56 protein-coding genes and 2 tRNA genes (1 of these 58 only partly in view) are annotated in these 55,401 nt (G+C 67.8%); 20 read left to right on the forward strand and 38 right to left on the reverse strand.

Annotated elements, in window-relative coordinates; all coding sequences use genetic code 11:
- The 7 genes in view from BMX32_RS16145 to BMX32_RS16175 are tightly spaced (at most 58 nt apart) and all read right to left on the reverse strand, a layout consistent with a single transcriptional unit that may run on beyond the window.
- Positions 1-961: the 5' portion of a ligase-associated DNA damage response exonuclease gene (locus BMX32_RS16145; protein ID WP_089980671.1), read on the reverse strand. 62 nt of this gene lie to the left of the window's left edge; the window shows 961 of its 1,023 coding nt (coding positions 1-961); the start codon lies at positions 959-961; its stop codon lies off the left edge, out of view.
- A gap of 55 nt (positions 962-1,016) precedes the next feature.
- Positions 1,017-2,780: an ABC transporter transmembrane domain-containing protein gene (locus BMX32_RS16150; RefSeq protein WP_089980673.1), complete on the reverse strand. Its 1,764-nt coding sequence runs from the start codon at positions 2,778-2,780 to the stop codon at positions 1,017-1,019.
- A 55-nt stretch (positions 2,781-2,835) separates the two neighbouring features.
- Entirely contained in the window at positions 2,836-3,435 is a 600-nt protein-coding gene (locus tag BMX32_RS16155; protein WP_089980676.1) for an IMPACT family protein, read from the reverse strand.
- Entirely contained in the window at positions 3,432-4,106 is a 675-nt protein-coding gene (locus tag BMX32_RS18740) for a hypothetical protein (protein WP_089980678.1), read from the reverse strand. Before BMX32_RS18740 ends, BMX32_RS16155 begins: the two co-directional genes overlap by 4 nt.
- Positions 4,103-4,663 (reverse strand): RNA polymerase sigma factor, encoded by a 561-nt coding sequence (locus tag BMX32_RS16165; RefSeq protein WP_089980924.1) that lies wholly within the window; start codon positions 4,661-4,663, stop codon positions 4,103-4,105. The genes BMX32_RS18740 and BMX32_RS16165 overlap by 4 nt, the downstream gene beginning before the upstream one ends.
- Before the next feature lie 11 nt (positions 4,664-4,674).
- The gene (locus BMX32_RS16170; protein WP_089980680.1) at positions 4,675-6,429 is read right to left on the reverse strand and encodes a vWA domain-containing protein; all 1,755 of its coding nucleotides are present in this window, start codon (positions 6,427-6,429) and stop codon (positions 4,675-4,677) included.
- A gap of 58 nt (positions 6,430-6,487) precedes the next feature.
- Positions 6,488-7,999 carry a GGDEF domain-containing protein gene (locus BMX32_RS16175; protein ID WP_139206766.1) on the reverse strand — a complete coding sequence of 504 codons (1,512 nt, stop codon included), beginning with the start codon at positions 7,997-7,999 and terminating at the stop codon, positions 6,488-6,490.
- Positions 8,000-8,273: 274 nt separating this feature from the next.
- Here BMX32_RS16175 and BMX32_RS16180 point away from each other — a divergent pair, with 274 nt between their 5' ends.
- A complete protein-coding gene (locus BMX32_RS16180; protein WP_089980684.1) occupies positions 8,274-8,651 on the forward strand; it encodes a DUF427 domain-containing protein in 378 nt (125 codons plus the stop codon).
- Between the two features lie 27 nt (positions 8,652-8,678).
- Positions 8,679-10,850, forward strand: coding sequence for an ergothioneine biosynthesis protein EgtB (gene egtB / locus BMX32_RS19065; RefSeq protein ID WP_089980685.1), 2,172 nt, complete (start codon positions 8,679-8,681; stop codon positions 10,848-10,850).
- A gap of 16 nt (positions 10,851-10,866) precedes the next feature.
- Here the strand turns inward: egtB and pgaD are convergent, their stop codons facing one another.
- The 4 genes from pgaD to pgaA are packed head-to-tail and all read right to left on the reverse strand — an operon-like array spanning position 10,867 to position 16,509.
- Positions 10,867-11,310 carry a poly-beta-1,6-N-acetyl-D-glucosamine biosynthesis protein PgaD gene (gene pgaD, locus BMX32_RS16190; RefSeq protein WP_089980686.1) on the reverse strand — a complete coding sequence of 148 codons (444 nt, stop codon included), beginning with the start codon at positions 11,308-11,310 and terminating at the stop codon, positions 10,867-10,869.
- Positions 11,307-12,557 (reverse strand): poly-beta-1,6-N-acetyl-D-glucosamine synthase, encoded by a 1,251-nt coding sequence (gene pgaC, locus BMX32_RS16195; RefSeq protein ID WP_089980687.1) that lies wholly within the window; start codon positions 12,555-12,557, stop codon positions 11,307-11,309. The genes pgaD and pgaC overlap by 4 nt, the downstream gene beginning before the upstream one ends.
- A complete protein-coding gene (gene pgaB, locus BMX32_RS16200; protein ID WP_170843708.1) occupies positions 12,554-14,434 on the reverse strand; it encodes a poly-beta-1,6-N-acetyl-D-glucosamine N-deacetylase PgaB in 1,881 nt (626 codons plus the stop codon). Before pgaB ends, pgaC begins: the two co-directional genes overlap by 4 nt.
- Before the next feature lie 5 nt (positions 14,435-14,439).
- Positions 14,440-16,509 carry a poly-beta-1,6 N-acetyl-D-glucosamine export porin PgaA gene (pgaA, locus tag BMX32_RS16205; protein WP_170843709.1) on the reverse strand — a complete coding sequence of 690 codons (2,070 nt, stop codon included), beginning with the start codon at positions 16,507-16,509 and terminating at the stop codon, positions 14,440-14,442.
- A gap of 304 nt (positions 16,510-16,813) precedes the next feature.
- Between pgaA and BMX32_RS18745 the strand changes: the two genes are divergently transcribed.
- The 4 genes from BMX32_RS18745 to BMX32_RS16220 all read left to right on the forward strand — a co-directional run bounded on the left by BMX32_RS18745 (position 16,814) and on the right by BMX32_RS16220 (position 22,424).
- On the forward strand, positions 16,814-17,170 hold the full coding sequence (locus tag BMX32_RS18745) for a type II toxin-antitoxin system Phd/YefM family antitoxin (protein ID WP_170843710.1): 357 nt from the start codon (positions 16,814-16,816) through the stop codon (positions 17,168-17,170).
- 11 nt (positions 17,171-17,181) lie between these two features.
- Positions 17,182-17,793: an AAA family ATPase gene (locus tag BMX32_RS16210; protein WP_244511583.1), complete on the forward strand. Its 612-nt coding sequence runs from the start codon at positions 17,182-17,184 to the stop codon at positions 17,791-17,793.
- Positions 17,794-17,859: 66 nt separating this feature from the next.
- A complete protein-coding gene (locus tag BMX32_RS16215) occupies positions 17,860-21,666 on the forward strand; it encodes a M48 family metallopeptidase (protein ID WP_089980695.1) in 3,807 nt (1,268 codons plus the stop codon).
- Positions 21,667-21,689: 23 nt separating this feature from the next.
- Entirely contained in the window at positions 21,690-22,424 is a 735-nt protein-coding gene (locus BMX32_RS16220; RefSeq protein ID WP_089980700.1) for an SDR family oxidoreductase, read from the forward strand.
- An 18-nt stretch (positions 22,425-22,442) separates the two neighbouring features.
- On the opposite strand, the gene BMX32_RS16225 is transcribed toward BMX32_RS16220, so the two are convergent.
- From BMX32_RS16225 to BMX32_RS16240, 4 genes are all read right to left on the reverse strand, one after another.
- Entirely contained in the window at positions 22,443-22,943 is a 501-nt protein-coding gene (locus BMX32_RS16225) for a VOC family protein (protein ID WP_089980701.1), read from the reverse strand.
- Between the two features lie 38 nt (positions 22,944-22,981).
- Positions 22,982-23,272 (reverse strand): DUF1330 domain-containing protein, encoded by a 291-nt coding sequence (locus BMX32_RS16230; protein WP_089980702.1) that lies wholly within the window; start codon positions 23,270-23,272, stop codon positions 22,982-22,984.
- A gap of 140 nt (positions 23,273-23,412) precedes the next feature.
- A tRNA-Ala gene (locus BMX32_RS16235) sits at positions 23,413-23,488 on the reverse strand.
- 67 nt (positions 23,489-23,555) lie between these two features.
- Positions 23,556-24,674: a ribonuclease D gene (locus tag BMX32_RS16240; protein ID WP_089980703.1), complete on the reverse strand. Its 1,119-nt coding sequence runs from the start codon at positions 24,672-24,674 to the stop codon at positions 23,556-23,558.
- Positions 24,675-24,784: 110 nt separating this feature from the next.
- On the opposite strand from BMX32_RS16240, the gene BMX32_RS16245 reads away from it, so the two are divergent.
- The 5 genes from BMX32_RS16245 to BMX32_RS16265 all read left to right on the forward strand — a co-directional run bounded on the left by BMX32_RS16245 (position 24,785) and on the right by BMX32_RS16265 (position 29,297).
- The gene (locus BMX32_RS16245; RefSeq protein ID WP_089980705.1) at positions 24,785-26,740 is read left to right on the forward strand and encodes a formylglycine-generating enzyme family protein; all 1,956 of its coding nucleotides are present in this window, start codon (positions 24,785-24,787) and stop codon (positions 26,738-26,740) included.
- Between the two features lie 65 nt (positions 26,741-26,805).
- On the forward strand, positions 26,806-27,393 hold the full coding sequence (locus tag BMX32_RS16250) for a TetR/AcrR family transcriptional regulator (protein ID WP_089980708.1): 588 nt from the start codon (positions 26,806-26,808) through the stop codon (positions 27,391-27,393).
- 158 nt (positions 27,394-27,551) lie between these two features.
- Positions 27,552-28,289 carry an SDR family NAD(P)-dependent oxidoreductase gene (locus tag BMX32_RS16255; RefSeq protein ID WP_089980710.1) on the forward strand — a complete coding sequence of 246 codons (738 nt, stop codon included), beginning with the start codon at positions 27,552-27,554 and terminating at the stop codon, positions 28,287-28,289.
- Positions 28,290-28,389: 100 nt separating this feature from the next.
- Positions 28,390-28,740: a hypothetical protein gene (locus BMX32_RS16260; RefSeq protein WP_089980711.1), complete on the forward strand. Its 351-nt coding sequence runs from the start codon at positions 28,390-28,392 to the stop codon at positions 28,738-28,740.
- Between the two features lie 113 nt (positions 28,741-28,853).
- Positions 28,854-29,297, forward strand: a complete 444-nt coding sequence (locus tag BMX32_RS16265; RefSeq protein WP_089980712.1) for a hypothetical protein — start codon at positions 28,854-28,856, stop codon at positions 29,295-29,297.
- A 92-nt stretch (positions 29,298-29,389) separates the two neighbouring features.
- Here the strand turns inward: BMX32_RS16265 and BMX32_RS16270 are convergent, their stop codons facing one another.
- The 20 genes from BMX32_RS16270 to BMX32_RS16365 form a co-directional block, all read right to left on the reverse strand.
- Positions 29,390-30,019, reverse strand: a complete 630-nt coding sequence (locus BMX32_RS16270; RefSeq protein WP_170843711.1) for an outer membrane beta-barrel protein — start codon at positions 30,017-30,019, stop codon at positions 29,390-29,392.
- A gap of 101 nt (positions 30,020-30,120) precedes the next feature.
- Complete coding sequence (locus BMX32_RS16275; RefSeq protein WP_139206768.1) at positions 30,121-30,414, reverse strand: hypothetical protein; 294 nt, start codon at positions 30,412-30,414, stop codon at positions 30,121-30,123.
- A gap of 214 nt (positions 30,415-30,628) precedes the next feature.
- Positions 30,629-30,715 (reverse strand) — tRNA-Leu (locus BMX32_RS16280).
- A gap of 24 nt (positions 30,716-30,739) precedes the next feature.
- A complete protein-coding gene (locus BMX32_RS16285) occupies positions 30,740-31,318 on the reverse strand; it encodes a cysteine dioxygenase family protein (protein WP_089980717.1) in 579 nt (192 codons plus the stop codon).
- Positions 31,319-31,382: 64 nt separating this feature from the next.
- Positions 31,383-32,486: a homoserine O-acetyltransferase MetX gene (locus tag BMX32_RS16290; protein ID WP_089980719.1), complete on the reverse strand. Its 1,104-nt coding sequence runs from the start codon at positions 32,484-32,486 to the stop codon at positions 31,383-31,385.
- An 11-nt stretch (positions 32,487-32,497) separates the two neighbouring features.
- Positions 32,498-33,199, reverse strand: a complete 702-nt coding sequence (locus tag BMX32_RS16295) for a tetratricopeptide repeat protein (RefSeq protein WP_089980721.1) — start codon at positions 33,197-33,199, stop codon at positions 32,498-32,500.
- Positions 33,196-33,636 (reverse strand): cytochrome c-type biogenesis protein, encoded by a 441-nt coding sequence (locus BMX32_RS16300; RefSeq protein ID WP_089980723.1) that lies wholly within the window; start codon positions 33,634-33,636, stop codon positions 33,196-33,198. The genes BMX32_RS16295 and BMX32_RS16300 overlap by 4 nt, the downstream gene beginning before the upstream one ends.
- Complete coding sequence (locus BMX32_RS16305) at positions 33,633-34,175, reverse strand: DsbE family thiol:disulfide interchange protein (protein WP_089980725.1); 543 nt, start codon at positions 34,173-34,175, stop codon at positions 33,633-33,635. Before BMX32_RS16305 ends, BMX32_RS16300 begins: the two co-directional genes overlap by 4 nt.
- Complete coding sequence (locus BMX32_RS16310) at positions 34,172-36,142, reverse strand: heme lyase CcmF/NrfE family subunit (protein WP_089980726.1); 1,971 nt, start codon at positions 36,140-36,142, stop codon at positions 34,172-34,174. Before BMX32_RS16310 ends, BMX32_RS16305 begins: the two co-directional genes overlap by 4 nt.
- On the reverse strand, positions 36,139-36,606 hold the full coding sequence (ccmE, locus tag BMX32_RS16315) for a cytochrome c maturation protein CcmE (protein ID WP_089980727.1): 468 nt from the start codon (positions 36,604-36,606) through the stop codon (positions 36,139-36,141). The genes BMX32_RS16310 and ccmE overlap by 4 nt, the downstream gene beginning before the upstream one ends.
- Positions 36,590-36,784, reverse strand: a complete 195-nt coding sequence (ccmD, locus tag BMX32_RS16320) for a heme exporter protein CcmD (RefSeq protein ID WP_089980728.1) — start codon at positions 36,782-36,784, stop codon at positions 36,590-36,592. Before ccmD ends, ccmE begins: the two co-directional genes overlap by 17 nt.
- Positions 36,781-37,542, reverse strand: coding sequence for a heme ABC transporter permease (locus BMX32_RS16325; protein ID WP_089980729.1), 762 nt, complete (start codon positions 37,540-37,542; stop codon positions 36,781-36,783). Before BMX32_RS16325 ends, ccmD begins: the two co-directional genes overlap by 4 nt.
- Before the next feature lie 21 nt (positions 37,543-37,563).
- A complete protein-coding gene (gene ccmB, locus BMX32_RS16330; RefSeq protein ID WP_089980730.1) occupies positions 37,564-38,250 on the reverse strand; it encodes a heme exporter protein CcmB in 687 nt (228 codons plus the stop codon).
- A complete protein-coding gene (ccmA, locus tag BMX32_RS16335) occupies positions 38,247-38,882 on the reverse strand; it encodes a cytochrome c biogenesis heme-transporting ATPase CcmA (protein WP_089980731.1) in 636 nt (211 codons plus the stop codon). The genes ccmB and ccmA overlap by 4 nt, the downstream gene beginning before the upstream one ends.
- A gap of 128 nt (positions 38,883-39,010) precedes the next feature.
- Positions 39,011-40,372, reverse strand: coding sequence for an FAD-dependent oxidoreductase (locus BMX32_RS16340; protein ID WP_089980737.1), 1,362 nt, complete (start codon positions 40,370-40,372; stop codon positions 39,011-39,013).
- An 89-nt stretch (positions 40,373-40,461) separates the two neighbouring features.
- Positions 40,462-40,962, reverse strand: a complete 501-nt coding sequence (gene phaR / locus BMX32_RS16345) for a polyhydroxyalkanoate synthesis repressor PhaR (RefSeq protein WP_089980739.1) — start codon at positions 40,960-40,962, stop codon at positions 40,462-40,464.
- Between the two features lie 106 nt (positions 40,963-41,068).
- The gene (locus BMX32_RS16350) at positions 41,069-42,628 is read right to left on the reverse strand and encodes a DHA2 family efflux MFS transporter permease subunit (protein WP_089980742.1); all 1,560 of its coding nucleotides are present in this window, start codon (positions 42,626-42,628) and stop codon (positions 41,069-41,071) included.
- Positions 42,625-43,824 (reverse strand): HlyD/EmrA/EmrK family protein, encoded by a 1,200-nt coding sequence (locus BMX32_RS16355; protein WP_089980745.1) that lies wholly within the window; start codon positions 43,822-43,824, stop codon positions 42,625-42,627. Before BMX32_RS16355 ends, BMX32_RS16350 begins: the two co-directional genes overlap by 4 nt.
- Positions 43,821-45,281, reverse strand: a complete 1,461-nt coding sequence (locus BMX32_RS16360) for an efflux transporter outer membrane subunit (protein WP_089980748.1) — start codon at positions 45,279-45,281, stop codon at positions 43,821-43,823. The genes BMX32_RS16355 and BMX32_RS16360 overlap by 4 nt, the downstream gene beginning before the upstream one ends.
- Complete coding sequence (locus BMX32_RS16365; protein WP_089980751.1) at positions 45,278-45,802, reverse strand: MarR family transcriptional regulator; 525 nt, start codon at positions 45,800-45,802, stop codon at positions 45,278-45,280. Before BMX32_RS16365 ends, BMX32_RS16360 begins: the two co-directional genes overlap by 4 nt.
- A 171-nt stretch (positions 45,803-45,973) precedes the next feature.
- Here BMX32_RS16365 and BMX32_RS16370 point away from each other — a divergent pair, with 171 nt between their 5' ends.
- Entirely contained in the window at positions 45,974-46,810 is an 837-nt protein-coding gene (locus BMX32_RS16370) for a hypothetical protein (protein ID WP_139206769.1), read from the forward strand.
- Positions 46,811-46,866: 56 nt separating this feature from the next.
- Here the strand turns inward: BMX32_RS16370 and BMX32_RS16375 are convergent, their stop codons facing one another.
- Positions 46,867-47,676: a TatD family hydrolase gene (locus BMX32_RS16375; protein WP_089980757.1), complete on the reverse strand. Its 810-nt coding sequence runs from the start codon at positions 47,674-47,676 to the stop codon at positions 46,867-46,869.
- A gap of 141 nt (positions 47,677-47,817) precedes the next feature.
- Between BMX32_RS16375 and BMX32_RS16380 the strand changes: the two genes are divergently transcribed.
- Positions 47,818-48,414: a glycine zipper 2TM domain-containing protein gene (locus tag BMX32_RS16380; protein WP_089980760.1), complete on the forward strand. Its 597-nt coding sequence runs from the start codon at positions 47,818-47,820 to the stop codon at positions 48,412-48,414.
- A gap of 35 nt (positions 48,415-48,449) precedes the next feature.
- Positions 48,450-48,917, forward strand: coding sequence for an outer membrane lipoprotein (locus BMX32_RS16385; RefSeq protein ID WP_089980762.1), 468 nt, complete (start codon positions 48,450-48,452; stop codon positions 48,915-48,917).
- Positions 48,918-49,065: 148 nt separating this feature from the next.
- Here the strand turns inward: BMX32_RS16385 and BMX32_RS16390 are convergent, their stop codons facing one another.
- Both BMX32_RS16390 and BMX32_RS16395 read right to left on the reverse strand, forming a co-directional pair.
- Positions 49,066-49,500: a cell wall hydrolase gene (locus BMX32_RS16390; protein WP_089980765.1), complete on the reverse strand. Its 435-nt coding sequence runs from the start codon at positions 49,498-49,500 to the stop codon at positions 49,066-49,068.
- A gap of 487 nt (positions 49,501-49,987) precedes the next feature.
- A complete protein-coding gene (locus tag BMX32_RS16395) occupies positions 49,988-50,773 on the reverse strand; it encodes a CAF17-like 4Fe-4S cluster assembly/insertion protein YgfZ (RefSeq protein WP_089980767.1) in 786 nt (261 codons plus the stop codon).
- A gap of 354 nt (positions 50,774-51,127) precedes the next feature.
- On the opposite strand from BMX32_RS16395, the gene sdhC reads away from it, so the two are divergent.
- Genes sdhC through BMX32_RS16430 form a run of 6 tightly spaced genes read left to right on the forward strand, consistent with a single transcriptional unit; the run spans position 51,128 to position 55,191 of the window.
- Entirely contained in the window at positions 51,128-51,520 is a 393-nt protein-coding gene (gene sdhC, locus BMX32_RS16405) for a succinate dehydrogenase, cytochrome b556 subunit (RefSeq protein WP_089980769.1), read from the forward strand.
- Positions 51,517-51,903, forward strand: a complete 387-nt coding sequence (gene sdhD / locus BMX32_RS16410; RefSeq protein ID WP_089980771.1) for a succinate dehydrogenase, hydrophobic membrane anchor protein — start codon at positions 51,517-51,519, stop codon at positions 51,901-51,903. Before sdhC ends, sdhD begins: the two co-directional genes overlap by 4 nt.
- Positions 51,904-51,906: 3 nt before the next feature.
- Positions 51,907-53,691 (forward strand): succinate dehydrogenase flavoprotein subunit, encoded by a 1,785-nt coding sequence (sdhA, locus tag BMX32_RS16415; protein WP_089980773.1) that lies wholly within the window; start codon positions 51,907-51,909, stop codon positions 53,689-53,691.
- A gap of 21 nt (positions 53,692-53,712) precedes the next feature.
- The gene (locus tag BMX32_RS16420; protein WP_089980777.1) at positions 53,713-54,498 is read left to right on the forward strand and encodes a succinate dehydrogenase iron-sulfur subunit; all 786 of its coding nucleotides are present in this window, start codon (positions 53,713-53,715) and stop codon (positions 54,496-54,498) included.
- A gap of 59 nt (positions 54,499-54,557) precedes the next feature.
- On the forward strand, positions 54,558-54,806 hold the full coding sequence (locus tag BMX32_RS16425) for an FAD assembly factor SdhE (RefSeq protein ID WP_089980780.1): 249 nt from the start codon (positions 54,558-54,560) through the stop codon (positions 54,804-54,806).
- Positions 54,778-55,191: a hypothetical protein gene (locus tag BMX32_RS16430; RefSeq protein ID WP_089980783.1), complete on the forward strand. Its 414-nt coding sequence runs from the start codon at positions 54,778-54,780 to the stop codon at positions 55,189-55,191. Before BMX32_RS16425 ends, BMX32_RS16430 begins: the two co-directional genes overlap by 29 nt.
- The last annotated feature ends 210 nt before the right edge of the window (positions 55,192-55,401 follow it).

The following is a 55,401-nucleotide window of genomic DNA, read 5'->3' on the forward strand; positions in this document are numbered from 1 at the left end:
AGGCGTCGTGTCCGGTGTCGCGCAGGTGACGGATCAGCGCTTCGCCGTCGCCGTGCGTCACGTAGATGCGCTTCGCGCCGCAGTCTTCCACGCTGCGCAGCAGGCCCGGCCAGTCGGCGTGGTCCGAAACGACGAAACCGCGATCGTAGCCACGCCGGCGGCGCGCGCCACGCACCTGCATCCATCCCGAGGCGAAGCCGGTCGACGCCTTGCCGAAGCGCCGCATCCAGGTGGACCCCGCCGCCGAGGGTGGCGCCATGATCAGTTCGCCGGCGAAATCCTTTCCTCGCGCGGACTCGCTGACCGGCGCCGTCGGCAGCATGCGCACGCCCGCCTCGCGATAGGCTTCGACGAGCCGGAGCATCGCGCCGTGCAGGTGCACGGTGCGGTCGGTGCGTGTGGCGAGTTCGGCGAGCACGCGCTGGGCCTTGCCCAGGGCGTAACAGAACAACACCGCCGCCACACCGCGCTCGCGACATTCGTCGAGCCAGCCGAGCATGTCGTCGACGACCTCGCTCATGGGCGGCCAGCGATAGATCGGCAGTCCGAACGTCGACTCGGTAACGAAGACGTCGCAGGGCACGGGCTCGAACGGCTCGCAGGTCGGATCCGGGTCGCGCTTGTAGTCACCCGACACCACGGCGACCTTGCCACGTCCTTCGATGCGGACCTGCGCCGCACCGAGGATGTGGCCGGACGGGTGCAGCGAGATCACGGTGTCGCCGAGCGGAAAGCGTTCCGACCATGCGTGCTCGCGGATGTCCGAGCCGGCGCCGAGACGCTCGCGCATCAACGCGCCGCCCGCGCTGGCCACGTGATAGAGCGCGGAGCCCGAGCGCGCGTGGTCGCCGTGCGCATGCGTGACGACCGCGCGCGCCACCGGTTGCATCGGATCGATGAAGAAGTCGCCCGCCGGACAGTACAGGCCTTCGGGACGGGGTAGCAGCAGGTCGCTGTCCATGGCCTCGAAGGTAGGGGGCGGTTCGTCAACGGCGCGAAAACGCCGCGCGCATTCGTCAGGCGACGAACTGGAGGCGGGCCAGTTCCGCGTAGAGGCCGCCCTCGGCCAGCAGGCTCTCGTGCGTGCCTTGCGCGACGATGCGGCCGTGCTCCATCACCACGATGCGGTCGGCACGCTGGACGGTGGCGAGCCGATGCGCGATCACGAGGGTGGTGCGGCCCTTTTCGAGGCGCTCGAGCGCGTGCTGGATGGCGGCCTCGGACTGGGCGTCGAGGGCGGAGGTCGCTTCGTCCAGCAGGAGCAGCGGCGCGTCGCGCAGGATCGCCCTCGCGATGGCGATGCGCTGCTTCTGTCCGCCGGAGAGGCGGACGCCACGCTCGCCCAGGGCGGCCTCGTAGCCGTCGGGCAGCGCACCGATGAAGCCGTCGGCTTCCGCGAGGCGCGCGGCGTCGCGCACCTCGTCGTCGCTCGCGCCGGCACGTCCGAAACGGATGTTGTCGGCGGCGGAGCCACCGAAGATCACGGTTTCCTGCGGCACGAGCGCGATCGCGCCGCGGAGTTCGGGCAGGGCGAGGGCGCGCAGGTCGACGCCGTCGAAGCGGATCGCGCCCGCGAGCGGGTCGTGGAAACGGAGCAGCAGGCTGAACACCGTGCTCTTGCCGGCGCCCGACGGGCCCACAAGTGCGACGGTCTCGCCCGGCGCGATGTCGAGGTCGAAATCCGTCAGGGCCGCGACGTCCGGGCGCGACGGGTAACGGAACTCGACGTGGTCGAAGCGGAGTGCCCCCGTGACCGGACGCGGAAGCGGTTCCGGTGCGTCGGGCGTGCGGATGTCGGCTTTCTCGGCGAACAGCTCGCCGATGCGCTCCATGGCGCCCGCGGCACGCAGGACGTCGCCCCAGACTTCCGACAGGCCGGCGACCGAACCGGCGGCGAAGATGGCGTAGAGCACGAACTGGCTGAGCACGCCTGGGGCGAGGTCGCCCGCGATGACGTCGCGCGCGCCGGCCCAGAGCACCAGCGTGATCGCGCCGAAGATCAACACGATCACCGCGGCGGTGAGCAGCGAACGCATGCCGATGCGCCGGCGCGCGGTCGCCAGCGCGAGCGCGATGGCGCTGGCGTAGCGGCGGCTCTCGATCGGTTCGCGTGCATAGGCCTTCACCGCCTGTGCCGCGTTGAGCGTCTCGTTGGCGACGGCGGCGGCATCGGCGATGCGGTCCTGGCTGTGGCGCGAGAGCGCCTGCACGCGGCGGCCGAAGATCAGGATGGGTAGCATCACCGCGGGAATGACCAGGGCGGTCAGGCCCGCGAGGCGTGGGCTCGTCCAGGCCATGGCCGCGGCGGCGCCGATCAGCATCACGGCGCTGCGCAGCGCGACGGAGATACCCGACCCGACGAGCGTCTGTACCACTTCGGTATCGGTGCCGAGGCGCGAGGTGAGCTCGCCGACCCGCGTGCTCTCGTAGAAACCGACGTCCAGCTCGATCACGTGCCGGTACAACGACGTGCGCAGCGACGCGAGGGAGCGCTCGCCGAGCAGCGCGATGCAGTAGTAACGCGCGGCGGTGGCCAGCGCGAGCACCACGGCCACGCCGAACAACCCCAGGAACGTGCCGTTGATCGTCGCGATGTCGGACGCCAGGAACCCGTGATCGATGATGTGACGCACGGCGACCGGCAGCAGCAGCGAGGCGCCGGACGAGATGGCGAGGAAGACGAGCCAGCCGATGGCGAGGCCCTTGTGCGGTTTGAGGAACGGCCAGAGGTTCCGCAATGCCCCGATCTTGCGTGATGTCTCCCTGCGCTCTTCGGTCATGCGGGTCGTGCCTTCATACGGATTGCTGCACGGATGGGGCCGGGCAGGCCATTATTCAACGATCGAGCCGCCGCGGCTGCACGCGCCCTCGCGTCAGGTCCACGACCCGCGAGGCGATGGCATCGAGCCGGTCGACGGGCGCACGCACGACGAGCCCGACGCCATCGGACCCGAACGTTTCCTCTTCGATCGCCGCCTCCATCTCGCGCAGCCGCGCGGACACCAGCGCCAGCTCGCCGAAATCGCATCGCAGGGCGAGCCGTCCCATGGCGACGAGAGGGACGCGCGGGGCGAGCCGCAGGCACTCGGCGGCGGATCCGCCATAGGCGCGCGCGAGACCGCCGGCACCCAGCTTGATGCCGCCGTACCAGCGCGTGACCACCACGGCCACGCGATCGCAGCCCTGGCCGTCGATGGCCTGCAGGATGGGGCGTCCCGCGGTGCCGCCGGGTTCGCCGTCGTCGTTGAAGCGGTAGGCGTCGCCGACGCGGTAGGCCCAGCAGTTGTGCGTCGCCGCCGGATCGCCGACCGTGGCGAACCACGCGAGCGCGTCGGCGGGCGACGCCACCGGTGCGGCCTGCGCGAGGAAGCGGCTCTTCCTGATGTCTTCCTCGTGGCGCCAGGGTTCCGCGAGCGTGTCGAGCGTCGCGCTCAAGGCGTCAGGTCGCGCAGGTCTCGCGGCAGGTCGTAGCGCGGATAGCGCTCGCGCAGTTCGCGCAGGCGACGCAGGGCGAGTTCGCGCTGGCCGCTGCCGAGCAGGCGGCGGATCTCGCCGACGCGATCGTCCGGCGCGAGCTCCGGCATCGGAGCAAAGGCGGACGCCGCTGCGCCGGCCTGAGGCGACGGCGAGCTCTTCATTCGCATCACGGTGGATGGCGACGCGTTCCTCGCGGCCATTCTGCCTTCGGCGCGCATGGACGGTTTCGCCGTCTCCGCCGCGATCGCCGCTGGCGGCGCGGGGGGTGGTGGCGGTGCCGGTGCCGGTGTCGCCACCGGTGCGGCGTCCGGCGCCGGGGACGCCGGCGCAGCGTCGCGCTCGCGCAGCGCGTCGGCAGGCGCGACCCCGTGACTGGCGGCGGGTACCGGCGACCGCGCGTCGCGCAGCTGCCACGTCACGGCCAGGGCGAGCACGATCGCGGCGGCCGATCCGAAGGCGACGGGCCAGCGCGAGCGACGCCGAGCGTGCACACGTGGCGCGGCCATCGCACGGACGCGGGCGTCGAGCGCGGCGTCCGGCTCGTCCTTGGGCAGACGACCGTAGATCGCGGCGAGCTCGCGCTCGTCGGGCAGATCGTCGTCGCTGGGAGGAGGCGTGTTGGGATTCATGGGCTTGCCGTCAACTGGTCGCGGACGCGGGACATCGCGTAGCGCAGGCGCGATTTCGCGGTTTCCCTGCCCACGCCGGTCACGATCGCGATCTCGTCCACCGAAAGGTCGTTCTCCATGCGCAGCACGAAGGTCGCGCGTTGTTCATCGGGAAGGTTCTCGATCGCGCGTTGCATGCGCCGCCGCATTTCGAACTCCGAGAGCGCCTGCTCCGGCTGGTCGCGCTCCGGTGCCGCCTGCGCGGCGAACACGGCTTCGGTTTCCTCGGCCCCCGCCTGCGGACGCTGGCGGCGGAAGTGATCCACCGCCAGGTTATGCGCGATCTGCAGCAGCCATGTCGTGAATTTCGCGTCCGGCCGATAACGGTCTCGCGCCACCACGACGCGACTCCAGGTCTCCTGGAAGAGTTCGTCGGCGGTGGCGCGGTCGCTCACGCTGCGTAGCAGGAACCGATAGAGCGTGCCTTTGTGACGTGCGTAGAGCTCGTCGAAGGCGGTCGCGCTCCCGCCCGCCCACGCGAGCATCAATCCACCGTCGTCGGTCGCGCGTGCTTCCATGGCGGGCAAGGTTACGGCATCGCTCCCGCCATTTCGACCAGCCGCACCATGCCCGCGCGGTAGCCGCCATCGTCCGCGCCCCGCGCACCTCGGGCCAGCTCCGCGACCTTGTCGTAGCCGAACCCTTCGGCGTATTTCCCGCCCCGGAGGTTTTCGGCGAACGCGGCGACGGCGGCGGCGAAGCGGAGACGCTCGCTGGGGTTTGCCGCGACATCGGTCGTCATCGGTTGCTCGATCAGCCGGCTCGCGCCGCCTTCGGGCGACTTGTAACGCACCCGCAGGAAGCCGAGTTCGCCATCGGCACCTGAGGCGCTCGCGACGAGTCGGTGGGGAGGGCCGTAACGCAGGGGGTCGACCCGCGCGCCTTTCGTATTCTTCAGGGTGATCTCGTAGAGCGCGGTGACGTTGGCGCCGGCACCGATGTCGCCCGCGTCGACGGCATCGTTGTTGAAGTCTTCTCGTGCGAGCACGCGTTTCTCGTAGCCGATGAGGCGATATTCGGCGACGACGGCCGGGTTGAACTCCACCTGCACCTTCACGTCCTTCGCGATCGTCATCAGCGTCGCGGACATTTCGTCGACGAGCACGCGACGCCCTTCGTCCAGGCTGTCGATGTAGTGATGGCTGCCATTGCCCGCATCGGCCAGGGTCACGGCCATCTCGTCGTTGTAGTTGCCTTCGCCGAAACCCAGCGTGGTGAGGGCTACGCCGCCCCGGCGCTTCTGCACGATGCGATCCTTGAGCGCCTCGACGCCCGTCGTGCCGACGTTGAAATCGCCATCGGTCGCGAGGATCACGCGATTCACGCCGTGCGGAATGAACCCCTTCGCCGCCTGCGCGTACGCGAGATCGATACCCGCGGCGCCATTGGTCGAGCCTCCGGCACCGAGTCCGTCGATCGCGGCGAGGATCGTCGCCTGCCGGTCGCCAGGGGTGGAGCGCAGCGCGACGCACGTCGCGCCCGCGTACGTCACCAGGGAAATGCGGTCCTGGGCCCGCAGTTTCGGCACGATCTGTTTCAGCGACGCTTTCAGCAGCGGCAGCTTGTCGGGCGAGTTCATCGAGCCCGACACGTCGACGAGGAACACCAGGTTGGCCGCGGGAATCCGGGCCGCCGGCACGTCGTAGCCCTGCACGCCGACGAGCAGGAGCTGGCGGTCGGGGTTCCACGGTGCCGGTGCGAGTTCGGTGGTGATCGAGAACGGCCGGTCGGTCGACGTGGGCTTCGCGTAGCCGTAGTCGAAGTAATTGATGAATTCCTCGGTGCGCACCGCGTCGGCGGGGGGCAGTCGTCCCTCGGAAATCATATGGCGCACGTTGGTGTACGAGCCGGTATCCACGTCGAGTCCGAAGGTCGAGACGGGATCGCTGGCGGCCAGGTGCACGCCGTTCGGCTCGCGGTGCGCATAGTTGTCGCGGTCGGCTGCCGCGTATGGCATGGGCGGCGCGAAGCCCAGGACGGATGCCGCCATCGGCATCGGCGCCGACTTCGCCGCCACGGCGGCTTGCGCACTGGCCTGCACCTCGATCGTCGCGGGCGGCGCGGCAGGCGGAGGCGGCGCGGCCACCGCGACCGGCGCGCCGGCCATGCGCGACATCATCGGTCGCCCCTGCCATCCGCCGCCCGCGACGCAGTCGCCCGACGCATCGGGTTCGTCGGGCGTGACGGCATGCTGGGAGGCCGACGCCGGGTCCGGCGCGGCGGCACCGGCCAGGGCGACCAGGCCGGCGAAAAGAAGGGGGAGGGTGACGCGTTTCGGGTTCATCGTGCATGACCTCGTGGGGGGTACATGGACGTGAAACGGATCGGGGTCGGAAAAGGGGTTAACGCCGGAGAGGGCTGATGCGGTCGGAGGTGGCGCCGAGGCGCGGGCCTTCGGGCGCGCCCACGCGGTTGCGGCCGGATTGCTTCGCGCGGTAGAGCGCGCGGTCCGCCGCGTTGAGCAGGTCGAGGGGACCGCCGTCGGAGCTGGCGTGGGCCAGCGCGACGCCGATGCTGATGGTCAGGCGCCGCGATGGGCTCGATGGGTGCGCGATACCGAGCGCCTCGACGTGCGCGCGCATGGACTCCGCGAGGGCGATGGCGTCGGGCAGGCGCGTTCCGGGGGCGATCACGGCGAATTCCTCGCCACCGAACCGGGCGACGAAATCGCCGGGTCGCGTGCCATGCGCGATGAACGCGGTGGCCAGCGCGCGCAGGCACTCGTCGCCGGCGAGGTGGCCGAATCGGTCGTTGTATTCCTTGAAGTAGTCGACGTCGATCATCAGCAGCGCGATGGGATCCGACTGACCGGGTCGATGCCATTCGCGCAGCAGGCGCTCGTCGAGCGCGCGCCGGTTGGCGAGTCCGGTCAGGCTGTCGACGAAAACCAGCCCCTGCAGTTCGTCGCGGCTGCGCGACAGGCGGAATTCCTCTTCAACCAGATCCACCTGCGCCAGCGTGCCGCGCAGTCCGATGCCCACCACGGCAGCGATGGCACCGATGATGCCGAGCGTCGGATAGCCCGGAATCACCATGAGCCCGAAGCCGAGCACGCTCATGGCGAGAAAGGTCGGGCTCGCACCCTGCACGAAGCGGATCAGATAGACCGGCATGTGCCAGTAGCGCTGCGCATGCGGTGTGACGGCGGCGACGAACAGGGCGAGGAAGGGCAGGTCGAGCAATGCGTCGAAGGGGGAGCTGCCGAATTCGGGATGCCCGGCAAGCGCGACGTGGTGGTTGTAGAGATACCCGCAGACCGCGTAGGTGACGAAGAACGCGGTGACCCCGCGAAAGAAGAAGTGGTCTTCGTTCCGGTCGGTGGCGAGGTAGCGCATGAAGCTCGCCATCGCGAGGCAGGCGTTCTCGAAATCGAGCATGTACGCGACGTCGATCGCCTGCTGCGTGTGCATCGCGCCCTGCGCCGACACGATCGAGAACGTGCGAACGTAGAACAGCACGCCCAGCAGCGTCGCCAGCACCAGGTCGATGGCCACCGCCCACCGCTTGCGCGCGGCGACCGGTGCGGAGGACACCGCGACCAGCACCGGCAGCACGTACAGGATGTAGAAGAACATGCTGTCGCCGGGCGCCGGGTTGGAGTTGTCCAGCACGTAGTTCTGCCGGGCCGACAGCGCCATGCCGGTCATCCACAGCGCCAGGCTCGCGATCAGCAGCCACCAGCGGCGGTCGCGGGGCACGCCCGAGCGCCGCCATGCGACCACCGTGCTGCCGACGGCCAGGCCCGCGACGGAAAAGAAAAAGGCGTACGAGATCGTCATGCCGATCGACGGCATGGTCATGAGGGCGATCGCATGGGCCGCGACGACGGCCATCGCGACGAACAGGGCTTTCACGGCGAGCCTCCCGCCACCTTGCAACACGGTAGTCATATCGGCCGGCCGATCGCGATGTTTAGGCATCTGCCTCCCCGGGAGCATGCGAGGCCCATGGTACGGGCGCGACGGCGGCGCGTGTGAATGTCTTCGGCAAGCCTGGTCAATCGTGGACAGGCGCTACAAGATCGCCATTCTTGCCGATGGGTAACCTCACTTGTTCCGGGTAGTCGCCTTGGATTCGCCCCGTCCCGGTTGCAGGATGGGGACCCCCAGTCAGTCGAAGGAGCGCGCCATGTCCCCCCATGCCGGCAGGACCCCAGGTCCGGATCATCCCATCGCCATCGCGCCTGCGGGCGGCAGGGTGGTGGTCCGCTTCGGCGACGAGGTCATCGTCGATACGCGCGATGGCCTGTTGCTTCGCGAGTCCACCTATCCGGGTGTCTTCTACCTGCCTCGGGCCGACGCCCGGATGGAGCGGCTGCGCCGCAGCGACCGCCACACCTATTGCCCCTACAAGGGACAGGCGTCGTATTTCAGCCTGCCGGGCGATTCGGAGGCCGCGACCGACGCCATCTGGACCTATGAAGATCCCTACGACGCGGTGGCCCCCATCAAGGACCACCTGGCGTTCTACGCCGACCGCGTCCATATCGAGCACACGCCCGACTGAGGTCGGCGTCGCGTACACGGAGTTCCCATGCAAGCCCTTGTCGATACCACGGCGGCCCCCGGCGCCGCTTCCGCTCGCCCCCGCGATGTCCCTCCCACGCTCGCCGCGCGGTACGACGCCGTCCGTGCGCGTACCGTCGCGCTCGTCGCGTCGCTCGACGCCGAGGACATGGTGGTCCAGTCCATGCCCGACGCCAGTCCGGCGAAATGGCACCTCGCCCATACCACCTGGTTCTTCGAAACGTTCCTGCTCGGGCCGAACGTGGCCGGCTACGACGTGTTCGATCCGGTTTTCGCCTACCTCTTCAACTCGTATTACGAGGCCGTCGGGCCACGCCACCCCCGCCCCTTGCGCGGTCTGCTGACGCGGCCCACGACGTCCCACGTCATGGCCTATCGCGCGCACGTGGACGGGGCGATGCGCGCGCTGATCGCGACAGGGGTGCCCGCCGGTCTGGAGCCGCTGCTGCGCCTGGGCCTCGCGCACGAAGAGCAGCACCAGGAACTGCTCGTGATGGACGTGCAGCACCTCTTCGCCCAGTCCCCGCTCAAGCCGGCGTTCGATCCCGCGTGGCCGTCGCCCGAGGCCGAAGGCGCGGGCCGGTTCCGGCCCGTCGGTGGCGGCCCGGTGCGCATCGGCGCGGTGGACGAGGCGTTCATCTTCGACAACGAAGGGCCCGCGCACACGGCGTGGCTCGAACCGTTCGAGATCGCCGATCGCCTCGTGACCAACGGGCAGTGGCTCGCGTTCATGGCGCAGGGCGGCTACCGTCGCCCCGATCTCTGGCTCTCCGACGGCTGGGCGCAGTGCCAGCAGGAAGGCTGGACGGCGCCGCTTTACTGGGAGCACGACGGCACGGCGTGGTCGCACATGACGCCCGCCGGCTGGTGCCCCGTCGACCCGGACGCGGCCGTCGTCCACATCAGCTACTACGAGGCCGATGCGTTCGCGCGATGGGCCGGCGCGCGGCTGCCTACCGAATCCGAGTGGGAGCACGCGGTGCGCTCGCGCGCGGACCTCAAGCAGGTGGATGGCGTCGCGTGGCAGTGGACCGCGAGCGCTTACGCCGCTTACCCGGGCTTCCGCGCCGCGGACGACGCGGTCGGCGAGTACAACGGCAAGTTCATGAGCGGCCAGATGGTCCTGCGTGGCGGCGCCAGCGTGACGCCTGCGGGCCATTCGCGGCCGTCCTACCGGAATTTCTATCGCGCGGGACAGCGCTGGATGTTCGCCGGCCTGCGCCTCGCGCGGGACGTCGCCACCTCGCCCGATCGCGATCGCCTGGCGTTCCTGCGCGACACGCTCGCCGGTCTCTCGTCGACGCCGCGTACGTTCTCGCCCAAGTACTTCTACGATGCCGCCGGCTCGGAGCTGTTCGAAGCGATCTGCCGCACGCCCGAGTATTACCCCACGCGTACGGAGTCGGCGCTGCTCGCGGAGATCGCGCCCGAGCTGGCCGCGGCCATCCCGCCGGGAGCCGTGCTGCTGGAGCTCGGTAGCGGTGCGAGCGACAAGACGCGCGCGCTGCTGGACGCCGCGCCGTGGATCGATGCCTACGTGCCGGTCGACATCAGCCCCGACGCGCTGGACGGCGCGGCCGCGCGATTGCGGGCGGCGTACCCGTCCCTCGCGGTGCACCCGGTGGTCGCCGACTTCACGCGCGAGATCGGTCTGCCGAAGGCGCTGGCGGGACGGCCCGTCGTCGCGTTCTTCCCCGGTTCGACCATCGGCAACTTCACGCATGAGGAGGCCGCGAGCCTTCTGCGTTCGGTGCGAGCGCAGCTGGGCGCCGACGCGCGGTTCATCGTCGGCGCGGATCAGGTGAAGGACCTCGACGTGCTGCTCGCCGCTTACGACGACGCGGCCGGCGTCACGGCCACGTTCAACCGCAACGTGCTCGTCCGCATCGGGCGTGAACTGGGTGGCGACATCGCGCCCGAGGCGTTCGCGCACAAGGCGCTCTGGAACGCGGAGCGCGAACGCATCGAGATGCATCTGGTCAGCACCGCCGACCAGTCGGTGACGCTCGCGGGGCAGACGTTCGACTTCGCCGCCGGCGAGTCGATCCACACCGAGAATTCCCACAAGTTCACGCCCGCGTCGTTCGCGCGGCTCGCGGCCGCCGGCGGCTGGCGCATCGAACGCGAATGGATCTCGGACGACCCGGCGTTCGGGATCTACCTGATGACCGCGTACTGACGCGAGCCGCAATGGCTCAGCGCGCGTCGTCGAGCGTCAGGTAGCCCGCGTCCGACACGCTGATCACGGCGCGACGGTGGGAGAGAATCCTCGTCGCGTCTTCCGTGCTCGCGCCGATCGCGGCGGCGGTTTCCACCACACCGACCGGCTTATTGCCGCGCCGCTTCTGCTTGCCGGAGAAGCGCGCATGGTTGTAGCCCGACCAGCTCATGAACACGAGCGCGCAGAGCACCGCGACCATGAGGATGACGCTGATGTCGCCGCCATCGCCGATGGGCGAAAGCACGTGCAGCTGCAGCCAGGCGTTGCGCAAGCCGAAGGCCCAGGCGCCGAGGGTGACCAGCGGCAGCCAGAGAAACGCCCAGAACAGCCACGCGGCCACGGTGACCGCGGCGAACACGGCCTTCTGGGCGCGCGACTGGCGCTCCGGCCGCTGGATAAGGATGGCTTCGGCCTTCATCGCAGTCCCCGGTCCGGGCTCACCCACACCGCGCGGGTACCCTTGCGCTTCATCAACGCCTTGGGCATCGCGACGATCGAGGTCGCCGTGTTGAGGATCCAGTACACGAGCGGGTACCAGATCATCCAGTAGTAGTTGCGGCCGATGCGCGTCTCATAGCGACGGTCGACCAGCAGGCTGATGAGGAACTGCAGCAGGCAGATCGCGCCCAGTACCACGCCGTGCCACTGTGGCAACAGCGTGTCGATGTACAGCGACGGCGGCAGCGGGAGAAACAGGCCGAGTGCCCACAGCGTGACGATCCCGGCCATCGTGTACGACCAGAGCAGGCTCATCACGTACTCGAACGCGACCGGCCACATCCGACGCTGACGCCACTTGAACAACTTCGTCGTGTAGCGGAGCAGCACTTCGGAACCGCCCTGCGCCCAGCGCAGGCGCTGCTTCCAGAGGCCGCGCAGCGTTTCCGGCATCAGGATCCAGCAGAGCGCGTTCGGTTCGTAGCGGATCTCCCAGTGCCGCATCTGCAGCCGCCAGCTGACGTCGATGTCCTCGGTCACCATGTCGGTGCTCCAGTAGCCGACATCGTGCAGCGCGCTCTTGCGGAAGCAGGCGATGACACCCGATACCGTGAAGATGCGGCCGTACACGCGCTGCGCACGCTTGATCAGGCCGATGATCGACGAGAACTCGCCGACCTGCAGCTTGCCGAGCAGCGTGGAACGGTTGCGGATGCGCGGGTTGCCCGTGACCGCGGCGACACGCGGGCTCTCGAGCATGTGCGTCATCATCCAGTGCGTGGCGTAATCGTCGAGCAGCGCGTCGCCGTCGACGCACACGAGGAAATCCGCACGCGACGCGAGGGCAGCGGCGCGCAGCCCCATCGCCTTGCCCTGGTTGCTGGACATGTGGATCACGCGCAGCGCCGGGTACTGGTCCATCAGCTGATCGAGCTGGGCACCGGTATCGTCGGTCGAACCGTCGTTGATGGCGATGATCTCGAAGTTCGGATACTGCTGCGACGCGAGGTGCGCGATCGTCTCACGCACCTGTTCGCCTTCGTTATGGCACGGCACCACGAGGCTGACCATCGGATACTCGCTGAGCACGCGGGGGCGCACGCGAGAGGGTTCGCGGCGTTCCCAGCGAAGGAAATAGATCACGCCGCCGCTCATCCAGAACAGCGACATCACCAACGGGTAATAGAAGGCGAACTCGAGCAGGGCGTGGAGGATGCCGCCGTTCATCGCGCTGGCTCCGCGTAGGGATAGTCGGCCGCCGAGATGTACGGCCGGATGGCCTCGAGCGCCGGATGGTCGTTGACGAAGTCGTCGGGGTAGTAGCCGATGTGGCGCGCACCGCCGGCCTGGACGGCGCGCATGCGCGTGCCGATCGTGGGCGCAGGAATGGGCTGTTTCGTGCGCCAGTCCTGCGCCGCGAACTCGAAGAGCGTCTTTTCGAGCGCGCCCGGGGTCGCGCCCACGGTGGCGACGAGGCGACGGTACCAGCCCAGCGTGTCGGCCTGCTTGTCGAGCTGCGGCATGGCCATCACGGCGGTCATGTCGTACGCCTTGTTGAACGCGGGCAGGCTCTGCGCGAACCACGCTTCGGCCTTCGGCTCCATGATCGGGCGAGTGAAAATGTTGCGGGCCGTCAGAAGCTGGGGTCGCCAGCGCTTCATGCGCGTGGCCAGCTCCAGCGTGAAGTCGATCAGCGCCTGCGTGTTCTGCGCCGGAGTGTTCTTCGCCCACGGACCGAGGTTGTCGGTGTCGCGAAGATAGGCGTCGTCGGAGAACAGCACGCCCGCTTCGTCGGCATGCATCGCGAGGTCTTCGTAGACGTCGCCAATGCGCGCGCGCACGGCGCGATCGTAGGGTGCGAGACGGAAATGGTCGCCGCCCTTCTTCGGCTCGCCGGCGAGCGAGGGCAGGGTCTTGCCGTCCGGGAAGCGGAACGCCAGCACGGGCATCCAGGCGTACACGCGGACGCCGGCGCGCGTGCGCAGCTGCCACGACACGCGGGAGAACAGGTCGGCACGCACGGGCAGGTGCCGGTTCGGGAAGTAGACGGCATCGGCTACGCCGTCGCCGTCCGGATCCGAATACGCCTGCAACCACACTTCGCTGGGATGCAGTCGCTTGATGCGGTCCAGCAGCTTCGACAGGTTGCGGTCCTGCTGGGCCGGGTCGGCGTCGTACACGTAATCCAGATCGACCTGCACCGCACGAGCGGGATCGATGCGCGACGAATGCCGCATCAGCCAGCCGAGCCGGTTGGCGGTGATGTTGTCGCTGACGAGGATGCGCGGGATGGTCTTGCCGGGCACCAGCGTGGGCAGCTTGTCGCCGAGGCTGAAGGTCACCGTCATGCCGATGTCGCGCGCGACGTCGCGACCGACCTGCGTGTACGCGCCATACGGCCAGGCGACCGCACGCGGGCGCACGCCGATGTGCTTTTCGATCTCGTCGGCGCTGTGCGAGAGATCGGCGCGGATGCGTGCCTTGTAGTCGTCGACGGTTTCGTAGCGCTGCTTCGTGGTGTCGTAGGCGAGCGCGGCGGCCGTGGGCAGGAGGTTGCCCTGCGGGTTCGCGTTCATGCCCTGGTGCATCTGCCACGAGTGCGAGGCGAACTCCACGAGACCGGACCTGTGCATCTCCTCGACCTGGCTCCACGTGAGGAAGCACGAGCGATCGCATTCGGCACCGTTGTACGGCATGTGCTGGCCGTCCGGCATGTCCATCCACGAGCCGACCAGCGCCTGCACGGCGGGGTAGTCGTAAGCGCGCAGCAGCGGGTACACGCGCGTGTAGAAGCTCTCGAGGCCGTCGTCGAACGTGAGCAGCACGGCGTCGGGTGGCAGCGGCTTGCCGCGCTGCATGAACTGCACGACGTCTTCGAGGCTGACGACGTTGTAATGATTGGCCTTGAGCCAGTCGAAGTGCGCGATGAGGTGGTCGGTGCTCAACGCATCGGGGTCGCGATCGACGCCCGTGCGGACGTCGTCGCGCACGTCGTGGTAACCGAGCACGATGAGCGCCGGCCGCGCAGGTGCGACGGGCGGCTGCTGCGCGAACGCGGGAAGCGCGAGCCCCAGCAGGGCAAGCAGGATCAACAGCGGGCGCATCGTACTCATTCTCCCCAATGCATCGTCAGATCGAGGACGAAGCGGTGTTCGCGCCGGCCGTCGTAAGGTTGGTTGTGCCAGCCGAGGCCCCAGCCGAAGCGGAAGCCGGGCCCCGCGAGGATGGTCTGGCCGTAGCGAACGGTGGCCATCCAGTCGGTCGCGAAGCCCTTTTCGGCGTACTGACCCACGGCCACGTCGATGCGCTGCGTGACGCTGCGCTCGTAGAACTGGCCGAGAAGGTTTTCCAGACGGCCGGTGAGGGCGTAGCTGTAATCGCGACGCGGATTGAAGTACGGGCGTTCGGTCTCCGAGTTCATCGAACCGCCGAGCTCGATGCCTCCGTCCAGCGTCAGGTTCGGCGCGGTGTGCAGACGCTGGATCGCGTTGGCGAGCCAGCCCGTGCGTTCGTTGCCGTCGGAGAAGCGGTCGCGCGACAGGCCGACGCGCGCCTGGGTGAGTTCGCTGGCCCGCCACGTGACGGCCGTGTCGAGCGTCTTCGCCGAGATGCCGTAGTACTGGGCACGCAGCGGCGTGTCTTCGCCGGCGGTGCTGTAGTCGGCGGCCCAGGACCAGTGATCGGTGATCGCCCAGTCGAAGCCGGCTTCGAGCGCGGTCTTGCCGACGTATCTGTCCGTGGCCGGCAGTGCCTGCACATAGGCTTCGAGGCCGCGCGCGTAACCGCGGATGCCGACGCCGACGCGGCTGCGCCGCACCTCGCCTTCCGGCAGATCCGCGGTGGAATACCGGGCCAGCGCGAGCACGCGCCAGTGATCGTCGATCAGGGGACTGGCGACGGTGGCCTGCGTGGTGCCGTCGCGGTCGCCGAAGTCGGGGCTGGAACCCTTGCCCTGTTCGGTGCCGATGTCGAACTGCCAGCCACGTTCGCGATCCCACGCCTTGACGGCGCGATCGACGCGGCCGTTGCGGTCGGCCAGCGTCCGCGCCATGGCGAGGTTCTCGTCGACGCCTTCGTAGTCGTTCAGGACGCGCGCCGCGTCGGCCTCGCCGATGTACGCGCCCACGTCGCGGCGGTCCAGCGTGCCCGCGATGTTGAAGTCGTCCTGCGCACGTCGGGGCCAGCCACGGGCCAGCTCGACCATGCCGAGCTCGCGTCGGATCTGCGCGTTGTTCGGGGCCTCGCGACTCATCGGTTCCAGCCGGGCATACGCGTCCGCCGGCATGTCGACGTATTCGCGCAGCGTGGCCGCGTTGAGGTCCGCGTCGACCTTGCGCGCGTTCTGCAGGGGCAGACGCATCCCGGGGACGCGTCGCCACTGCGGCTCCTTCGCCGCGAGCTCGTCGATGGTCGCGAACGCCTTGCGGGTCTGGCCGGACTCCAGGTAGGCGTACATGAGACCGATGCGTGGCTCGCTCTCGTTCACGTCGTAGGGACCAGGATCCCTGGCGATCGCGTCCTCGTAGAGCGCGGCGGCTTCCTTCGGACGCCGCTTGACCAGCAGCGCATCCGCCACGGCACGCCCGGCGTAAGGAGGCAGCGTGACCCCGCGGGCCTTCAGGGCGTCGTACCGGGATACGGCTTCGTCGGCCCGGCCCGCACGATCCAGCGCGACGAGCAGATCGAACTCCGCGCGCTGGCGCAGCTCGGCGGGCAGCAGGGGATCGTCCACGAGCCGACGCGCGTCGGTCACCGCACGGTCGGCTTCGGCATAGGGGTGGGCGGGATCGGCCGGTTCGCCCTCGGCCCAGCGGATCTCCTGCGCGACATGATCGGCGCCGAGATGAAAACGCTCCGCGATGCCCGGGGCAGGGTCCAGCCGGGCCGCCAGTTCCCCGGCGCGCGTCGAAGCGCCCAATTCCGTCAATAAAGTGACGTTGAGCGCCTGTGCGTCACGGTCGGTCGGCCAGCGCGCGAGGATCGCCTGGCAATGCGCGAGCGCGTCGACCCGTTTGCCGGCGTCGTGCTCCTGCCGCGCCTGCGCGAGCAGCGCGTCGCGTTCGGGCGAGGTGTCGGCCGCCATGACCGCGGCGGCCTGGAGTGCCAGCAAAAGCGCGATGCAGAGCCGTTTCCGCGGCGCCAGGCCGGCGCGGGGCGGTAGTGTCGATTTCAGTCCCATCCTGCCAACATCATCCTTTGCTGCCGGTCCGGACGAGCGTTCCCGGCCACGGCTAAGAAAATAATCAGTCGAATCGCACACGAGTCTGCGACCGAGCCCGCCATTGTGGTCGCAAACACCGTGCCAGAGTGGATACCTGCGACATTCTTCCCTGTCGGCCATGATGCATAGGCCAAACGATATACCTGCGGATGCCGCGAAACTGTGGTCCGCACCGCGTTGACACGGCGTCGACGCCCGCCGCGAAAATCTCCCAAATTGGGTATTCTGGGTATAATGGTCCCGACCCCGAGAGGATTCGCCCATGGCCATGTCGCTCAAGCTCGATGCGCTCGAAGACCTTCCCCGGACACCGGCGTCGGACGTGAAGAAGCTCGGATGGCGCGGCGTGATGCGTGCCATCGCCCGCAAGGGCAAGGTCGTGGTGACGAACCACAGCGAGCTCGAGGCGGTGATCCTCTCCGCGGACGAATACAGCCGCATCCTCCACGCGCTCGACGATGCCGGTGCGCGGCATGCGTCGGCACTCGACACGCTCCGTCAGCGTTTCGACGAACGCCTGGCCTCGCTGCAGGCCGATGACGCGAGCGAACGCCTGCGCGCACTGATGGATCGCCCGACGACGCTGGGCGGCAAGGTGAAGGCGGGGGATAGTCATTGACCGGACGCCCCGTGCTCTGGGTCCTCGCAGGTGTCAATGGCGCGGGCAAGAGTTCGATCGGCGGCCATGGCCTGCGCCAGGCCGGTTTCGAGTGGTTCAATCCGGACACCTTCGCGCGAGAACTGGTCGCAGCAACCGGGTGCGATCAGGTGCAGGCGAACGCCGCGGCGTGGCAGGAAGGCATGCGCCGTCTCGACGACGCCATGGAACGCCGTCGCGCATACGCGTTCGAAACCACGCTCGGCGGCAACACGGTGCCGCGAAAGATCGCCGAGGCCTCACACACGCATGACGTGCTCATGTGGTTCTGCGGCCTCTCGTCGCCGGACCATCACATCGCCCGCGTCCGCGCGCGCGTGGCCGCCGGTGGCCACGACATTCCCGAAGCGAAGATCCGCGAACGCTATCGCTCCTCGCTCGAAAACCTCATCGCGCTGATGCCGTCGATCGAGATGCTGCGCGTGTACGACAACAGCGTCGACGTCCTGCCGGGCGAAGCGATCCCCGATCCCGTGCTGCTCGCCGACATCGCGCGGGGGCGCCTGCGCTGGCCGCTCGAACTCGACACGCTGCGGCAAACGCCGGACTGGGCGAAGCCGCTGCTGGAGGCGGCGTTGTCGTGATGCGGCGCGATTGACGACTTCGGCCAGGCCGCCGCAAACTCCCCCGCAACGTTGTCGGGGGACATCATGGAAACGATCTATCCAGCTGGGCCGGCCGATGTGCCGGCGGCATTCACACGACCGGGCGCCGCATACCGCCGCCATGCCTGGATCGCCGTCGGCAGCCTGTTGCTGTTCATCGCCGTGTATCTTGCGCTGACCGCGTGGTTCGTCTTCATCGGTTACAGCGAGCTGACGAAGATCGGCAACGGCGGCCTGCTTCGCGTCGCGATGGGCGGTTCGAGCCTGTTCCTCGCGGTCTTCATGATCAAGGGCCTGTTCTTCCTGCGGAAGGGCGCGGGCAACGACGGCATCGAGCTGACGCGCAGCGAACAGCCGCGACTCTTCGCGTTCCTCGACCGCATCGCGGACGACGCGGGAGCACCGCGACCGCATCGCGTCTTCGTCAGCGCCCGTGTGAACGCGGCGGTCTTCTACGATCTTTCGCTGATCAATCTCCTTGTGCCGTCGAGGAAGAATCTCGAGATCGGCCTGGCGCTGGTCAACATGCTCAACATGAGCGAGCTCAAGGCCGTGCTGGCGCATGAGTTCGGCCATTTCGCGCAGCGCTCGATGGCCGTCGGCCGCTGGGTGTACACGACGCAACAGATCGCCTCGCACATCGTCGGCCGGCGCGACGCGCTCGACACGTTCCTGCGCTCGCTGTCGCGTTTCGACTTCCGCATCGCATGGATCGGCTGGGTGCTCGGCACGATCGTCTGGGCGCTGCGCGCCGTGGTCGACATCGCGTTCCGTCTCGTCGTCGTGGCGCAGCGCGCACTCTCCCGCGAAATGGAAATGCAGGCCGATCTGGTCGCCGTGTCGCTCACCGGCAGCGATGCGCTGATCACCGCGTTGCATCGCCTGCAGATGGCCGACGACGCGTGGGATCGCGCGGTGCACTTCGCGCGTGGCGAAATGGGCGCGAAACTGCCGCCGTCCGATCTCTTCGCGTTGCACCAGGCGATCGCGGATCGCCTGGGCCGGATCTACAACGATCCCACCTATGGCGAGCGGCCCGTCGCGCCGGTGGAAGGAGCTGTCGCGTTCCGCGTTTTCGAGACCGAGCTGGCGCAGCCGCCACGCATGTGGTCGACGCACCCGATGAACCACGAGCGCGAACAGAACGCGAAACGCGTTTACCTGTTCGCGCCGGCCGACGAGCGCAGCGCGTGGTCGGTGTTCGACGACGCGGATGGCCTGCGTGCGCGCATGACCGCCGACGTGCTAGGACAGACGGAGGATCCGCCGGCGGAAGCGGACACGACCATCGGGCGCCTCGACGCGCTTTTCGACCGTGAGCACCTGAAAGCGCATTACCGCGGCGTCTACCTCGGATTTCCCGTGGCGCGTCAGGCGATGCGTGTCGACGAGCTCTACGAGGACGTGCCCGCCACGCGTGCCATCGACCACGAGGCGCTCTATCCGGAACGGATCGGCGACGAGCTAGAGCGGCTCCGGTCGATCGATCGCGAGCATGCGTTGCTCTGCTCGCTGCGGGATCGCATCTACGACGCGCCCGATGGGGTCATTCGTCATCGCGGCCGGATCATCCGCCGGAGCGATCTGCCGGCCGCGATCGCGCTGGTCGATCGCGAGCGCGACGCGTTGCGCGCCGGTCTGGAGGGCACGATCAAGGCCGTCCGTAGCCTGCACCTCTCGGCGGCGGCACGCGTGTCGCCGGCCTGGCGCGAGTACCTGATCGGCCTGCTCGGCGTCCTCCATTACGCGGAGCACGCCGAGGCCAACCTTCGGGACGCGCAGGCCGGACTCGGCCACGCGTGGCGACGCGCGACCACGCGCGCCACCATCGACGAGAAGGGCGCACGCCTCATCATGGCGGCCGCGAACGACGTCTGGCGTGCGCTGTACCACGTCTACGACGTCGCCGCGCAGGTGCAGCCGGGCGAGGCGATCCTGCGCGAACTCGAAAGCGAATCCTGGCCGGTGGCGCTCGGCGAGCTGGGCCTCAATTCGCCGAACCGCGAGAACATCAACCACTGGCTGCGCTACGTCGACGGCTGGGTGGGGCAGGTCGCCGGCACGCTGGGCGCGCTGCGCCGGGCGGCGCTGGACGAACTGCTCCGTGGCGAAAACGTCATTGCGGACGCGACGAGGGGCATCGCGCCCGCCGACGCGCCGGCCCCCGCGCCGTCGGTACCTGCGACGTATGACACGCTGCGCGTCGGCGCGGAGCGTGGCCAGCGGATCGACAAGCCCGGTTTTCGGGAACGCTTCCTCGAAGCGAGCGGCTTCCTCCCGGGCCTCGCGCGCACCGTCGTCGCGCTCGTCATCGTCGGCACCGTGCTCGCCTTCGGCTGGTCCGTGGATCGCGTGCACGTCATGGTCTACAACGGACTCTCCCGACCGGTGGTCGCGACCATCGAGGGCCAGCGCGTCGAACTGCAGCCGAAGGCGCACGCCGATGTCACGGTCGGTGGCGGCGGCGATGTGGCCGTCGTCACGGAGACCCTCGACGGCGAGGCAGTGGAATCGTTCAGGGCGCCGGTCGACCGCTCCGACACGCAGCTCGTCTACAACGTGGCGGCGGCGGTCCCGTTTCGTCGATGGACGGCGGCCTACGGCAACGTCGCCCCGGTCGCACCGGTGTTGCTCGCGCCGCAGCGGTGGTCCGCGGCCTCGGTGGATTTCCTCTTCGCGTCGCCGCCCGACCATATCGACTCGAAGTCCGGCGGCGGTACGCGCACGGTGCTCGACGCGGCGGACGACATGGCGCCCGAGTTCTATACCGACCAGATCGCCGACAAAGCCGCGCTCGCCATGGCCTCGCTCGCCCATGTGCGCTACGACGTGCCCGAGTCGCCGTACTTCATGAGCTGGCTCGCGCTCGGCAGCGACATGCCCGGTTTCGCCGACGCCTTCGCCGCACGTCGCGCGCGCTTTCCGATGGACATCGTCGCCATGCGGGCCGAACAGAACATCGCGACCGGCGAGGCGCACGACGCCGTGTGCGCGAAGCACCGGGCGCTGGCGGATGCCTCGCCGGACGCCAGCGACCTCGTCTACCTCGCGACCCGCTGTCAGCCCTCGGGCGACGCGCGCGACGAGGCGTTCGAGGCCGGCTTCCGTCGCTGGCCGTCGTCTCCATGGTTCGCCAACGCGGCCGCGTCGAGCTTCAGCCAGCATGCGCGTTATGCGGACGCACTGGCGGCTTATCGCGTCGCGATGGACAAGAGCCCGTCGCTGCGCCAATTGATCGCCGTGGAGGCGTATCGGATGGAGCGGCTCGTGGATCCCGCGGCCGCGAGACGCGACATGGAAAAGATCGCCGGCACGTCGCCGTGGGTCGGCACCATGCTTCGCCTCGAGGATACGGCGCACCCGGTCGACGGCGAGTTCCGCTCGCTGAGCCTTCTGTCGTCCGGAAGACTGGACGAGGCCGTCGCGGCGGCATCGGGTACGTCGATCGAGGCTCACGTGATACGGATGGCTGCCGCGTCGCGTGGCGCGTCGGCCGCGTTGCGCGCGCGAGCCGACCGGCTCGGACCGAACGACGGGATCGACGAGCAGACGGTATGGCTCGCGCTGGCCCACGGCGCCGATGCGACGCATCCGACCATCGCAGGCGTGCTCGACGGCATGGAGAAGGGTTTCGACATGCCGGGAACCGTTGCCAAGGTGCAGCATTTCCTCGCCGCCGTGCGCAAGGGCGACCCCGCGTCGGCCGAGCGAGAACTCGATGGCGTGCCGGCGGTGATGCGTGCGCAGGCGTACGTCGCCGGCGCGACCCTGCTGGGCGATCGCACGCCCGCCGCATGGCGCACCTTCGCCGCTCGCGTGCTCTTCGCGGCGGAGCGCCCATACTTGGGCTGAACGACCCACTGCAGAGGACACTCATGAATACATCGCAGAAAATTGCGCTCGTCACCGGTGCCACGCGCGGCATCGGTCGGGAGACTGTGCGCCAGCTCGCTGAGGCCGGTGCGCTCGTGCTCCTGGCGGGGCGCGACGAGGATCGCACGAAGGCGGCCGCGACGGCGTTGCAGGGCGAAGGCCTCGCCGTGGAGCCCATCGTGCTCGACGTGACCCGGACCGACAGCATCGCGAAGGCCGTGGCCGATGTCACGTCGCGATTCGGTCGCCTCGACATCCTCGTGAACAATGCGGGCATCCTGCTCGACGACATGGGCAAGGCGCCGTCGGAGCAGACGCTGAAGACGTGGCGCGAGACGTTCGATACCAACGTGTTCGCGGTGGTCGAGGTGACCCAGGCGTTCCTTCCGCTGCTGAAGGCGGCGCCGGCGGCGCGCATCGTCAACGTGTCGAGCCAGCTGGGTTCGGTCACCCTGCATACCGATCCGACCTCGTCGATCTACGCCTTCAAGGTACCGGCCTATAACGTGTCGAAGAGCGCGGTCAACGCGTGGACCGTGCACCTCGCCTACGAGCTGCGCGATACGCCGATCAAGGTCAACGCCATCCATCCGGGCTACGTGCAGACCGACATGAACGGTGGGCACGGCGAGATCGACGTGCCCACGGGCGCGAAGAGCAGTGTCGGCATGGCGCTGCTCGGCGACGACGGCCCGACCGGCACGTTCACCTACCTGGGCAAGACGCTGCCCTGGTGACATGCCGCGCGGGTGGGTTCAGACGCGACCGGGCAGGCGTTCGGTCACTTCCTGGATCACCCACTCGTTGCCGTCCGGGTCGCGGAACGACAGGAACGAGCCGTAACTCTTGCGCCCCTCGGCGGGACCGCTCACGCGGTTCTCGCCGGCGGGACGATGGAACACGCCATACGCGTCGTGGAAGACCTCGCTCACGTCGATGCCGCGCCGTGCGAGTTCATCGTGCGCACGCGCGATGTCGGACACGACCAGATGCAGGCCCTGCGCGGAGCCGGGCTCCGCGGTGGTCATCCTGCTGCCGAACATCACCGAGCAGCCCGAGCCGGGCGGCGTGTACTGGATGACGCGGAAGCCATGCTCGTCCTGGTAGTCGATGTCGAACCGCCATCCGAGGCGTGCATAGAAATCCTTCGCCCGGTCGACGTCGGCCACGGGGATCACGACGATTTCGAACGTGGCGGAAAAGGGCAGGGGACCGAACCGGTCGGCCTCCGTGCTCGGTGGCAGCAATGTACCCATGGGGATGCTCCGGGAAAGTGTGGCGACGGATCGGCGCGTCAGTCGACGCCTTCGACGAGGACGCAGCGGTAGGTCGCGCCCCTGAAGCGGTGCTGCGCGACGGCCTGATAGGCGGGGCTGTGGTACCAGTCGCGGGCCGCGGCCATCGTCGGGAACGACACGATCACCATGCCTTCGATGGGCGGACCTTCGAGCACTTCGAACTCGCCGTACAGTGCGTGGAACGTGATCGGGTGGCCCTCGAACGTCGGCTTCACCGTGGCGTTGTAGGTCGCCAGCTCGGCGGGATCCTGGGTGCTTTCGCGAGTGAACACGGCATAGGCGGTCATGGGATCTCCCGGACGGTCGGCGTCGTGGCGAGAGTCTCGCGCCGGTCATCGGACCGGTATTGAACGAACCGGGCGTGTGCTGGCGCCGCCGGAAAACGAAAAAAGCGCGCCACGAGGGCGCGCTTTTCGTCACGAATGATTGGTGGAGCGGAGGAGGATCGAACTCCCGACCTCTGCATTGCGAACGCAGCGCTCTCCCAGCTGAGCTACCGCCCCACGAGGCGGCAACTATATCAGCGGTTTTCGCGTCTGCCAACGCCCTACCAAGACGATCGGTCCAGGCTCAGTCCGGCAGCAGCGGCGACAGCCGGTCGTACAGCACGCCGCGTCGCCAGCCTTCGAGCGCCTCGGGCCAGGTCTTGGTCATGGCGAATTCCTCCATCGAGCGACGCGCGCAGAGCAGGCCTGGCGGCAGGTCGAGCTGGGTGGCCAGCGTGTCGACCGCGCTGCGCATGTCGTTTATCGCGCGCTTCGCCTCGCCCACCGGGTGACCGACGATCGGCGCGGTCGCTTCGATCTCCGCGTCGTCGAGCGGACGATGCAGCAGGTCGAAGAGCTCCTGGCGCTGGGCCGAGCGCAAGGCGCGCGTGCCGCGCGTCCGGTCATCGAGGCTCGCCAGCGTGGCCGGCAGGTTGCCCACGAGGTCGACGGCCTGGACGTCCTCGAGCAGCCACGATTTCGGCTTGTCGAGCGCCCGGGCCGTCAGTTCGCGCCAGCGCAATGCGCGGCGGAGCAGGGCCTGTTTTTCCATCGGCCAGTCGGCGGCGGGCTTCACGCCGCGCTGCGGCTGCGGATCGCCTTCGCGCTGGCTCGCACGGCGCTTCATGCGCGCGCAGTCCTCGGCGTGCCATGCGGAACGCCCGCGTTCTGCGAGACGCTCGGACAGGATCGCGTGCACCGGATGAAGGTGAACGACATCGAGCGTCGCGTAGAGCTTCTGCGATTCGGTGAGGGGCCGCTGCAGCCAGTCGCTACGCGTCTCGCCCTTGTCGAGCTCCGCGCCCACGAGTTCGGCGACCAGCGCACGGTAGCTGATGCCGAGCCCCATGCCGACGAAGGCGGATGCGATCTGCGTGTCGAACAGCGTATGCGGGCCGTCGGGGAGGTAGGGTGCCATCGCCTCGAGATCTTCGCCGGCGCTGTGCATCACGGTGACGACGTCCTGCGCCGCGAACGTCGGCGCGAGCGCGTCGCCCAGCGGTACCGCGAGCGGATCGATCAGCGCGTAGCGACCGCCGTGGGCGAGCTGCAGCAGGGCGAGCTGCGGATAGAACGTGTTCCTGCGCATGAACTCCGTGTCGAGACCGACGACGGTTCCCGGACCGATCGGTGCGAGCCACGCGTCGAGCGCGTCGCGTTGGTCGATCCAGGGAGCGTGGGGAGCGAGCTCGCTCGATGTCATGCGGGGTCCTCGAGAGTCGGTGGGCCGCGCCGACCTGCCGTGTTGCCCTGTCGCGCGCGATTCCCTAAGGTGGCAGCGCACGATAGCAGGCCCGTACGGAACCGCCCACCATGCCCAATGCCGAGACCGTCCGCCGACAGCGCGCCATTGGCGGTGCGCTCGGTGTCGCCGTGCTCGCTTTCGGGCTCTTCTATCACTTCTTTCCGCAGGCACTTCACGTCCAGCCGACGCAGAACGCCGCGCGCGTGCCCGCGCGCGGACAACCCGCGGTGATGGGCTTCGATCAGCGACCGCAGGCCGCGCCACAGGCGCAGGTGTCGGAAATCGACGCCGGGCCCCCGATCATGCTGGCCCCGGCCGCGGTGATCGCGTCGCGGCGACGCGAGAAGACCGAGGACATCGAGCTGCCGGCCCAGAAGACGCCCGACTCGGCCGAACTCACGGCCTTGCTGGACCGCGGCGACAAGGCCCTGGCCGGCGATCGCCTCGTGGGTGGCAAGGACAGCGCGGCGGCGCTCTTCATGGAGGCGCTCAAGGACAAGGCCGACAGCCAGCGCGCGCTGAACGGTATGAACGAGGTGCGGGCGCGACTCGCCGCCGAGATCGAACAGGACATCGCGCTGGGCGACGCGGACGCCGCGCGCGAGTCGCTCGTCGCCCTCAAGGCGTTGCCGTCGTCCGCGACGGATGCCGGTCCGTTGCAGCAGAAGCTCGCCGTGCTCGACAAGGTGCGGCCGATGCTCGGCAAGGCGGCCGCGCAGTTGCAGGAGGGCAGGGCGAGCCAGCCACGCGGCGACAGCGCGCTCGACACCTACCGCGACGTGCTCGAACTGGATCCGCAGAACGCCGTCGCGGAGCAGGGTATCGCCAACGTGCAGCGCACGGTGCTCGACAAGGCGCTGGCCGCCGTCGCGCAGAACGACTTCGCCGCCGCGGACGCGGCGCTCGCGGAGGCCGCGGCGATCGCGCCGGAATCGCAGGGGCTGCAGGACACGCGCGGCCGTATCGAAGGCATGCGCCGCCAGAATGCCGCCGCGATGCTCGCCCAGGCGCGGTCTGCACTCGACGCCGGCAACATCGAACTCGCGCAACAGCTCGCCGCCAATGCGCAGAAGATCAGTCCTGACCTCGCCGGCATCGACGATTTCAACGAGCGCGTGACCAACGCGCGACTTTACGCGAGCTACAAGCCCGGCCAGGTATTTGCAGATCGTTTCGTCGATTCCACGGGCCAGGGGCCGCCCATGGTGGTGATTCCCACGGGGCGCTTCCTCATGGGCTCGCCGGACGGCGAGAAGGGCCATGATCCGAACGAGGCGCCCGTGCACGAGGTCGTCGTCGACAAGGGTTTCGCGATGGCGCGAAGCGCGATCAGCATCGGGCAGTTCCGCGATTTCGTGCGCGCGTCGGGTTACGTGCCCGAGTCGCAGTCGAAGGGCGGCGGCAGCGTCTACGACGAACAGAGCGGCGGCCTCCGCGACGACGCCTCCGTGACTTGGCAGGACGACTACGCGGGCAAGCCGGGCCAGGACCGCCTGCCGGTGATCAACGTGTCGTGGAACGATGCGAAGGCGTACACCGACTGGCTTTCGAAGCGCACCGGCAAGACGTACCGTCTTCCGAGCGAGGCGGAGTTCGAATACGCCCTGCGTGCCGGCAGCACGTCGCGCTACTGGTGGGGCGACGACGCGCCGTCGTCGAAGCTGGAGAACCTCACCGGCGGCAACGACCGTTCGGGGTCGGGGCGTCGCTGGAGCAACGCGTTCAGCGGTTACAAGGACGGCTACTGGGGCCCCGCACCCACCATGAGTTTCTCGGCCAATCCGTTCGGCCTGTACGACATGGGTGGCAACGTCTCCGAGTGGGTCGCGGACTGCTGGCACGACAACTACATCCGCGCACCGCGTACGGCCGCGGCATGGGTCAACCCCGGCTGCACGCGCCGCGTCATCCGCGGCGGCTCGTGGGGCAGCGCACCCGAAATGGTCCGGTCGGCCTACCGGCAGGGTGCCCCCGCCGATCTGCGCAACGCCCGCGTGGGCTTCCGTGTGGTGCGGGAGCTCTGACGCCGGCAGACGGACTCCAGCGGTGGTACCCTTTGTGGACTCTTTGATCCAGAAACGGTGCAGCCATGGCACGTCCACGCGAGTTCGACCGGGATACCGCGCTCCAGCGGGCCATCGACACGTTCGCCATGCACGGCTTCGAAGGCACGTCGACGCCGATGCTGCTGGAGGCGATGAAGATCGGCAGGCAGAGTCTCTACGACACCTTTGGCGACAAGCGAAGCCTCTACCTCGAGGCGCTGCGGACGTATTCGACGGCCAGCGTCGGCGCGACGCTTTCCGCGATGTTCGCCACGGTGTCGGTGCGCGATGGGATCGAGCAGGCGTTGCTGGGCTTCGCGACCAACGCCACCGCTGCCACGACCGCGCGTGCCTGCCTCGGCGTCCACGCGGTGACGGAGTTCGGCACGCTCGCGAGCGACGTCAAGGCCGTGACCGACGAGATCGGCGCGCGAACCGTGCTCGCGTTCGAGAGTCGCATCCGTGAAGGCATGGCGCGCGGCGAGCTCGCCGCCGATCTCGATGCGGCAAGCGCCGCGCAGTTCCTCCTCGCCACGCTAACCGGACTGAAGGTCGCGGCGCGTGGCGGCGCGGATCTGGCGACCCTCCACGGCATCGTGGGTATCGCCATGCGCGCGGTGGTCGAAAAATAGTGGACTGACCAGTCAATTAATGATAAGGTGGATTTCTGGGCCGCTGTACGGGCCTCGCCGCACACCCCCGGGTGCGGCGTTATCTCATCCATCGAAGGGCCTTGCGGCCCTTTTCATTCGACCTTTAGTTGACTAATCAATCCATAACGGAGCACGGCATGATCACGAATTCCCTCGAAGGTAAGTCCGCTTTCGTCACGGGCGGCTCCCGCGGCATCGGCGCAGGCATCGTCCGCGCGCTCGTCGCGGCAGGGGCCAACGTCACCTTCACCTATGCCAGTTCGGCCGATGCCGCCCAAGCCGTCGTCGACGAACTCCGCGCCGCCGGCGGCCGCGCCCAGGCCGTTCGTGCCGACAGTGCCGACGCGGCGGCGCTCACGGCGGCGATCGACGACGCAGCCCGCGCGAGCGGCCGTCTCGATATCCTGGTGAACAGCGCCGGCGTGCTCCACTACGCGCCGCTTGGCGACACCTCGATCGACGACTTCGATACCTCCTTCGGCGTCAACGTACGTGCGGTGTTCGTCGCGGCCAAGGCGGCGGCGAAGCACATGGGCGAGGGCGGCAGCATCGTCAACATCGGCAGCATGTCGGCCGATCGCGCCGGCAGTGAAGGCGCCGCCGTTTATTCCGCGACCAAGGGCGCGGTGCAGGCGATGACCCGCGGCCTCGCGCGCGACCTGGGCCCCCGTGGCATCACCGTCAACAACGTGCAGCCGGGCCCGATCACGACGGATATGACGACGGGCTTCGCCGACATGCTGACGCCCATGATTCCGGTCGGTCGCCTCGGCAACCCCGACGAAGTCGGCGCGCTCGTCGCGTACCTCGCCGGCCCCAACGCCCGCTACATCAACGGCGCGAGCGTCACGATCGACGGCGGTTTCGTCAGCTGATCCCAGGGAGCACCGGTCCCTGACAGGCCCGGTGCTCCCCGGCGTGGCCTCAAGTTCTCGTCAGCGCCGCCGATGATTCCCCGATGGAAGAGGGGACGCCATGAAGCGCATCGCGATCGTGATCCTGTGTGGCCTTTCGCTGGCGCTCGCCGCGTGCGGCCACGAGACCTGGCACCTCGTCAGCGGGGAGAAGGGCAATCCGGCCGAAATCCGGCTCAAGGGCGGCAAGGGCGATGCGTTCTGGTCGTGGGGGCCTGCGACGCACAGCGTGGGCGTCACGGTCGAGAAGAACGACCTGACCGGCGGCCCGACGCCAGCCGGTGGCGTGCTGCGCCTGCGCATGGCCGATGGCACGCCGCTGGAATTCCGTGGCGAGCACGGTGCGCTGGTCTGCGCTCATGGCTGCGATGGCCTGCACATGCCGGTCGCGTGGCTCGTCCAGCGCGATTAGCGAGCGATTCATCGCGGCACGTGGTTGCGTGATCGCTGGCACATCGCGCCCGGCGTTCGGGCCGTACAGTGCCTCGAAGATGGCTTACTCGGAACGCTGAACGGGAGGTGCTCGTGCTCAGACACATACCTGCGGCGTTTGCCCTCTTCACCGTGTGCGCATCGGTACACGCCGCCGACCTCTACAAGGTCGACATGAGCGTGTTGCGCGGAGGGGTGGTGGTCGCCAGGCCGAGCGTCCGCGTCGCGGCCGATAAGATCGCAGACCTCACCATGACACCGCCTGGCGGGCCGGAGAAGGACGCCGTACGTGTCGCGCTGTCGGTCGCGCCCGGTACCCAGTCCGGTACCGTAGCAGTCCACCTCATGATCTTCGAACGACCGGCCCGCGAATGGACGCTCCGTGCGGAACCGGTTGTCGTGGCATGGCCCGGCAGAGAAGCCACACTCGAGGTCGGCGGCAACAAAGACGGCGCGCGTGACGCCACCATCGGCGTCACCCTCACGGTCACAGCCGAGATGTCGACGCCCGCAGCGGTTGCCGCCGCCGGCTCATGAAAGCCGGCGAGCGCCAACCGGTGCCGGCCAACGACAGACCCGCCCGCGAAAAGAGGAGGGTGTCGTTGTCGGCCCGATAATATCGCCGACGATCAGAAACGATACTCGACGGACGCGCCCCAGACATTGGTATCGACCTTGTCGGTGAACGAATAAAGGCGGTAGCGGGCGACGTAGTGGTCGTAGGTGAGGGCGAGGCTAACCTGCGGCGAAAAGTTGAAGCCGAATCCTGCACCTGCGTAGTAGTTCGTGTCGTAGAGCCGATATCGATGCGTATAGACATCGGCAGGCCCGTTATCCACGGCGAAAAAGTCCTTCGTCCGGATCCCTTGCCGATAGCGAGCCACCCCGCCATGGGCGGTCACGAAATACTGCTCGGCAAACTCCCAGCGTCCGTTCACGCCGAGCAACAGCGCCTTTTGTGTGGTCCTGAAGCGCGTCGTCGAATAGTAGACATGCGGCCCATTGAGGAGGGGGCGGTTATGGACTTCATGGTCCTGCCGACCCAGATCCATCAACCCGCCCTCGATCCCGAGCGAGAGCGACGACGTCGACGCCCAGCGATACCCGCCCAGCACCCCGTAGGCGTTGCCGTCGCCTCGCGAGCTGCTGTTCCCGTGACCGACGTTCGTAGAGAGAAATGCACCATCCACGGGATCGGCGGTAGCGACCGACGACACCATCATCGCGGCGGCCGCCGCGAAATACATCGACTTCATCATGAAGTTCCCTGTTCCATTACATGCGCGGCGAGTGTCCGGCATGGCACGTGGCGGAGCGATTGTAGCGACGACATCATTCCTCCGCACCTTACCCCGTGCCTTCACACCACAGGCCGTAGCCGGTCGACGGCGGCCATGCGTCGCGCCATCAGAAGAAGCCCATAAATGCCGTGCAGCCGGGCGGCCAACTCGGGATCCGCCTGAAGAGCGGCGGTCGCTCCGGCGCGCTCGAGCTCTTCGCGCAGGAGGACAACGGCACTTTCCGTCAGGCCGCTTTCGACGCGTGACGCGGTGCGGGCCCCGCTATCCGAGGACACCGTCTGAATATCAGGCACGCCCACCGGAGCGGACGAATGTGCGGCTACGATTCCGTTACCCATGGTCGCGATTTCCACCCCCCCCTTGTTCGTAGTGGGCGGACTGACACGTCAGCACGTCGTCTGGTCGCTTCCGGCACATGCGCCAGAATTCTTACGCCGCAGACCCCACCTGCGATTCGGATGCAATGACCTTGCCAATCGCAGGCAACGTGCCAGACATGAAAAACCCGCCTCGGGGGCGGGTTCTCGGAACGCCACGAATGACTTGCGCATTCGCGACGTTTACCACTGGTGCCGAAAGTGGGACTCGAACCCACACTGTATCTCTACAAACGGATTTTGAGTCCGCCGCGTCTACCGGTTCCGCCATTTCGGCATGGGGCCCGCGATTATGCGGGAATCAGTGGACCTGGTCGAGGCCCAGCTTGCGGTCGGTCTTTTCGTACCAGTCGTCGCCCTGTGGGTTGAAGACGGCGCACTGGGTCATGCGACCCGAGTAGATGTGCAGGCTGACGGCCACGGCGTCTTCGCTCGGATTGCGGATGGTGTGGTATTCGTGGGGCGGGATCAGGCTTCCGGCAGAGCCGGGGCCGGCCTGGATGGAGCCGACGGGGCGGAAGTGGTAGCGGTCGGCCTCGTGGTCGAGGAGCTCGTACTGGACGATCTCGAGCGCGCCGTTCCAGACGCCCTCGACGCACCACATGCCGCAGTGATCGTGGATCAGGGTGCCCTGGCCGGGCCCCCAGGTCATGGCGACCACGCTGTAGCCGTGCTCGTCGCTGCGATAGAGCTCGCGGCGCGCGTAGTGGTCGCCGGCGGTCTCCATGACGCAGTCGGGAAGTTTCACCTCCTGCGAGCGGATGAGGCGGCACAGCGCGTTGCGCAGCGAGTCCGTGACGGCGGGCGTCGTGGGTTGGGCCACCGCGGTGTTGATGGCTTCGATGAGCTTGTCGCTGCCCGTGAACTCGACCGTGATCATGGGATGGAACCTCGAGGGGAATGCGTGGGGGCCCGTTTCGCCCCCGATCATAGCAAACCCCGTGTCATACCGACTTGAGGAAGCCCCCGATGGCGCGGCTGTAGTTCTCGATGTCGACCAGGAAGGCGTCGTGGCCCTGCGGCGAGTCCAGCGCCACGAATTCGACGGCGGCGCCCGCCGCCTCCAGGCCCATCGCGATGGTTTCCTGCTGCTCCAGCGGGAACAGGATGTCGGTGCTGACGCCGATGACCAGGGCTTTCTCGACCCGGATGCGCGCCAGCCCGCGCATCACGTCGCCATCGCCGTACTCGGCCACGTCGAACCAGTCGCTGGCTCGCGAGAGGTAGAGGTAGCTGTTCGGGTCGAACTGTCGGTTGAAGCGCCTGGCGTGGGCTTCGAGGTACGACTCGACCTGGAATTCGAAGCCGAACGGTGACGATGCGTCGCGTTCGTCCGCGTCGAGGCGGATGCGGGCGAAACGGCCCTTCCATTCCATCGCGGAACGATAGGTGATGACGCCCAGCTTGCGCGCGATCCCCATGCCGTGTTCCGGCCACTCGTCGCCCTCGTACTGGCCTCCCTTCCAGTGGGGGTCGAGACGGATGGCTTCGCGCTGCAGGGAGCGGATGGCGATGGCGAACGGCTGGGCCTGCGGCGCCGTGTCGACGCTGATGTGCGTCCGGGCGGCACCGGGGTGCAGGAGCATGTAGGCGAGCGCACCCATGCCGCCCATCGAGCAGCCGACGAGGCAGGCGAGCTGGGCGATGCCCATGCCGGTGACGGCTTCCCAGGCGGCGTTGGCGACGTCCTCGAGCGACAGCTCGGGGAAGGTCAGGCGATACGGTGCGCCCGTCGCGGGATCGGGCGACGCGGGGCAGGTGGAGCCCTTGTCGCTGCCGAGCGAGTTGACGCAGATGACGAAGAAGCGGTCGGTGTCGAAGGCGCGACCGGGGCCGATCATGTCCTCCCACCAGCCCGGCGTCGGGTCTTCCGCATTCGATGCCGCGTGCGCGCTGGGCGAGAGGCCCGTGAGGATGAGGATCGCGTTGTCGCGCGCGGGCGTGAGCGTGCCCCAGGTTTCGTAGGCGACCCGTGCGCCGTGGAGCTCGCCGCCGCGCTTCATGCGGAACGGCGACGAAAGCGGGTGGTAACGGCGGGCGTCGCCCATGGAGCGCTCCTTCAACGGGTGCCGCCCATGTTACCCGTGGCGGCATTTCCGGGCCCGGCCGCGACGCGCGCCTGCGCGACCGCGATCTGCTTCGCGACGGCGTGGGCCACGTTGGAGTCCGGATCGAGCAGCGGCTGCAGGCGTTGCCAGGTGGCGATCGCATCCGGGTAGCGTTCTTTCTGGAATTGCGCGATCCCGAGCAGCCAGAGGGCGCGCTGGTTGGCCGGCTCGAGCGATGCGGCGCGCTCCAGCAAGTCGAGCGCGCGGCCGTCGATGCGATGGTCGTCGCGGGCGAGCGAGTCGGCTTCGGCCCAGCCGACCATGGCGGCGACGTTGTCCGGAAGCAGCGTCAGCACGTGGCCGTAGGCATCGCGCGCTTCGGCGGGCCGCTTGCCCATGGCGTAAGCCTGGCCGAGCAGCATCCAGCCTTCCGGATCGTCGGGCGATGCCTTGAGGTGGGCAAGCAAGGCTTCGATCCCCTGATCGAGCGACATCGGTTTCGGCGCTTCGACGCCGCCCAGCGTCGCCGGCGTGCCCACCAGCATGTAGAGCGCGGCGCTGCCGGTGGGCAGTGCGAGGGCCACCACGACGGCGAGCGCGAAGACGCCCCGCGACCGTCCGTCGCGACGCCCCTGGCGGACGAGCGGTACGAGCAGCAGGGCGAGCGCGAACGCGAGCATCGCGGACGCGGCGAGATAGAACACGGTGGTCACCAGTCGTCCCCGGTATCGTTGGCCGGCGGAGCGGCGGGAGCCTGTCGCGCACGGCGACGTACCTGCACCGCGACGACGACGCCGCCGACGACGAGCAGGACGGCCGGGCCGAACCACAGCAGCCACGTGGACGGTTCCACCGGCGGCTGGTAAAGCACGAACTGCGAATAGCGGGCTACGAGGTACGCCTTGATCTCGTCGTCGCTCTTGCCCGCCTGCATCATTTCGAACACCTGGCGGCGCAGGTCGTGCGCGATCGGTGCGTTGGAATCGGCGAGCGTTTCGTTCTGGCACATCGGGCAGCGCAACTCGGCGCTGAGCCTCTGGAAGCGGACTTCCTCCGCACGGTCGCGAAACGGCAGCGGCTGGATCGCCTGCGCGATTGCGGTCGCCGGAATCAGGCACAGCGCGAGCCAGAGCAGCGCATGGCGCATCATGGCGATTCCTTAGCCAGCGCGGCGATGGCCGGGCGGATTTCGTTGTCGAGCACGTCGGGCGTGATCGGGCCGATGCGCTTGTAGCGGATCACGCCTTTCGCATCGATCAGGAAGGTTTCCGGCGCGGCGTACACCCCGAAGTCGATGCCGGCACGACCATCGCGGTCGGCGACGATCGTGTCGAAGGGATTGCCGTGTTTTGCGAGCCATGCGGTGGCGTCGGCCGGCTCGTCCTTGTAGTTGAAGCCGACGAGCGGAACACCGAGCTCTTTCGCGCGGGTCATCAGTATCGGATGCTCGTGCACGCACTCGATGCACCAGCTGGCGAAGACGTTCAGGAGATACGGTCTGCCGAGCAGCGACGCCTTGTCGATCGTGCGCTCCGGCTCGCCGAGCACGGGGAGCGCGAACGCCGGCGCCGGCTGATCGATCAACGGCGACGCGATGTCGTGCGGATCGTGGCCGGTGTTCCACCAGATGCCGAAGCCGAAGAGCGCCACGAGCAGCAGGAAACCGAAGAGCGGAAGAAGCCGGCTCATGCGAGCGATCCCTTCGGCTCGGCGTCGACGGCGGCCGCAGCGGGCGTTTTCTTTGCCCGGAACCGCCGCTCGGCGGCGGCGAAGAGACCGCCGGCCATCATGAAGAGACCGCCCAGCCAGATCCACCGCACGAACGGCTTGTGATAGAGGCGCAGTGCCCAGGCGCCCTGGACGTCGTTCGCGTCCATCGGCTCGCCCAGCGCGACGTAGATGTCGCGGAACAGTCCGGCGTCGATGGCGGATTCGGTCTGCACCTGTCCGCGCGAGTAGGTGCGTTTTTGCGGATGCATCGTGCCGACCGTGGCGCCGTCGCGCAGGATCGTCACCGTGCCCTCGTCGGCGCGCCAGTTGGGGCCTTCGGTTTCCGCGACGCCGTCGAAGCGGAAGTCGTAGCCGCCGATGGTTGCGCTCGCGCCGGGCGCGAGGCGCACGTCGCGCTCGATGCTCAGCGATTCGGACAGCATCACGCCGATGAGGAAGATCGCGACGCCCGCGTGCGCGACCAGCATGCCGGCCATCTCGGCCGGATAGCGGCGGCCGCGCGGCATCTCGCGCCAGCGCTTGATCACATAGGCGAGCGTGCCCGCGCCGACCCACACCGCACCCGCCACGCCGGCGATGGCTCGCAGATGGCCCTGGACGAAGAACGCGGCGACGATCGCGCAGATGACGGCGGCGACGCCGGCCCGCAGCGCCATCGACGTCAGCTGGCGTCCTTCGGCGCGGCCCCAGCGCAGATAGGGACCGAACGGCAGCAGGAGCACCGCCGGTGCCATCAGCAGCACGAAGAGGAAGCCGAAGTAGGGCGGGCCCACGGACACGCGGCCGAGGTTCAGCGCATCGCCGATCAGCGGAAACAGCGTGCCCAGCAACACCATCGCGGCCGCCGTGGTGAACAGCAGGTTCGCGACCATGATGCCCGTCTCGCGCGACAGCGGCGCGAACGGCTTGCCCGTGGCGACCTTCGGCGCGCGGATCGCGTACAGCAGCAGCGAGCCGCCGATCACGATCACGAGGAAGCCGAGGATGTACAGACCGCGACGCGGATCGGACGCGAAGGCGTGCACCGACGTCAGCACGCCCGAGCGCACGAGGAACGTGCCGAGCAGCGACAGCGAAAAGGCGAACAGCGAAAGCAGCACGGTCCACGCGGGCAGCGAGCCTCGCTTCTCCGTCACCGCTTGGGCATGGATCAGCGCCACACCGACCAGCCAAGGCATGAACGACGCGTTCTCGACGGGATCCCAGAACCACCAGCCGCCCCAGCCCAGCTCGGCGTAGGCCCACCAGCTGCCGGCGACGATGCCGAGGGTGAGGAAGGCCCATGCCACGTTCGTCCATGGACGCGCCCAGCGCACCCACGCCTGCTCCATTTCGCCGCCGAGCAGCGCGGCGATCGAGAACGCGAAGGCGACGGAGAACCCGACGTAACCCATGTAGAGCACGGGCGGGTGGAACGTCATGCCCGGGTCCTGCAGCACGGGATTGAGATCGCCGCCGTCGACGGGCATGGGCAGTTCGCGCATGAACGGATTCGACGTGAACAGGATGAAGGCGATGAAGCCCACGCCGATCAGCCCGAGCACGCCGAGCACGCGTGCGACGAACGCCTGCGGCAGGTGTCGGCTGAGCGCGGCCAGCGCGACCGACCACACGTTGAGGATCGTCACCCAGAGCAGCATCGACCCCTCGTGCGCCCCCCACACGGCGGTGACGCGGTAGTACCAGGGCAGGGCGAGGTTGGAGTTGTCGGCGACGTACGCGACCGAGAAATCGAACGACAGGAACGCGTAGATCAGGACCGCCATGGCGGCGAACACGAACACGCCCTGGCCGGCGGCCGCGGGTCGTGCCACGGCCATCAGGGCGGCATTGCCGCGCCATGCGCCGACGATCGGAAGCACGCCCTGCGCGATCGCGAGCAGCAGGGCGAGGACGAGTGCGAACTGGCCGAGTTCGGGAATCACTTGCCGGCGTCCTGCGTGGCCGTGTCTTCGATCTTGCGGTTTTCGTGCGCCTTGGCCATCGCGTCCTTCAGTTCCTTCGGCATGTAGTTCTCGTCGTGCTTGGCGAGCACTTCGCTGGCGATGAAGCGCCCGCTGTCCATGCGGCCCGTCGCGATCACCGACTGGTTGTCGCGGAAGAGGTCCGGAAGGATGCCGGTGTATTCCACCGGCATGGCGCCGCCGTCGTCGACGACGATGAAGCTCACCTTAAGCGTGTCGGCGGCTCGCTGGATGGAACCGGACTTCACCATGCCGCCGAGGCGGAAGGTCGGGTACTGCGTGGCCTGGCCTTCCTGCACCTGGCTGGGGGTGAACAGGTAGCTCATGTTCCGCTGCAGGGCGAACACGATCAGGCCGACCGCCACGACGGCGGCGACCAGAACGGAAATGACGATGGCGAGACGGCGTTTACGGGTGGGATTCATGACTCGAAGGTGTTCCGGGCCGGCGGCGGTTTTCCTGGCGCGCGATCCGTGCGCGCAGTTCGCGCAGGTTCCGGCGGCGCCTGGCGAGCGGCGCCAGCGTGTCGATCAGGAGGACGATGAGAAAGACGGCGACGGCGGTCCACACGTAGAAACCGTACGCGCCCATGGCGAGGTTCATGCGGCGCCTTCCTCGCGGGTCAGCAGTTCGCGCACCCATGCCTTGCCGCCTTCGGAGGCGATGAGGTCGGCACGCACGCGGGCGAACAGGCTGGCGATGTAATAGAGCTTGGTGGCGGCCATCATGGTCAGCAGGGGCCAGAGCATGCTGGCCTCGATGTGCGAGGGCCCGACGAGACGGACGGTGGAGCCCTGGTGCAACGTGTTCCACCAGTTCACCGAGAAATGGACGATCGGCACGTTCACCGCGCCGACCAGCACGAGGAAGCATGCCGCGCGCGCGCCCTGCCGGCGATCCTCGAAAGAATGATAGAGGCCGACAATGCCGAGGTAGATGAAGAGCAGCACCAGCTCCGAGGTGAGGCGGGCGTCCCACGTCCACCACGTGCCCCACATCGGCTTGCCCCAGAGCGATCCGGTCGCCAGCGTGATGAAGGTGAACGCGGCGCCGACCGGCGCGGATTCCATGGCCACCACTTCCGCGATCTTGATCCGCCACACCAGTCCGACGAACGCGGCGAGCGTCATAGCGCCGTAAATGAAGAGGCTCATCCAGGCGCTGGGCACGTGGATGAAGATGATGCGGTACGCGTCGCCCTGCTGGTAATCGGCGGGTGCGACGAAGAGGCCGGCATAAAGCGCCACCGCGCCGAGCGCGAGCGCGAGTCCGAGCGCCCACGGGCGCACGGCGCCCGCGAAGCGGTAGAACACCGGCGGTGAGCCGAGGCGGTGAAGCCAGAGCGGAACCCAGTTAGCCATCGATCCTCATCACGGTACGGGTCAGGACTCCATCGCGATGCGCAGGGCGGCGGCGCTGGCGAGCGGCGCAAGGACGACGGCCATGACGAGCCCCGCGCCAAGCCAGGCGATCGGCGCGAGCCACGGCAGCCCTTCCTGCGCGGCAGCCACGGCCCCGGCGGCGAAGATCACGACCGGTACGCACAACGGCAGCAACATGAGCGCCAGAAGCATACCAGAGCGCCTCGACCCCGCCGTCAGCGCGACGAGCACGGCACCGAGCAGGCTGAGCAGCGGCGTGGCGATGGCCAGCGCCAGCAGCAGCGCGGGCATCGCGGCGGCGGGCAGTCTCAGCATGCTCGCGAGCAGCGGCGCGACCACGATCAGGGGCAGGGCCGACGTGATCCAGTGCGCCAGCACCTTCATGCCGACCAGCAGCGCGAGCGGCTGCGGCGCGAGCATCAGCTGTTCCATGGAGCCGTCCTCGATGTCCGCGCGGAACAGCTGATCGAGCGACAGCAGCACGGCCAGCAGCACGGTGACGAACACCACGCCCCCGGCAATGCGGGCGAGCAGGGCCGGCTCGGGGCCCACGGCGAAGGGGAACAGCGTGGTGACGATCAGCGCGTAGAGCACCGGCATGGCGATATCGCCGCGACGGCGCCACGCCAGGGTGAGATCGCGCTGAAGCACTGCCGCGCAGGCGGATGCCGTGCTGCCGGGAATCATGCGTGCAACCGGATGCGGCGAGGCTCGCCCCCGGCGAAGCTCACGGCGCCGTGGCTGGTCACCAGTGCCGCGCCGCCACGCGCCGCATGCCCGTCGAGCAACTGGTTCACGAGGGCGATGCCCTCGCGGTCGAGATTGGCGTATGGCTCGTCCAGCAGCCATACCCGTGCGGGCAGCAGCAGGAGCCGGGCGAGGGCCGCCCGTTTCTTCTGGCCGGCCGAGAGGCGGCGGACGGGTTCGTCCTCGAAGCCACCGAGGCCCACGACGCGCAGTGCCTCCATGGGGCTCGTGCCGTCGCGCACGCCGTACAGGCCCGCGCTCACGTCGAGGTTCTCGCGGGCGGTCAGGTCGGACTTCAGCCCCAGGTGATGCCCAAGGAACACGATGGCGCCGCCCATGGTCGTCAGCGAGAACGGCTGGCCGGCGAACAGCACGTCGCCTTCTCCGGCACGCAGCATGCCGGTCAGCACGCGCATGAGCGTCGTCTTGCCGCTGCCGTTGTCGCCCTCGACGAGCGCGATGTCGCCGGCCCGCAGGTCGAAATCGACCGGGCCGAACACCCGTTCGTCCTGGCGCGAAAAACCCAGCGCGCGGGCTTCGAGGAGGATCGACGGTGAAGGGAGCGAAGACATCCGCCGATTGTTGCGGGGTGCCGCGCGGTTGTCTATGACGCGCGGGACTTCGACCCGCCGCGGACGGTCGTCGTGGTGCGCGCAGCCCCGGACGATGACGCGAACGGGCTCTGGTGCCTCGTCCGCCCCTACAGGGGAAGTGGCGGCAGGGTGGCTTCCAGCGTGCGGACCGCCACGTCGAGGTCGACCGATGCCACCGAGTCGTGCCCCTTCAGCAGCTGTTCGAGCAGGGTGTCCTGCGCCTGGCCTCGCTGGAGGGCGTACGCATAGGGCAGGTGGGTGAACGTGACCATGCGATAGCGCGGCAGGTAATGCGTCGGCGAGCGCTCGGCGAGCAGCGCGCCCAGTTCGCGCTTGCGCAGGTAGTGCGGATCGGCGACGGAGTCGCGCATCTCCACGTAGTTCTCGAGCGCCATCTTCGCGATCGCATCCGCGTTGGGCTTGCGCGTCGCTTCGAACGCGGCGAAGACGGCGGCCGGATCGTCGGGCGTCGCGGCGAACAACCCGGCGAGTTCCGCCGCGTCTTCGAAACCGCAGTTCATGCCCTGCCCGTGGAACGGCACGATCGCGTGCGCCGCGTCGCCGATGAGCAGCGCGCGCCCGTCGATGTGCCAGCGATCGAGGTACAGGGTACCCAGCGTACCGACCGGATGCGCTGCCCAGTCCGCCGCGAAGTCGGGCATGAGTGCGAGCGCGTCGGGGAAATCGGCGCGGAAGAAGGCCTCGGCGGCACCGACGCCCGCGATGGTGCGGAAGCTGGGATGCGGGCCGTCGTTCGGCAGGAACAGCGTGACCGTGAAACTGCCCTCGCGATTGGGCAGCGCGATGGACATGTAGTGGCCGCGCGGCCAGATGTGCAGCGCGTTGCGCTCGATCGCGAACGGTGCCGCCGGATCGGTGCCCGGCGGAATTTCGAGCTCCTTGTAGCCGTGGCCCAGTTCCTCCACGCGTTCGCCGAGCGGAGCATGCGCATGCATCGCCGCGCGAAGGGCCGATCCGGCGCCGTCGGCACCGATCACCACCGGCGCGGCGACCGTGCGTCGCGTGCCATCGGGCGCGCCCAGCGTCAGGGTCCCGGCGTCGAAATCCGCGCCGACGAGGCCCTGATCGAAATGGATCGTCGCGCCCGCGGCTTCGGCGGCGTCGAGCATCAGGGTGTTGAGCCCGCCACGCGAGACGGACCAGATTACTTCGGAATCGTCGACACCGTAGCGTTGCAGTCCGCTGTGGCCGGCCGGGTCGTGGACCATCCGGCCGCGCATCATCACCGCCTGTTCGAGCACCTTTTCGGCCAGACCGGTGGCGCGCAGCGCGTGGAGACCGCGTTCGGCGAGCGCGAGGTTGATGGATCGCCCGCCTTCGAACCCGGCACGCCGGGGATCGGAACGCCGTTCGTAAACCGTCACGCGGAAGCCGCGCTGGGTGAGGAGGGTGGCGACGAGGGCGCCGACCAGTCCGGCGCCGACTACGGCGATGTCGTTACGGGGCATGGAGGCCTAAAGTCCGTGCGCGATATTGCGGGGCAGCGCATCGTGCGCCGCAGCGCCGCCGGGGGCAAGCCCGCGGCGGCCGGACGAGGTCAACTGGCCTTCTTGCCCGTGCGCGGCGCGGGTCGCACCGGCTCCGCTGGCTTGGCCGTGGCGGCATCGAGGAACCCGCGTTGCATGGATTTCCACACGTCGAGGTTGCGCTCGGTCATTTCGTTGAGCATCGACCAGGGGGTCTGGCCCATCAGACTGTTCAGCTGGTTGCGGAACTGCTGCTGCTGGTCGAGAAAGACCTGCAGACTGCGCTCCAGATACGGCCCCATGAAGCCCTGGAGCGAATCGCCATAGAAACGGATGATGTGCGAGAGCAACTGTGGCGAGAGCATCGGCTGCCCGTGTTCCTCGTGCTCGGCGATGATCTGCAGCAGCACGGAACGGGTCAGATCTTCACCGGACTTGGCGTCACGGACCTCGAAAGTTTCCCCGTCGAGGACCAGCTGGCGGACTTCCTCCAGCGTGATGTAGCTCGAGATTTCCGTGTCGTAGAGACGCCGGTTCGGATACTTCTTAATGATGCGTAGGGTTTGTGCCATGCGGCGAAAGCTACCACGAGGTATTGCGCCGCACCAGTTGTACGACGCCCGCGTAATCGTTTACGTGTAACACGCCCGCATTTGGATCGATTTAGCTAACTTTGGATTAATGCGCCGCCGCACCACCGGCGTTTCCGAACGGAGGCCTCGCCAGCCATAGGATCGGAATCAGGGCGAGAAAGAGGATGGCGCAACCCCAGAAAACGTCGTTGACCGCGAGGGTCGCCGCCTCGCGGGTCACGATCTGGTCCACGACCCCGAGAGCCGGTTTGCCGGATACGCCCAGCGTGCCGAGTTTCTGGGTGAAGGCGGTCGTAGCGGGGGCGGCATGCGTGACGTACTCGGTCAGCGACGCGTGATGGGAATCGGTGCGGTGCTGCCAGAGGGTTACCGTGATCGCGGTGGACACGCTGGAGGCGAGCGTGCGGCAGAAGTTCGCCAGACCCGAGGCGCCCGCGATCTGGTCCGGATTGAGGCCCGACAGGAAGATCTGGTTGAGCGGGATGAAGAAGCACGCGATGGCGATGCCCATGATGAAGCGTGGCAGCACGAGCGCGCCGTACGACGCGCCGCTGTTGAATCCCGCGAACCAGAACGACGTGAACGCGAAGACGATGAAGGCGAACGTGACGACGGCGCGCAGTTCGAGTCGCTGGATGTTCTTGCCGATGAAGGGCGACACGATGAAGGCGAGGATGCCCACCGGCGCGGTCGCGAGGCCTGCCCACGTAGCGGTGTAGCCCAGCGTCGTCTGCAGCCAGAGCGGGAACACGACGTTGATGCCGAAGAACGCGAGCATGCCCAGCGACAGCGCGGTCACGCCCACGGCGAAATTGCGTCGCGCGAACAGCGACAGGTCCACCACCGGATGCCTGGCCGTGAGTTCCCAGATGACCAGGAACACCAGGGCCACGAGGGCGATCAGACCCAGCGTCAGGATCATCGGCGACGCGAACCAGTCGTGGTCGTTGCCGTTGTCCAGCATGAACTGCAGGGAGCCCACGCCGATGACGAGCAGGGCGAGGCCCACCGTATCGATCGGCGCGCGCACGATCTTCGTTTCGCGATGGCGCAGGATCGACCAGGTCACGACGCCGGCGGCGGCGCCGACGGGCACGTTGATGTAGAAGATCCACGGCCACGAAAAATTGTCGGTAAGGTAACCGCCGAGAATGGGGCCGAAGATGGGCGCGACGACGACGGTCATCGCCCACATCGCCAGCGCGATGCCTTGCTTCGTCTTCGGATAGCTCGCCAGCAGCAACGACAGGGAGAGCGCGACCATCGGGCCGGACCCTGCGCCCTGCAGGAGGCGGAAGATCACCAGCATCGGCATGTTGGTGGCGAGACCGCAGAGCATCGAGAACGCGACGAACAGGGCCACGGACACGCAGAACGTGCGCACCTCGCCGAAGCGCTTCGCCAGCCATCCCGTCAGCGGCTGCATGATGGCGCTGGCGAGCGCGTAGGAACTGATCGCCCACGTGCCTTCGCTCGCGCTCACGCCGAGGCTGCCCGCGATGTGCGGCACCGCGACGTTCACGATCGTCATGTCGAGGATCTCCATGAACGTGGAGAACGCGACGGCGATCGTCAGCAGCACCAGGGTGCCGCCTTGCAGCGGTTTCAGGCCGCCGCTGGATGGGAGCTCGGCGGCGTCGCTCAAGGCGCGTTGCCCCCGAGGTTGTCGCGCACGATGGCGTCGGCGGCGGCATCGGCCTTCGCGGCGATGTCGTCGTACACCTTGGTCTGAGCGACGGCGACCGTGGAAGGCTGCCTGGCGAGCACGTCGCCCTTGTCGTCCGTGATGTTCACGGTAACGGCGGTGGACAGGCCGATGCGCAGCGGGTGGCGATCGAGGTCGGCGGGATCGAGCGCGATGCGCACGGGCACGCGCTGCACCACCTTGATCCAGTTGCCGGTGGCGTTCTGCGCGGGCAGCAGCGAGAACGCGCTGCCCGTTCCGGCGCCGAGGCCGATGACCTTGCCGTGGTACTCGATGCCGCCGCCGTAGATGTCGGCCTCGACCTTCGCGGGCTGTCCGATGCGGACGTGGCGCAGCTGGCTTTCCTTGAAATTCGCCTCGACCCAGAGGTCGTGCAGCGGGACCACGGTCATCAGCTGCTGCCCGGGCTGCACACTGTTGCCCACCTGCACGCTGCGCAGGGCGACGTAACCGTCGATGGGCGCCACGATGGCATTGCGCTGCGCGGCCACCCACGCCTGGCGAAAACTGGCGCGCGCCTGTTCGACGGCCGGATTGCCTTCGACGTCGGCACCGTCGACCAGCGCGCGGGCCGCGTCGGCCTGGCGCTGCGCGGCATCCAGTGCGGACTGGGCACTCGTCACCGCATCGCGCGCGTGCTGCACTTCTTCGGGTGCCACCGCCTTTTCGGCGAGGAGCGGCACGCGTCGCTTCAGATCGTCCTGCGCGCGCTTGAGGTCCTGTCGGCGCGCCACGAGCGTGGCGTCGGCGCCGGCGGCGGACTGCGTCTGCTGGCGCACCTGGCGAACGGCCTGCGCGAGCGCGCCGCTGGCCTTGCGCAGCGCGATATCGGCGTCGGTCTGGTCGAGCCGCACGAGTACCTGGCCCGCGGTCACGCGTTGCGTGTCGTCGGCATAGACGCCGATGACGATGCCGGGTACCTGTGCCGAGATGCCGACCTGATTGCCGCCGACGTAGGCATCGTCGGTGGTCTCGCGCGTGGAGAACACGAACAGCCAGAGCAGGAACCAGATCGCGGCGGCGAGCAGGAACACGATGACGGCGATGAGCAGCGCGCGGCCACGCTTGCGCTTGTCCTTGGGCGCGTTGCCGCTCTCGTCCTGCGTGCGCGGCGTGTCGTTGGTGGTGGCGCTCATGGGCTCGGGGCTCCGTTCGTGCGAGACGTGGAAGAGGATGCGATGGGTTCGGCGCGGTAGCCGCCGCCGAGGGCCTTGACGAGTGCGACGTCGGTGGACAGCGCCTGCCCGCGGAGTTCCGCGGCCATGTCCTGCTGCTGCACGAGCGCGGCCTCGGTCGCGAGGGATTCGCGGTCGTCGCGCACCCCTCGCGCGGCACGGGCACGTGCGCTGGCGAGCAGTGTCTCCGCGGCGCCGACCTGGGTGTCCTGCTGCACGCGGCGGTCGGCGATCTGCCGGGCGCCGAGGGCCTGCGTCGCGACTTCGCGGGCGGCGGTGACGACTGTCGCGTTGTATTGCGCCACGGCGGCGCCGAGCTGGGCGCGGCTGACGCCGTGATTGGCCTCGAGTGCGCCGCCCTCGAAGATCGGCAGGTGAATCGCCGGCGTGAGCGCGAAAACGCGGCTGTCGGCGGAGAAGACCTTGTCCATGTCGATGCTCGACAGACCGGCCATCGCGCTGAGACTGACGTCGGGAAAGAACTGCGCCCGTGCCGCGTCGGTCTGGCGAAGAGCGGCCTCGACCTGCCAGCGCGTGGCCGCGATATCCGGGCGACGCGCCATCAGGTCGGTGCCGACGCCCTCGGGCAGGCCGAGCGTCACGTCGGGCAACGCGCGCGGCGAGAGCGGGGGCAGGGCGGCCGGAGCGACACCGACCAGCGTGGCGAGCGACGCCCGGCGGATGTCGGCGGAGCCGCGAAGCGCGACCAGCTGCTGCCGCGCGCCTGCCAGCTCCGCCTGCGCCTGGGACTCGGTATCGGGAACGTCGACGCCCTGCTTCACGCGGAGCGCGGCGATGCGCAGGGCGCGCTCGCGCACCGCGACGAGGCGTGCGGCCAGTGCGATACGGGATTCGTCGGCAAGCCAGCCGAAGTACGTATCCGCCACCGTCGCCTGGATGGCGAGGGACGCGGCCGAGCGCTCCGCTTCCGCCGCACGGGCACTGTCGATCGCCGACTCGATGGCGTAGCGCTTCTTGCCCCACCAATCGAAATCGTAACGTACCTGCACGCCGAGGTCGGCCTGGTTGTACCAGGTGAAGCCGAGGAACTGCGCGGGGATCAGGCCGTGTTCGCTCATGCGCTGCCGCGCGACCTGCGCGCTTCCGTCGACGCGCAGCCCCGCCTGCGCCGCAGCGACCTGGATGTTCTGCTGCGCGGATTCGACGCGCGTGCGGGCCTGGGCGAGATCGGGCGCGTCGCGAAGGGCCAGTTCGATCAGCCGATCGAGTTGCGGATCGCCATACGCCTTCCACCATTCGGCGGACGGCCAGGTGTTTCGCCGACCCGCCTCGACGCCGGCGAGAGGTGCCTCGTCGCGCAGCGACGGACGGTCGATCTTCGCCGGCACATGACATGCGCCAAGCGATACGGCGACGGCGCAGGCGAGGAGGGTGGCGCGGAATCGGGGGCGTGTCATGGGCAGGCGTCCGTGTCGACGGAGTCGATGTGCAGGGCGAGCTTCTTGAGCAGGCGCTCGAAGGTCGTGCGCTCCGCCGGGCTGAAGCAGGCGAACGACGCGACCAGGGGCGGAAACATCGGCGGCAGCAGCTTGCTGACGAACCGGCGACCGGCCGCCGTGATGCGGAGCAACACCTGCCGCCGATCGTGCGTGGCGTGCGAGCGGGAAATGAAATCACGCTTAGCCAGCGCGTTCGCGATCCGCGTCATGTTGGTCGGTTTCTGTTCGGCCAGCAGGCACAGTTCGCCCGGTGTCGCGCTGCCGTCTTCGGCGCAGTAGAGCATCATCAGCGTGCGGAAATCGCTGTCGTTCATGCCGTGCGGCTTCAGCTTGCTTTCGAAGTCGCGCAGCAGCGCTCCCGCCGTCAGCATCAGCAGGCGAACGAGCAGTACTTCGGACCGCGGCATCTCGGGGATGCGGCCTGCGACGCTGTCGACGCCCTCGTAGAGCGCATCGACACATGGTTTGAGGCTGGACATTTCGCTGGCGGATAGTTCGCTGGTGAACTAATAGCGTACCGTTGGGCGCCACAGGGTGCAACGGCTGCGACAAGCCGCCGTTTTCGCATGCGGTCTTCCCTCGTATGAGATCACTGGCGGCTTTACCATGTCCGTGCCGGTGCGATGCCGGCTGGTTCCAGGGAGAGGAAGATGAATGATCGAAGCGATGGTCGTCACGGCCGACAGTCTGTTTCCGGCGGTGCACTTTCAGCGGAAGCCGCCACTTACTTCGTCGATGCGGATTTCATGCGTATCCGCCCTCCGACGTTGTTCCCGGCGGCCCAGGTGGTGGCAAGGCTGGCTGTCCCCGAAGCGAATCTGCACGGCGTTTCGGACGCCAATGGCCGCGCGCCTCATCTCATCGGCGTTGCCTTTGATGCGATGGGCTCACGCGTGAGTGGGGCGGTGATCCAATACCACGTGGAGAGTGATGGGGGAACCGGATCGGGCTTCTACGTCGAGGGCGTCGACCATCTGCTGATGGACTCGGTTGCCGTCACACAGGACGACGGCACGGCGATTCCGATGGATCGATGGGTAACGGGCCCCAATCCGGGTACGGCGGCTATCCGGGCGACGCCCGTCGACGGCACTCCGGATGCGTCCGTTCTGTACACACGCACGGTATCCGACAGGGTGCCGGCCACGCTCCGGATTCTGTCCGGCGGCGAAGTCATCCGGAACCGGCCTGGTGAGATCGCCACACGTGTCGCGACGGTCGAGCTCCGGGACGAACAGGGGGACCCCGTGACCTGGGGGCGCGTCGCCGCCGAACTCGTGGACGACGACAAGACGCGATCCGGTCTCGCCACGGCTATAAGAGACATGGATGCGAACGGAAGAGCGACGCTCGAAATCAGCGTCGCGTGCTGGTTCTGGCGGGGCGGTCCGACGAAACATTTTCATATCGAGATCTATCGACCCGGGTACCGGGAAACGACGACGCAGTCGATACCCTGCGAGCTGATTCTGGCGGGAGCCCCTTAGCGATGAAGCCGACGGCGGCGCGGACGGCATCTGGCGGTTGGCGACAGACATAGGCGTCAGTGCGCAGGTGCGCCCGAGCCGTCGTTTCTCCAGTCATCGATGGCGAGCCCGAAGGCCTTTTCCGCGTTGCGGGTCGTTGCGCAGGCGATCGCCGCAGGCGTCACCTCCCGGAGCGCCGCGATCGTCTCGAGCACGTCCGTCATGAAGGCAGGTTCGTTTCGCTCACCACGGTGGTGCACGCAGGGTTGGTCCGGTGCGTCGGTTTCCAGCAGCAGCCATTCGAGCGGCATGGCGGCGACGACGCGCCGGATGCGATTCGCGCGGTCGTAGGTGACGGGGCCACCGATGCCGATGTGAAAGCCGAGATCGAACAGTTGCCGTGCCTGTTCTTCGCTGCCGGCGAAGCTGTGCACCACGCCGCGAAGGCCGCCGATGCGGCGCAGGGTGTGGATGGTTTCCTCGAAGGCGCGACGGGCATGCACGATCACGGGCAGGTCGTGCTCTTTCGCGATGTGCAACTGGCGGACGAAGATCTCCCGCTGGCGTGCGGGGTCCAGCCCTTCCACGTAGAAATCGAGGCCAATCTCGCCCACGGCGACCGCGCCGTGGCAGGCCAGCCAGGCGGGCAGCTCGTCGAGGTGTTCATCCCGATGCGCATCGAGGAAGAGCGGGTGGAGCCCGTAGGCGGGGTAGATGCCGTCGCGCGACGTCGCCAGACCCTCGACTTTCTCCCAATTTCCGCGATCGATCGCCGGTACGATCCAGCGCCGCACGCCGGCGGCGGCCGAGCGGGCGAACATGTCGGCGCGGTCGCCGTCGAACGATACGTCGTCGAGGTGTGCGTGCGTGTCGATGAGATCGAGCATGTAGGGGTAATGCCGAAATGAACGTAGGCGTCAGTCTAAGGCTTCGTTCAGTTTAACGATTGTCAAATGGACCCGAGGCGACTTCCGGGTGATGGGCCTTCGCGCCATCGGGTCGCTGCATTTTTTCTGGAGAGCAGGGTTATGAGCAGGTTGAAGATTTCCGTCCTGAACGCGGGTTTGGGCGCGGCGCTGGTGTTGACGCTTTCCGCCTGTAACCGCGATGCGAATGCCGATGTCGCCAACGGCTCGGCGCCGGCCGGTGCCATGGCGCCGGCGCCCGAAGCGGCAGGCCCCAAGTACGCCCGGGTCGTCAGTGTCGACCCCGTGCGCCAGGCGGCCAGCTCGCCCCAGCGCGAGTGCCACGACGAGGTCGTGACCCGTCGCGCCCCGGTGAAGGACCAGCATCAGATCGCGGGTACCGCCATCGGTGCGGTGGCCGGTGGCCTGCTGGGCAACCAGATCGGCGGCGGCAAGGGCCGCACGCTGGCGACGGTGGCCGGCGCCGTGGGTGGCGGTTACGCGGGTCACGAGATCCAGGAACGCCGTCAGGAGACCAATACGGTCACCAGCACCGTCCGCAAGTGCAACACCGTGGCCGGGACAAGCGGCGACAAGATCGTGGCGTACGACGTGCGCTACGAATACAACGGCGTGACGCGCTCCGTTCGCATGGACCACGATCCGGGCGACCGCGTCGAGGTGCAGGAAGGCGTGAGCGTCGTCTCCGACGCGCGTTGATTTCCCTGATCGGTCTCACCACGAGGACGTACTCCATGCGCAATATCGTTCGTAGCACCGGCCTTGTCGCCGTCGCCATCGCCTCGCTGTCGTTGACCGCGTGTTACGAGCAGCCGCGTCGCGGCTATGGCGGCGATCGCGTGGTCTATTCGGGATCCTCGCGTACCTGCGAGCAGTGCGGTGTGGTGCAGGACATCGAGCAGGTGTACGTCGACAAGGAATCGTCGCCGCTCGGCGCCGTCATCGGCGCCGTCGCGGGTGGCTTGCTGGGCAACACCATCGGCAAGGGCGACGGGCGTTCGGCCGCCACGGTGGGCGGCGCGGTCGTCGGTGGTCTCGTGGGCAACCAGGTCGGCAAGCGAAACGGGACGGAAGACGTGGCGTTCCGCATCCGCATCCGTCTCGACGACGGGCGCTCCGCGATGGTCACGCAGCGCGAAGATCCACAGCTGCGTCGCGGCGACTACGTCGAGGTGCGTGGCGACCGGGTCTATCGTCGCTGACGATATGGCCGTATAGACGTCCAAAAGAAAAGGCCCGCTTTCGCGGGCCTTTTCTTTGGCGCAAAAAAAGACCCTCGTCCGAGGGCCCCTTTTCCCGGAGATCCCAAGCTGCCCGCCTGGATCCCTTTTCCCCCGCGCTTTTCGCCAGTCAGTTGACGGCGTAGAAAGCGTGGTCGCCGATCTTGCGAACGACGCGGCTGGCAGACCAGCTCGGCGATACCGCGACCGTGGCGAAATGATCCGCCTGCGGTACATAGACGAGGCGCTCGCTCTTGGGCAGGCTCCAGTTGTTGATGGAGTCGCCGGCGATTTTCCATGCCTTGGTCCATGCCACGAGATCGGTGATCTCGAAATCCTTCGGCATGAGGGTGATGGCGAACTGACGCGGTGCCTTTACGACTTCACAGACATTGTCGCCGCCCATGCCGCGATCGCGGCGCCTGAGCGCGACTTCCGCCACGGCGTACTGGCCGATGGTGGGTTCGCTGCGGGCTTCCAGGTACACCGTCGTGGCCAGACATGTCTGGTCGGCGAGGTGGCTCGGGAGGACGGACGCCATCCAGAGCAAAGCGGAAAGTTTCATGTGTATCTGCCTCCAACGAGCTTTTCCGTCACTTGCGGCTGGAAAAAAAGCCATGGGAGACGTATGAGCGGTAGACGGGCGGGCAGGCCGTTACTACCTGGACCAACCGACATTCATCCGAGGAATGAAAAAGAAATACGGATGAAGCGGGCGTCACACACTGTGACTGTACTGGTCGGCTGTCCGGAGCCGTCCTGTATGGGGGTTCGCCAAAAGGGAGCGGCTTCGCTGTGCGGCGGCTCCGTTGGCTGTACACGCGCTCTGCAAGGAGATGCGCGTTGCTTCAACTCCGGCTTTCGCCGGGTCGCGCCAGAACCGTCATCGTCGACGGATCGTCGCGGGTGTCACCATGGCGATACACCATGGCCACTACAAATCGATCGGCGGAGCCTAGTGGCGCAAATCGATTTACGCAAGTGCGCGGGCCGCTTGGTTCAGCTTCGACTCATGCATGAAAGAGAACGATTTTTTGCGACACGCATTGTCGTTATGCCGTGAACGTCGTAACTATTTGTAGTCGATTGCCCTCGATATCAAGAGTCTCCTCTTGCGTCGCGGCGTCGTCGAGTACGACGAGAGTCGTAGGCCGCGTTGACGATGCATCGATCATCAGCGCGATACCGACGTCGCGTCCGTTAATGCGCAATGCATCGCCTTCCTGAAGCATGTGTTCAGCGATCGCGACATGCAGATGCCGTTTGTGCCCGCCGAGGAAATGCAGGCGCGCCGCGATCTCCTGTCCGGGAAAACATCCCTTGTCGAATGCGACGGCGCCGATGCGCTCCATCGACAGCGCGGGCGGCAGTAACGTGGCGAGCGCGTTATCGGGAAGCCATGCGAAACCTTTCGCGACATGCCGCGCGCGCCATGCGTCGTCGCCCGTTGCAGCACCGATGCGCAACGATGCGTCGCCTTCGCCGAGCACGAGCGTTCCGTCGTGGTGTTCGACGGCTTCGCCTTCGCCGAGCGCGTCGCCGTCGACGACGTGCATCGCCTCCGATACAGCGATCTTCACCTTCGATCGGAACACGAAGCGACGCAGGTCGTCGGCGAGCCCGACGGAATCGCCGCCGCGAGGCACGAGTACGAAGCGGTCGTCGGCGACGCGGGCGACGTGGAAGAGGGCACGCACGCGACCCTTCGGATCGAGCCAGCCGCTCCAGTGCCAGCGGCCGGTCGGCAGGGTGAGCACGTTGTTGCTCAGCTGCGCGTTCGCGAACGTGGGGGCGTCGGGGCCGGAGAGTGTGATGAGGCGAGTGGTAGTACGGGGCATGGGGGCAGCGCGGGGAGGGGCGGAGGCGTAAGATATACGGTCGGGCCAAGGCCAAGCCAAGGTCCGTCACGTTCGTCAAGGTTGTGCTGCCGTGGCACAGGTATTACGCTTTTAGGGCTTTATAACCATGTCCGACAATCCCTCCGAACCCCAGGACGCGAACGATTCCGCTCCGGCGAAGCCGCTCGTACCGCCATCCGTCCCCACGAATGGCGCAGCGGGGGTCGAGAAAGCGCCATTGGACCCAACGCGTTACGGCGACTGGGAAAAGAACGGACGCTGCATCGACTTCTGAGCACCGGGAGGCGACGGGAGACTGTTGGGCATCAGCGATTCCAATCCAGGATAGCCGCCATGGCACAAACGGGACGACCGCTCTCACCGCATCTCCAGGTCTACAAGTGGCAAGTGCAGATGGTGACTTCCATCCTGCATCGCGCCACCGGCATCATCAATGCCGTCGGTAGCCTCATCATCGTCTGGGGCCTCGCATCCGTCGCCGCCGGCCCGGAAGCCTTCGCCACGTTCACCGGTGTCGCCGGCTCGCCCTTCGGCACCGTGGTGCTGGTCGGCTGGACGCTGAACTTCTTTTATCACCTGTGCAACGGCATCCGTCACCTGGTGCAGGACACCGGCGCCGGTTACGCCGTGCCGTCGTTCGTGCGCTCGAGCTGGCTCGGCATCGTCGCCGCGTTCGTGCTCACCGCCCTGGTCTGGGCCTACATCCTGACGGGAGCCCACGCATGAGCAAGGACCTGCGCAACCCGCTCGCCCGTGCGCGCGGTCTCGGTTCCGCGAAAGAGGGCGTCAGCCACTGGATGCTCCAGCGCGTGACCGCGCTCGGCCTCGTGTTCCTCACGCTGTGGTTCATCGGCACCGTCCTCAGCATCCTGCACGCGGATTACGCCACGGCCCGCGCCACGCTGGCGAAGCCGTGGAACGCGGTGATGCTGATCGCACTCATCCTCACCATGTACCGGCACCTCACCCTGGGGCTGCAGGTCGTGATCGAAGACTACGTCCACACACGCTGGCTCGAAGTAGCCTCGCTGGTGATCATCAAGTTCATCGCCGTACTCGCCGCGCTCACGGGCGTACTGGCCGTGCTGCGCGTCGCGCTCGGAAGCTGATCGATGGAAGCCTACAAGGTTCAACAACACAAGTACGACGTGATCGTGGTCGGTGCCGGCGGCGCCGGTCTGCGCGCCACCTTCGGCCTGGCCGAGAAGGGCCTCAAGGCCGCGTGCATCACGAAGGTCTTTCCCACGCGGTCCCACACCGTCGCGGCGCAGGGTGGCATCTCGGCCGCCCTCGGCAACATGGGTGAAGACGATTGGCGTTTCCATTTCTACGACACGATCAAGGGTTCCGACTGGCTCGGTGACCAGGACGCGATCGAGTACATGTGCCGCGAGGCGATTCCGGCCATCATCGAGCTGGAACATTACGGCGTGCCGTTCTCGCGTACCGAGGAAGGCAAGATCTACCAGCGTCCGTTCGGCGGCATGACCACGCACTACGGTCAGGGCACGGCGCAGCGCACCTGTGCCGCGGCCGACCGTACGGGCCACGCCATCCTGCACACGCTCTACCAGCAGGCACTGGCGCACGACGCGACGTTCTTCATCGAATACTTCGCCATCGACCTCGTGTTCGAGGACGGCAAGTGCGTGGGCGTGCTCGCCCTCGACATGAACGAAGGCACGCTGCACCTGTTCCGTGGCCATGCGGTGGTGATGGCGACCGGCGGCTATGGCCGGGCGTACTTCAGCGCGACGTCGGCCCACACGTGCACGGGCGACGGCGGCGGCATGGTGCTGCGCGCCGGCCTGCCGCTGCAGGACATGGAATTCGTGCAGTTCCACCCGACCGGCATCTACGGCGCGGGCTGCCTCATCACCGAGGGCGTGCGCGGCGAAGGCGGTTACCTCACCAACTCGGAAGGCGAGCGCTTCATGGAGCGCTACGCGCCGAACGCGAAGGACCTCGCCTCGCGCGACGTCGTCAGTCGCGCGATGACGATCGAAATCCGCGAAGGCCGTGGCGTGGGTCCGAACAAGGATCACATCCACCTGAACCTGATGCACCTCGGCCCCGAGGTCATCCACGAGCGCCTTCCGGGCATCGCCGAATCCGCGCGTATCTTCGCGGGCGTCGACGTCACGAAGGAGCCGATCCCGGTGCTGCCGACCGTGCATTACAACATGGGTGGCATCCCGACCAACTATCACGGCGAAGTCGTCACCAAGCGCGACGACGATCCGGATTCGATCGTGCCGGGCCTGTTCGCCATCGGCGAGGCCGCCTGCGTGTCGGTGCACGGCGCCAACCGTCTCGGCTCGAATTCGCTGCTCGACCTGGTGGTGTTCGGTCGCGCGGTGGCGAATCGCTGCGCCGAACTCATCACCTCGGGCGCGCCGCACAAGGATCTTCCGGCCAACGCGCTCGACAAGATCCTGGGCCGCTTCGACGCGCTGCGCTACGCCGACGGCGACAAGCCGACCGCGCAGATCCGCGCGGAAATGCAGAAGACGATGCAGTCCGACGCCGCGGTCTTCCGTACAGGCGACACGCTGAAGGAAGGCTCGCAGAAGATCTCCGAGGTGTTCTCGACGTTCAGGGACGTCAAGGTGTCGGACCGCTCGCTGGTCTGGAATTCCGACCTTATCGAAACGCTGGAACTGTCGAACCTGCTCGCGCAGGCGGTGGCCACCATGCATTCGGCCGAGCAGCGTCCGGAGAGCCGTGGCGCGCACGCCCGCGAGGATTTCCCCGATCGCGACGACCACGACTGGCAGAAGCACACGCTGGTGTGGATCGACGAGGCCGGCAAGTCGAGCTTCGATTTCCGCCCGGTGCACATGTACACCCTGACGGACGATGTCGAAGTCGTGCCGCCGAAAAAGCGCGTTTACTGATACCGGACCGGAGAGGCCATCGTGGCAGAGTTCACGCTACCCAAGAATTCCAAGATCCAGGCCGGCAAGCATTACCCGGCGAAGGGCGCGAAGAACGTGCGCACCTTCAAGGTCTACCGCTGGACGCCGGACGACGGACAGAACCCGCGCACCGACACGTACGAGGTCGACCTCGACACGTGCGGTCCGATGGTTCTGGACGCCCTGCTGAAGATCAAGAACGAAATCGACTCGACGCTTTCACTGCGCCGCTCGTGCCGTGAAGGCATCTGCGGTTCGTGCGCGATGAACATCGACGGCACCAACACGCTCGCCTGCACCAAGGCGATCGGCGATTGTGGCGGCGGCACGGTCAACATTTACCCGCTGCCGCACATGCCGGTGGTGAAGGACCTCGTGCCCGATCTCACGCACTTCTACGCGCAGTTCGCGTCGATCAAGCCGTGGATGCGCACGCAGAGCCCGGCGCCCGCCGACAAGGAGCGCCTGCAGTCGCCGGAAGACCGCAAGAAGCTCGACGGTCTCTACGAGTGCATCCTGTGCGCCTGCTGCTCGACGTCGTGCCCCAGCTACTGGTGGAACGGCGACCGTTACCTCGGCCCCGCGATCCTCCTCCAGGCGTATCGCTGGATCGTCGACAGCCGCGACGAAGACACCGGCTCGCGTCTGGACGACCTCGAGGATCCGTTCAAGCTCTATCGTTGCCACACGATCATGAACTGCGCGCGCACCTGCCCCAAGGGTCTGAACCCGGCGAAGGCGATCGCGGAGATCAAGAAACTGATCGTGCAGCGCCGCTCGGCCTGATCGGGTTCTGCCCCGCAGGAGCCGCTCTAGCGGCTCCTGCGGGGCAGGTCCGCCAGCGTATGGAAGAAGCCCGACTCAAGCGTCTCCGTTGGCGTACCCGCAGGGGAACGCGCGAACTCGATCGCCTGTTCGGCGGCTGGCTCGACGAGCGTTTCGCCGACGCCGACGAAGCCACGCGGCTGGCATTCGATGAACTCCTCGACGTCCAGGATCCCGATCTCTGGGATTGGGTGATGGGCCATGCCCGCGCTCCCCGCGACGACTGGCAGGGCATCATCGATGACATTCGCGCGAGGCATCGCCTTTGAGTACCGGGCCTCGCCCGGGCTGATACGTGTCGGCGCCGGGGTCGCGGCGCTGGCCGCCATGGCGCCCTGGTTCACAGGTCTGCCCCTCGTTCTCCGGTTTTTCTTGGCTGTCGCCATCGCGATGGTCGGCTACGCGCGCCTGCGCGCGTTCGGGCGACCGGCGCTTTCGGCGTTGTGCTGGGCATCCGACGACGTGTGGACCGTCACGCTGGCGGGCGGCGACGAGCGGGCGGCGGAGCCGCGCCACGCACGTATTTTCGGCAGGGCGGTGTTCCTCGACCTGCGCTGGGACGGCGGAGCGGAGCAGGTGGCGCTGTTGCCGGACAACTTGGCGGCGGACGAGCTTCGGCTGCTGCGCGGGAGGCTGATGTCCGGGAAGCGCTGAGGCGAGCACCCTTCGCGAGCGAGCTCGCTCCCACAGAATGGCCGGCTTTGCGGTGCCTTTGTGGGGAGCTGGCTTGCCGGCGAGCCCGCGGCAGCGGGCATGCTTGCTTCGGGCCGGGCCGACACGAGCACCCTTCGCACGTGAACGCGCTTCCCACGGGGCCAACCTGCAGGAGTGCTTCGGTCGGGCTGGAACCTGATCGCGGCGTCG

The organism is Luteibacter sp. UNCMF331Sha3.1, assembly GCF_900109915.1.
In the GTDB taxonomy this organism is placed as follows: domain Bacteria; phylum Pseudomonadota; class Gammaproteobacteria; order Xanthomonadales; family Rhodanobacteraceae; genus Luteibacter.

What these genes read in the sequence shown, in the direction of transcription:
- BMX32_RS16150 (WP_089980673.1), bottom strand. Translation starts at nt 2,780, where the DNA reads ATGACCGAAGAGCGCAGGGAGACATCACGCAAGATCGGGGCATTGCGG.
- BMX32_RS18740 (WP_089980678.1), bottom strand. Translation starts at nt 4,106, where the DNA reads ATGAATCCCAACACGCCTCCTCCCAGCGACGACGATCTGCCCGACGAG.
- BMX32_RS16165 (WP_089980924.1), bottom strand. Translation starts at nt 4,663, where the DNA reads ATGGAAGCACGCGCGACCGACGACGGTGGATTGATGCTCGCGTGGGCG.
- BMX32_RS16170 (WP_089980680.1), bottom strand. Translation starts at nt 6,429, where the DNA reads ATGAACCCGAAACGCGTCACCCTCCCCCTTCTTTTCGCCGGCCTGGTC.
- BMX32_RS16180 (WP_089980684.1), top strand. Translation starts at nt 8,274, where the DNA reads ATGTCCCCCCATGCCGGCAGGACCCCAGGTCCGGATCATCCCATCGCC.
- egtB (WP_089980685.1), top strand. Translation starts at nt 8,679, where the DNA reads ATGCAAGCCCTTGTCGATACCACGGCGGCCCCCGGCGCCGCTTCCGCT.
- pgaD (WP_089980686.1), bottom strand. Translation starts at nt 11,310, where the DNA reads ATGAAGGCCGAAGCCATCCTTATCCAGCGGCCGGAGCGCCAGTCGCGC.
- pgaC (WP_089980687.1), bottom strand. Translation starts at nt 12,557, where the DNA reads ATGAACGGCGGCATCCTCCACGCCCTGCTCGAGTTCGCCTTCTATTAC.
- pgaB (WP_170843708.1), bottom strand. Translation starts at nt 14,434, where the DNA reads ATGCGCCCGCTGTTGATCCTGCTTGCCCTGCTGGGGCTCGCGCTTCCC.
- pgaA (WP_170843709.1), bottom strand. Translation starts at nt 16,509, where the DNA reads ATGGGACTGAAATCGACACTACCGCCCCGCGCCGGCCTGGCGCCGCGG.
- BMX32_RS18745 (WP_170843710.1), top strand. Translation starts at nt 16,814, where the DNA reads ATGGCCATGTCGCTCAAGCTCGATGCGCTCGAAGACCTTCCCCGGACA.
- BMX32_RS16215 (WP_089980695.1), top strand. Translation starts at nt 17,860, where the DNA reads ATGGAAACGATCTATCCAGCTGGGCCGGCCGATGTGCCGGCGGCATTC.
- BMX32_RS16220 (WP_089980700.1), top strand. Translation starts at nt 21,690, where the DNA reads ATGAATACATCGCAGAAAATTGCGCTCGTCACCGGTGCCACGCGCGGC.
- BMX32_RS16225 (WP_089980701.1), bottom strand. Translation starts at nt 22,943, where the DNA reads ATGGGTACATTGCTGCCACCGAGCACGGAGGCCGACCGGTTCGGTCCC.
- BMX32_RS16230 (WP_089980702.1), bottom strand. Translation starts at nt 23,272, where the DNA reads ATGACCGCCTATGCCGTGTTCACTCGCGAAAGCACCCAGGATCCCGCC.
- BMX32_RS16240 (WP_089980703.1), bottom strand. Translation starts at nt 24,674, where the DNA reads ATGACATCGAGCGAGCTCGCTCCCCACGCTCCCTGGATCGACCAACGC.
- BMX32_RS16245 (WP_089980705.1), top strand. Translation starts at nt 24,785, where the DNA reads ATGCCCAATGCCGAGACCGTCCGCCGACAGCGCGCCATTGGCGGTGCG.
- BMX32_RS16250 (WP_089980708.1), top strand. Translation starts at nt 26,806, where the DNA reads ATGGCACGTCCACGCGAGTTCGACCGGGATACCGCGCTCCAGCGGGCC.
- BMX32_RS16255 (WP_089980710.1), top strand. Translation starts at nt 27,552, where the DNA reads ATGATCACGAATTCCCTCGAAGGTAAGTCCGCTTTCGTCACGGGCGGC.
- BMX32_RS16260 (WP_089980711.1), top strand. Translation starts at nt 28,390, where the DNA reads ATGAAGCGCATCGCGATCGTGATCCTGTGTGGCCTTTCGCTGGCGCTC.
- BMX32_RS16270 (WP_170843711.1), bottom strand. Translation starts at nt 30,019, where the DNA reads ATGATGAAGTCGATGTATTTCGCGGCGGCCGCCGCGATGATGGTGTCG.
- BMX32_RS16285 (WP_089980717.1), bottom strand. Translation starts at nt 31,318, where the DNA reads ATGATCACGGTCGAGTTCACGGGCAGCGACAAGCTCATCGAAGCCATC.
- BMX32_RS16290 (WP_089980719.1), bottom strand. Translation starts at nt 32,486, where the DNA reads ATGGGCGACGCCCGCCGTTACCACCCGCTTTCGTCGCCGTTCCGCATG.
- BMX32_RS16300 (WP_089980723.1), bottom strand. Translation starts at nt 33,636, where the DNA reads ATGATGCGCCATGCGCTGCTCTGGCTCGCGCTGTGCCTGATTCCGGCG.
- BMX32_RS16305 (WP_089980725.1), bottom strand. Translation starts at nt 34,175, where the DNA reads ATGAGCCGGCTTCTTCCGCTCTTCGGTTTCCTGCTGCTCGTGGCGCTC.
- ccmE (WP_089980727.1), bottom strand. Translation starts at nt 36,606, where the DNA reads ATGAATCCCACCCGTAAACGCCGTCTCGCCATCGTCATTTCCGTTCTG.
- ccmD (WP_089980728.1), bottom strand. Translation starts at nt 36,784, where the DNA reads ATGAACCTCGCCATGGGCGCGTACGGTTTCTACGTGTGGACCGCCGTC.
- BMX32_RS16325 (WP_089980729.1), bottom strand. Translation starts at nt 37,542, where the DNA reads ATGGCTAACTGGGTTCCGCTCTGGCTTCACCGCCTCGGCTCACCGCCG.
- ccmB (WP_089980730.1), bottom strand. Translation starts at nt 38,250, where the DNA reads ATGATTCCCGGCAGCACGGCATCCGCCTGCGCGGCAGTGCTTCAGCGC.
- ccmA (WP_089980731.1), bottom strand. Translation starts at nt 38,882, where the DNA reads ATGTCTTCGCTCCCTTCACCGTCGATCCTCCTCGAAGCCCGCGCGCTG.
- BMX32_RS16340 (WP_089980737.1), bottom strand. Translation starts at nt 40,372, where the DNA reads ATGCCCCGTAACGACATCGCCGTAGTCGGCGCCGGACTGGTCGGCGCC.
- phaR (WP_089980739.1), bottom strand. Translation starts at nt 40,962, where the DNA reads ATGGCACAAACCCTACGCATCATTAAGAAGTATCCGAACCGGCGTCTC.
- BMX32_RS16355 (WP_089980745.1), bottom strand. Translation starts at nt 43,824, where the DNA reads ATGAGCGCCACCACCAACGACACGCCGCGCACGCAGGACGAGAGCGGC.
- BMX32_RS16360 (WP_089980748.1), bottom strand. Translation starts at nt 45,281, where the DNA reads ATGACACGCCCCCGATTCCGCGCCACCCTCCTCGCCTGCGCCGTCGCC.
- BMX32_RS16365 (WP_089980751.1), bottom strand. Translation starts at nt 45,802, where the DNA reads ATGTCCAGCCTCAAACCATGTGTCGATGCGCTCTACGAGGGCGTCGAC.
- BMX32_RS16370 (WP_139206769.1), top strand. Translation starts at nt 45,974, where the DNA reads ATGAATGATCGAAGCGATGGTCGTCACGGCCGACAGTCTGTTTCCGGC.
- BMX32_RS16375 (WP_089980757.1), bottom strand. Translation starts at nt 47,676, where the DNA reads ATGCTCGATCTCATCGACACGCACGCACACCTCGACGACGTATCGTTC.
- BMX32_RS16380 (WP_089980760.1), top strand. Translation starts at nt 47,818, where the DNA reads ATGAGCAGGTTGAAGATTTCCGTCCTGAACGCGGGTTTGGGCGCGGCG.
- BMX32_RS16385 (WP_089980762.1), top strand. Translation starts at nt 48,450, where the DNA reads ATGCGCAATATCGTTCGTAGCACCGGCCTTGTCGCCGTCGCCATCGCC.
- BMX32_RS16390 (WP_089980765.1), bottom strand. Translation starts at nt 49,500, where the DNA reads ATGAAACTTTCCGCTTTGCTCTGGATGGCGTCCGTCCTCCCGAGCCAC.
- BMX32_RS16395 (WP_089980767.1), bottom strand. Translation starts at nt 50,773, where the DNA reads ATGCCCCGTACTACCACTCGCCTCATCACACTCTCCGGCCCCGACGCC.
- sdhC (WP_089980769.1), top strand. Translation starts at nt 51,128, where the DNA reads ATGGCACAAACGGGACGACCGCTCTCACCGCATCTCCAGGTCTACAAG.
- sdhD (WP_089980771.1), top strand. Translation starts at nt 51,517, where the DNA reads ATGAGCAAGGACCTGCGCAACCCGCTCGCCCGTGCGCGCGGTCTCGGT.
- sdhA (WP_089980773.1), top strand. Translation starts at nt 51,907, where the DNA reads ATGGAAGCCTACAAGGTTCAACAACACAAGTACGACGTGATCGTGGTC.
- BMX32_RS16425 (WP_089980780.1), top strand. Translation starts at nt 54,558, where the DNA reads ATGGAAGAAGCCCGACTCAAGCGTCTCCGTTGGCGTACCCGCAGGGGA.
- BMX32_RS16430 (WP_089980783.1), top strand. Translation starts at nt 54,778, where the DNA reads ATGACATTCGCGCGAGGCATCGCCTTTGAGTACCGGGCCTCGCCCGGG.